This is a genomic window from Sphingobium fluviale, assembly GCF_004122115.1.
GTDB classification, from domain to species: Bacteria; Pseudomonadota; Alphaproteobacteria; order Sphingomonadales; family Sphingomonadaceae; genus Sphingobium; species Sphingobium fluviale.
The window spans coordinates 1-54368 of the sequence record NZ_SBKP01000002.1 but is presented as its reverse complement, the minus strand read 5'-3'; the positions used below and the strand labels follow the sequence as shown (position 1 = coordinate 54368).

The 54368-nt window shown below is 61.3% G+C and carries 60 protein-coding genes, 3 tRNA genes and 1 riboswitch (1 of these 64 running past the window's edge); of the genes, 35 read left to right on the top strand and 28 right to left on the bottom strand.

Annotation, left to right across the window (positions count from 1 at the left end):
- From EQG66_RS02675 to hemE, 10 genes are all read right to left on the bottom strand, one after another.
- Positions 1-404: the start of a ParB/RepB/Spo0J family partition protein gene (locus EQG66_RS02675; RefSeq protein WP_129403009.1), read on the bottom strand. The gene continues 571 nt to the left of window position 1, outside the view; only the first 404 of its 975 coding nucleotides appear in the window; it begins with the start codon at positions 402-404; its stop codon lies beyond the left edge, outside the window.
- Between the two features lie 26 nt (positions 405-430).
- The gene (locus EQG66_RS02670; protein WP_129403008.1) at positions 431-1222 is read right to left on the bottom strand and encodes a ParA family protein; all 792 of its coding nucleotides are present in this window, start codon (positions 1220-1222) and stop codon (positions 431-433) included.
- Positions 1219-1890, bottom strand: a complete 672-nt coding sequence (gene rsmG / locus EQG66_RS02665; RefSeq protein WP_129403007.1) for a 16S rRNA (guanine(527)-N(7))-methyltransferase RsmG — start codon at positions 1888-1890, stop codon at positions 1219-1221. Before rsmG ends, EQG66_RS02670 begins: the two co-directional genes overlap by 4 nt.
- A complete protein-coding gene (mnmG, locus tag EQG66_RS02660; protein ID WP_129403006.1) occupies positions 1887-3737 on the bottom strand; it encodes a tRNA uridine-5-carboxymethylaminomethyl(34) synthesis enzyme MnmG in 1851 nt (616 codons plus the stop codon). The genes rsmG and mnmG overlap by 4 nt, the downstream gene beginning before the upstream one ends.
- Before the next feature lie 72 nt (positions 3738-3809).
- Entirely contained in the window at positions 3810-5123 is a 1314-nt protein-coding gene (mnmE, locus tag EQG66_RS02655; protein ID WP_129403005.1) for a tRNA uridine-5-carboxymethylaminomethyl(34) synthesis GTPase MnmE, read from the bottom strand.
- A 29-nt stretch (positions 5124-5152) separates the two neighbouring features.
- Positions 5153-5404 (bottom strand): DUF6489 family protein, encoded by a 252-nt coding sequence (locus EQG66_RS02650; protein ID WP_129403004.1) that lies wholly within the window; start codon positions 5402-5404, stop codon positions 5153-5155.
- A gap of 44 nt (positions 5405-5448) precedes the next feature.
- Positions 5449-6168: a YjbE family putative metal transport protein gene (locus tag EQG66_RS02645; RefSeq protein ID WP_129403260.1), complete on the bottom strand. Its 720-nt coding sequence runs from the start codon at positions 6166-6168 to the stop codon at positions 5449-5451.
- A 23-nt stretch (positions 6169-6191) separates the two neighbouring features.
- Positions 6192-7448 (bottom strand): transcription termination factor Rho, encoded by a 1257-nt coding sequence (rho, locus tag EQG66_RS02640; protein ID WP_129403003.1) that lies wholly within the window; start codon positions 7446-7448, stop codon positions 6192-6194.
- 150 nt (positions 7449-7598) lie between these two features.
- Positions 7599-8042, bottom strand: a complete 444-nt coding sequence (locus tag EQG66_RS02635; protein ID WP_129403002.1) for a CopD family protein — start codon at positions 8040-8042, stop codon at positions 7599-7601.
- A complete protein-coding gene (hemE, locus tag EQG66_RS02630) occupies positions 8039-9088 on the bottom strand; it encodes a uroporphyrinogen decarboxylase (protein WP_129403001.1) in 1050 nt (349 codons plus the stop codon). Before hemE ends, EQG66_RS02635 begins: the two co-directional genes overlap by 4 nt.
- A gap of 291 nt (positions 9089-9379) precedes the next feature.
- Here hemE and EQG66_RS02625 point away from each other — a divergent pair, with 291 nt between their 5' ends.
- From EQG66_RS02625 to EQG66_RS02580, 10 genes are all read left to right on the top strand, one after another.
- Positions 9380-10237 (top strand): pyruvate, water dikinase regulatory protein, encoded by an 858-nt coding sequence (locus EQG66_RS02625; RefSeq protein ID WP_129403000.1) that lies wholly within the window; start codon positions 9380-9382, stop codon positions 10235-10237.
- Entirely contained in the window at positions 10234-10839 is a 606-nt protein-coding gene (locus EQG66_RS02620) for a Maf family protein (RefSeq protein WP_129402999.1), read from the top strand. Before EQG66_RS02625 ends, EQG66_RS02620 begins: the two co-directional genes overlap by 4 nt.
- Positions 10836-11663, top strand: coding sequence for a shikimate dehydrogenase (gene aroE / locus EQG66_RS02615; protein ID WP_129402998.1), 828 nt, complete (start codon positions 10836-10838; stop codon positions 11661-11663). The genes EQG66_RS02620 and aroE overlap by 4 nt, the downstream gene beginning before the upstream one ends.
- Before the next feature lie 6 nt (positions 11664-11669).
- The gene (coaE, locus tag EQG66_RS02610; protein ID WP_281273888.1) at positions 11670-12266 is read left to right on the top strand and encodes a dephospho-CoA kinase; all 597 of its coding nucleotides are present in this window, start codon (positions 11670-11672) and stop codon (positions 12264-12266) included.
- Positions 12267-12295: 29 nt separating this feature from the next.
- Positions 12296-13003: a DNA polymerase III subunit epsilon gene (gene dnaQ, locus EQG66_RS02605; RefSeq protein WP_129402997.1), complete on the top strand. Its 708-nt coding sequence runs from the start codon at positions 12296-12298 to the stop codon at positions 13001-13003.
- Positions 13004-13059: 56 nt separating this feature from the next.
- Positions 13060-13653, top strand: a complete 594-nt coding sequence (hpf, locus tag EQG66_RS02600; RefSeq protein WP_129402996.1) for a ribosome hibernation-promoting factor, HPF/YfiA family — start codon at positions 13060-13062, stop codon at positions 13651-13653.
- 160 nt (positions 13654-13813) lie between these two features.
- The gene (locus tag EQG66_RS02595) at positions 13814-14281 is read left to right on the top strand and encodes a PTS sugar transporter subunit IIA (RefSeq protein WP_129402995.1); all 468 of its coding nucleotides are present in this window, start codon (positions 13814-13816) and stop codon (positions 14279-14281) included.
- Complete coding sequence (locus tag EQG66_RS02590) at positions 14259-14759, top strand: PaaI family thioesterase (protein WP_245987808.1); 501 nt, start codon at positions 14259-14261, stop codon at positions 14757-14759. Before EQG66_RS02595 ends, EQG66_RS02590 begins: the two co-directional genes overlap by 23 nt.
- Positions 14760-14777: 18 nt before the next feature.
- A complete protein-coding gene (locus EQG66_RS02585) occupies positions 14778-15119 on the top strand; it encodes a DUF1491 family protein (RefSeq protein ID WP_129402993.1) in 342 nt (113 codons plus the stop codon).
- 172 nt (positions 15120-15291) lie between these two features.
- Positions 15292-15957 carry a cell wall hydrolase gene (locus EQG66_RS02580; protein WP_129402992.1) on the top strand — a complete coding sequence of 222 codons (666 nt, stop codon included), beginning with the start codon at positions 15292-15294 and terminating at the stop codon, positions 15955-15957.
- Here EQG66_RS02580 and EQG66_RS02575 read toward each other — a convergent pair.
- The 3 genes from EQG66_RS02575 to EQG66_RS02565 are packed head-to-tail and all read right to left on the bottom strand — an operon-like array spanning position 15948 to position 18337.
- On the bottom strand, positions 15948-16688 hold the full coding sequence (locus EQG66_RS02575) for a prephenate dehydrogenase/arogenate dehydrogenase family protein (RefSeq protein WP_129402991.1): 741 nt from the start codon (positions 16686-16688) through the stop codon (positions 15948-15950). The genes EQG66_RS02580 and EQG66_RS02575 overlap by 10 nt on opposite strands.
- Before the next feature lie 50 nt (positions 16689-16738).
- Positions 16739-17614, bottom strand: a complete 876-nt coding sequence (locus tag EQG66_RS02570; protein WP_129402990.1) for an LOG family protein — start codon at positions 17612-17614, stop codon at positions 16739-16741.
- A 48-nt stretch (positions 17615-17662) separates the two neighbouring features.
- On the bottom strand, positions 17663-18337 hold the full coding sequence (locus tag EQG66_RS02565) for an extensin-like domain-containing protein (protein ID WP_425470214.1): 675 nt from the start codon (positions 18335-18337) through the stop codon (positions 17663-17665).
- 187 nt (positions 18338-18524) lie between these two features.
- Here EQG66_RS02565 and EQG66_RS02560 point away from each other — a divergent pair, with 187 nt between their 5' ends.
- From EQG66_RS02560 to serA, 4 genes are all read left to right on the top strand, one after another.
- Positions 18525-19118 carry a ferric reductase-like transmembrane domain-containing protein gene (locus EQG66_RS02560; RefSeq protein ID WP_129402988.1) on the top strand — a complete coding sequence of 198 codons (594 nt, stop codon included), beginning with the start codon at positions 18525-18527 and terminating at the stop codon, positions 19116-19118.
- Positions 19115-19432 carry a PepSY domain-containing protein gene (locus EQG66_RS02555; protein WP_129402987.1) on the top strand — a complete coding sequence of 106 codons (318 nt, stop codon included), beginning with the start codon at positions 19115-19117 and terminating at the stop codon, positions 19430-19432. The genes EQG66_RS02560 and EQG66_RS02555 overlap by 4 nt, the downstream gene beginning before the upstream one ends.
- A 150-nt stretch (positions 19433-19582) precedes the next feature.
- Positions 19583-20716, top strand: a complete 1134-nt coding sequence (locus EQG66_RS02550) for a phosphoserine transaminase (RefSeq protein WP_129402986.1) — start codon at positions 19583-19585, stop codon at positions 20714-20716.
- A 110-nt stretch (positions 20717-20826) separates the two neighbouring features.
- Positions 20827-22404 carry a phosphoglycerate dehydrogenase gene (gene serA, locus EQG66_RS02545; protein WP_129402985.1) on the top strand — a complete coding sequence of 526 codons (1578 nt, stop codon included), beginning with the start codon at positions 20827-20829 and terminating at the stop codon, positions 22402-22404.
- A gap of 99 nt (positions 22405-22503) precedes the next feature.
- Here serA and EQG66_RS02540 read toward each other — a convergent pair.
- A tRNA-Gln gene (locus EQG66_RS02540) sits at positions 22504-22578 on the bottom strand.
- Positions 22579-22722: 144 nt separating this feature from the next.
- On the opposite strand from EQG66_RS02540, the gene EQG66_RS02535 reads away from it, so the two are divergent.
- Positions 22723-23211 carry a MarR family winged helix-turn-helix transcriptional regulator gene (locus EQG66_RS02535; RefSeq protein WP_129402984.1) on the top strand — a complete coding sequence of 163 codons (489 nt, stop codon included), beginning with the start codon at positions 22723-22725 and terminating at the stop codon, positions 23209-23211.
- Here EQG66_RS02535 and proC read toward each other — a convergent pair whose 3' ends face one another.
- From proC to EQG66_RS02495, 8 genes are all read right to left on the bottom strand, one after another.
- The gene (gene proC, locus EQG66_RS02530) at positions 23212-24039 is read right to left on the bottom strand and encodes a pyrroline-5-carboxylate reductase (protein ID WP_129402983.1); all 828 of its coding nucleotides are present in this window, start codon (positions 24037-24039) and stop codon (positions 23212-23214) included.
- A gap of 10 nt (positions 24040-24049) precedes the next feature.
- Complete coding sequence (locus tag EQG66_RS02525; RefSeq protein ID WP_129402982.1) at positions 24050-24556, bottom strand: type III secretion system chaperone family protein; 507 nt, start codon at positions 24554-24556, stop codon at positions 24050-24052.
- A 214-nt stretch (positions 24557-24770) separates the two neighbouring features.
- Complete coding sequence (locus EQG66_RS02520; protein WP_129402981.1) at positions 24771-25061, bottom strand: accessory factor UbiK family protein; 291 nt, start codon at positions 25059-25061, stop codon at positions 24771-24773.
- Between the two features lie 26 nt (positions 25062-25087).
- Positions 25088-25636 carry a TspO/MBR family protein gene (locus tag EQG66_RS02515; RefSeq protein ID WP_129402980.1) on the bottom strand — a complete coding sequence of 183 codons (549 nt, stop codon included), beginning with the start codon at positions 25634-25636 and terminating at the stop codon, positions 25088-25090.
- A gap of 168 nt (positions 25637-25804) precedes the next feature.
- Positions 25805-26545, bottom strand: coding sequence for a TlyA family RNA methyltransferase (locus EQG66_RS02510; RefSeq protein ID WP_129402979.1), 741 nt, complete (start codon positions 26543-26545; stop codon positions 25805-25807).
- Between the two features lie 2 nt (positions 26546-26547).
- Positions 26548-28596: a protein-disulfide reductase DsbD family protein gene (locus EQG66_RS02505; RefSeq protein ID WP_129402978.1), complete on the bottom strand. Its 2049-nt coding sequence runs from the start codon at positions 28594-28596 to the stop codon at positions 26548-26550.
- A gap of 34 nt (positions 28597-28630) precedes the next feature.
- On the bottom strand, positions 28631-30823 hold the full coding sequence (locus tag EQG66_RS02500) for a bifunctional diguanylate cyclase/phosphodiesterase (RefSeq protein ID WP_129402977.1): 2193 nt from the start codon (positions 30821-30823) through the stop codon (positions 28631-28633).
- 91 nt (positions 30824-30914) lie between these two features.
- The gene (locus EQG66_RS02495; RefSeq protein ID WP_129402976.1) at positions 30915-31043 is read right to left on the bottom strand and encodes an entericidin A/B family lipoprotein; all 129 of its coding nucleotides are present in this window, start codon (positions 31041-31043) and stop codon (positions 30915-30917) included.
- A gap of 244 nt (positions 31044-31287) precedes the next feature.
- Between EQG66_RS02495 and EQG66_RS02490 the strand changes: the two genes are divergently transcribed.
- From EQG66_RS02490 to queG, 4 genes are read left to right on the top strand one after another with little or no spacing between them, the layout of a single operon-like run.
- Positions 31288-32838: an NAD(P)/FAD-dependent oxidoreductase gene (locus EQG66_RS02490; protein ID WP_129402975.1), complete on the top strand. Its 1551-nt coding sequence runs from the start codon at positions 31288-31290 to the stop codon at positions 32836-32838.
- A gap of 16 nt (positions 32839-32854) precedes the next feature.
- Complete coding sequence (locus tag EQG66_RS02485; protein WP_129402974.1) at positions 32855-33256, top strand: GtrA family protein; 402 nt, start codon at positions 32855-32857, stop codon at positions 33254-33256.
- Positions 33253-35091 carry a hypothetical protein gene (locus tag EQG66_RS02480; protein ID WP_129402973.1) on the top strand — a complete coding sequence of 613 codons (1839 nt, stop codon included), beginning with the start codon at positions 33253-33255 and terminating at the stop codon, positions 35089-35091. Before EQG66_RS02485 ends, EQG66_RS02480 begins: the two co-directional genes overlap by 4 nt.
- A 41-nt stretch (positions 35092-35132) precedes the next feature.
- Positions 35133-36173, top strand: a complete 1041-nt coding sequence (gene queG / locus EQG66_RS02475; RefSeq protein WP_129402972.1) for a tRNA epoxyqueuosine(34) reductase QueG — start codon at positions 35133-35135, stop codon at positions 36171-36173.
- On the opposite strand, the gene EQG66_RS02470 is transcribed toward queG, so the two are convergent.
- From EQG66_RS02470 to EQG66_RS02460, 3 genes are all read right to left on the bottom strand, one after another.
- Positions 36166-36519 carry a hypothetical protein gene (locus tag EQG66_RS02470; protein WP_129402971.1) on the bottom strand — a complete coding sequence of 118 codons (354 nt, stop codon included), beginning with the start codon at positions 36517-36519 and terminating at the stop codon, positions 36166-36168. The genes queG and EQG66_RS02470 overlap by 8 nt on opposite strands.
- 253 nt (positions 36520-36772) lie before the next feature.
- A tRNA-Ser gene (locus EQG66_RS02465) sits at positions 36773-36864 on the bottom strand.
- Between the two features lie 123 nt (positions 36865-36987).
- Positions 36988-37881, bottom strand: coding sequence for a prephenate dehydratase (locus EQG66_RS02460; protein WP_129402970.1), 894 nt, complete (start codon positions 37879-37881; stop codon positions 36988-36990).
- Between the two features lie 220 nt (positions 37882-38101).
- Between EQG66_RS02460 and EQG66_RS02455 the strand changes: the two genes are divergently transcribed.
- Complete coding sequence (locus EQG66_RS02455) at positions 38102-38722, top strand: c-type cytochrome (RefSeq protein ID WP_129402969.1); 621 nt, start codon at positions 38102-38104, stop codon at positions 38720-38722.
- A 247-nt stretch (positions 38723-38969) separates the two neighbouring features.
- Here the strand turns inward: EQG66_RS02455 and thiC are convergent, their stop codons facing one another.
- Positions 38970-40823, bottom strand: a complete 1854-nt coding sequence (gene thiC, locus EQG66_RS02450) for a phosphomethylpyrimidine synthase ThiC (protein ID WP_129402968.1) — start codon at positions 40821-40823, stop codon at positions 38970-38972.
- A 46-nt stretch (positions 40824-40869) separates the two neighbouring features.
- A riboswitch (TPP riboswitch) is annotated at positions 40870-40975 on the bottom strand.
- A 190-nt stretch (positions 40976-41165) separates the two neighbouring features.
- Here thiC and EQG66_RS02445 point away from each other — a divergent pair.
- The 6 genes from EQG66_RS02445 (at position 41166) to EQG66_RS02420 (ending at position 48397) form a co-directional block, all read left to right on the top strand.
- Positions 41166-42914 (top strand): methyl-accepting chemotaxis protein, encoded by a 1749-nt coding sequence (locus tag EQG66_RS02445; protein ID WP_129402967.1) that lies wholly within the window; start codon positions 41166-41168, stop codon positions 42912-42914.
- Positions 42911-44017: a carbohydrate porin gene (locus tag EQG66_RS02440; RefSeq protein ID WP_129402966.1), complete on the top strand. Its 1107-nt coding sequence runs from the start codon at positions 42911-42913 to the stop codon at positions 44015-44017. Before EQG66_RS02445 ends, EQG66_RS02440 begins: the two co-directional genes overlap by 4 nt.
- An 88-nt stretch (positions 44018-44105) precedes the next feature.
- Positions 44106-45314 (top strand): saccharopine dehydrogenase family protein, encoded by a 1209-nt coding sequence (locus tag EQG66_RS02435; RefSeq protein WP_129402965.1) that lies wholly within the window; start codon positions 44106-44108, stop codon positions 45312-45314.
- A 15-nt stretch (positions 45315-45329) separates the two neighbouring features.
- Entirely contained in the window at positions 45330-46502 is a 1173-nt protein-coding gene (locus EQG66_RS02430) for a carboxynorspermidine decarboxylase (protein WP_129402964.1), read from the top strand.
- A gap of 135 nt (positions 46503-46637) precedes the next feature.
- Positions 46638-47840 carry a type III PLP-dependent enzyme gene (locus tag EQG66_RS02425; protein WP_129402963.1) on the top strand — a complete coding sequence of 401 codons (1203 nt, stop codon included), beginning with the start codon at positions 46638-46640 and terminating at the stop codon, positions 47838-47840.
- 113 nt (positions 47841-47953) lie between these two features.
- Positions 47954-48397 (top strand): MAPEG family protein, encoded by a 444-nt coding sequence (locus EQG66_RS02420; RefSeq protein WP_245987807.1) that lies wholly within the window; start codon positions 47954-47956, stop codon positions 48395-48397.
- 34 nt (positions 48398-48431) lie between these two features.
- Here EQG66_RS02420 and EQG66_RS02415 read toward each other — a convergent pair whose 3' ends face one another.
- Together EQG66_RS02415 and EQG66_RS02410 are read right to left on the bottom strand one after the other, a co-directional pair.
- Positions 48432-49049 carry an LON peptidase substrate-binding domain-containing protein gene (locus EQG66_RS02415; RefSeq protein WP_129402962.1) on the bottom strand — a complete coding sequence of 206 codons (618 nt, stop codon included), beginning with the start codon at positions 49047-49049 and terminating at the stop codon, positions 48432-48434.
- A 22-nt stretch (positions 49050-49071) separates the two neighbouring features.
- Complete coding sequence (locus EQG66_RS02410) at positions 49072-49983, bottom strand: tetratricopeptide repeat protein (protein ID WP_129402961.1); 912 nt, start codon at positions 49981-49983, stop codon at positions 49072-49074.
- A 207-nt stretch (positions 49984-50190) separates the two neighbouring features.
- Here EQG66_RS02410 and EQG66_RS02405 point away from each other — a divergent pair.
- From EQG66_RS02405 to EQG66_RS02370, 9 genes are all read left to right on the top strand, one after another.
- Positions 50191-50265 (top strand) — tRNA-Gly (locus EQG66_RS02405).
- A 482-nt stretch (positions 50266-50747) separates the two neighbouring features.
- Positions 50748-50912 (top strand): hypothetical protein, encoded by a 165-nt coding sequence (locus tag EQG66_RS15250; protein WP_164975565.1) that lies wholly within the window; start codon positions 50748-50750, stop codon positions 50910-50912.
- A gap of 105 nt (positions 50913-51017) precedes the next feature.
- Entirely contained in the window at positions 51018-51497 is a 480-nt protein-coding gene (locus EQG66_RS02400; protein WP_066670639.1) for a hypothetical protein, read from the top strand.
- Positions 51498-51874: 377 nt separating this feature from the next.
- Positions 51875-52192, top strand: a complete 318-nt coding sequence (locus tag EQG66_RS02395) for a DUF736 domain-containing protein (RefSeq protein ID WP_066670642.1) — start codon at positions 51875-51877, stop codon at positions 52190-52192.
- Positions 52193-52324: 132 nt separating this feature from the next.
- Positions 52325-52504 (top strand): helix-turn-helix domain-containing protein, encoded by a 180-nt coding sequence (locus tag EQG66_RS02390; protein ID WP_245987805.1) that lies wholly within the window; start codon positions 52325-52327, stop codon positions 52502-52504.
- Positions 52505-52730: 226 nt separating this feature from the next.
- On the top strand, positions 52731-52994 hold the full coding sequence (locus EQG66_RS02385) for a DNA -binding domain-containing protein (RefSeq protein WP_066670647.1): 264 nt from the start codon (positions 52731-52733) through the stop codon (positions 52992-52994).
- A 135-nt stretch (positions 52995-53129) separates the two neighbouring features.
- On the top strand, positions 53130-53327 hold the full coding sequence (locus tag EQG66_RS02380) for a transcriptional regulator domain-containing protein (RefSeq protein WP_066670650.1): 198 nt from the start codon (positions 53130-53132) through the stop codon (positions 53325-53327).
- 124 nt (positions 53328-53451) lie between these two features.
- Positions 53452-53901 (top strand): DUF2285 domain-containing protein, encoded by a 450-nt coding sequence (locus tag EQG66_RS02375; protein WP_129402960.1) that lies wholly within the window; start codon positions 53452-53454, stop codon positions 53899-53901.
- Between the two features lie 118 nt (positions 53902-54019).
- Complete coding sequence (locus EQG66_RS02370) at positions 54020-54265, top strand: helix-turn-helix transcriptional regulator (RefSeq protein ID WP_129402959.1); 246 nt, start codon at positions 54020-54022, stop codon at positions 54263-54265.
- The last annotated feature ends 103 nt before the right edge of the window (positions 54266-54368 follow it).

Sequence of the window (54368 nt, the reverse complement as noted above, 5' to 3'; positions counted from 1 at the left end):
GACAAGGCGCGAACAATAGCCGGAATCTGATGCAGTCGCGCCCGCTGTGCCGCACGCCAACGGCGTTCACCCGCTACGAGTTGATACCGCCCTGGCTCCATCTCGCGCACGAGAATGGGTTGTATCACCCCACGCTGAGCGATGCTGTCAGTCAGCTCCTGCAATGCCGCCTCATCGAATGTACGGCGGGGTTGATCTGGATGAGGGGAAATGGATGCGATATCAAGGTGATATACGGTTCTTCCGGCAGGAACCGCTACACCTCCCTCCACGCGTCCGCCGCCAGCAGACTCTTCTCCATGTGCCTCGCCCAGCAGGGCCGACAGGCCTCGACCAAGGCCGCGAGGGCGGCTTTGCGCCTTGGCCTTCTCGTTTCCAGCACCACCCGCATTACCATCCGTCATTAGGCCGGCCTCCCCTTCCACCCCACTCATGCCGCCATCTCCGGCCGGGGTTCGGGCTGAGGCAGGCGGCCGATCAGCTCCCGCGCCAATTGCATATAGGCCTCAGAGCCGGAGCAACGATGGTCATAGATCAGCGCGGGCAAGCCATGGCTAGGCGCTTCGGAAAGCCGCACATTGCGGGGAATCACAGTCTCGAACACCAGCTTGCCGAGGCAGGCGCGCACATCATCCGCTACCTGATCGGTCAGGCGATTGCGCCTGTCATACATCGTCAGCGCAACACCCATGATCGAGAGATCAGAATTGAACCGGCCCCTGATCCGTTCCACCGTAGTCAGCAGTTGCGACAGACCTTCAAGCGCAAAAAATTCACATTGCAGCGGCACCAGCAGGGATTGGGCGGCGACCATTGCATTGACCGTCAACAGCCCAAGCGACGGCGGGCAATCAACAAGGCAGATGTCCCATTGCTCCTGCGCAGCATCCAGTGCATTTTTAAGGCGATGCGTGCGCTCAGCCACATCTATCAGCTCGATCTCCGCGCCCGAAAGATCCTGCGTCGCGGCAATAATATCGAGCAGCGGCACGCGGGTATGAATGACCGCCTCGGCCACTGTCGCCTCGCCTAACAGCAGATCATAGCTCGAATATTCCCGCGCCGCATGGCCAATGCCAAGGCCCGTAGAAGCATTGCCTTGCGGATCAAGATCTATCAGCAGGGTGCGCATGCCGGTAGCGGCGAGCGCAGTCGCCAGATTAATCGCGGTCGTGGTTTTGCCCACTCCACCTTTTTGATTGGCGATTGCGATCCGAATCATGCCCTGCCGCCTGCCTTCCCGGTTTTGACGCCATGCCGCCGCTGTTGCCGCACATGGCTGAGCCTCAGTATCGCGCTGTCTGGCGCGGTCACACTAGGTTGCGCGCTTGCTTCACAATGCCATAGGCTCTGGGCGATAGCCAACTCATTCTGATGATTTTGTCCCTTGGGCAGCAACCAAATTGTGGAAAACTCCGCAAGATGTATCGCTGATGGGATCAAGCGCTCGATTGGTGCATAAGCGCGAGCGCTGATGATGGTGGCAGGAGGCACCACGTTCGCCCGCTCTGCCTTGCCGCAGAAAACCCGTGCATTACCGAGGCCCAGCGCCGCTATTACTGCTTCCAGAAACTCTGCGCGCCTGCGCCGCATCTCTATCATCAGCACGTCATAGCTTGAAAGGACGGCGACGATGATAGCCGGCAACCCCGCACCTGAACCAAGGTCCACCCATAAATCACCTGCCTTGCCAGGCGGTGCGTGGAGCAAGAGCTGTGCGCTGTCTACAACATGCCGCGCCCAAACCTCATCGCGCGTTGAGTCGGCAATTAGATTCTGCCGCTCGCTTTCATCCAGAAGCATAGTGACATAAGCCTCTAGCAGTGCCCATGTTTCACGTGAAACATCGAACCGGTCCTGAAGCCAGGCACGCGCCTCCTCCTCGGTCATGCCGCCTGCTTGCGTTTGAGATGAACCATGATAGCGGCCAATGCAGCAGGGGTGATGCCGCCAACCCGCGCCGCCGCTGCCAGCGTATCGGGCCGCGCCAAGCCCAGCCGCTCACGCATTTCCAGAGAAAGGCCACCTACGGCACCATAGTCAAAATTCTGCGGGATTCGTATCTTCTCATGACGGCGTAACTCCGCCACATCAGACTCCTGCCGCTCAAGATAGGGCGCATAGCGCGCGTCCTCCAATATCTCATCGCGCAGTGCCACAGCCGCACCAGCCAGCGCGGGCGAAAGCCCTGCCACCACCTCAGCCAGTTCCGGGAAACGCGCCCATTCATACAAGGTCCGACGCGACCCATCCTGTCGCACTTCTCCGCCAGCTTTCGCAATCTGAGCTGAGCTGTATGGAGCCGCCAATTCCGCCATAATCGCCACCCGCATATTCTGTCGTTGATCGAACCATGCGCGACGCTCATCACTTACCAGCCCCAGGCTCACACCCAGATCCGTCAACCGTGATGACGCATTATCGGCTCTTAGTCGTAACCGATACTCTGCGCGCGCAGTCAGCATCCGGTATGGTTCGGTAACTCCGTGCAGGATGAGATCGTCAATCATAACTCCGATATAGCTTTCGGCCCGATCAGGCAGAAGAGATTCCAGGCCCAGCGCATAGGCCGCCGCGTTCGCTCCTGCGACAAGACCCTGCGCCGCCGCCTCCTCATAACCCGTTGTGCCATTCAACTGCCCTGCGCAAAACAGGCCCGGCATCGCCATTAGGCCCAGCTCGCGAGTAAGCGCGCGGGGATCAATATAGTCATATTCCACCGCATATCCCGGCACGACCATTTCCACCCGCTCCAGCCCGGCCATAGAGCGCACCATAGCGCGCTGCACATCCGCAGGAAGCGAAGTGCTGATACCGTTGGGGTAGACGAGATGGGTCGACAAACCCTCCGGCTCCAGAAAAATCTGATGCCCATCGCGATCGCCGAAGCGGTGGATCTTGTCTTCAATGGATGGGCAATAGCGCGGCCCACGCCCCTCGATGGCCCCGCTAAATAACGGCGAGCGATCCAGACCGCCTCGAATGATGTCATGCGTCTGTTCATTCGTCCGGGTTATCGCACAGGAAAGCTGGGGGTTTATGCGCCCACGGCTCAGCGCCCCCATCGTCCAACCCTCTGCATCAGACGGCTGCTCCTGCAACGCGGCCCAGTCGATACTACGCCCGTCAAGACGCGGCGGGGTGCCAGTTTTGAGCCGGCCCAATGGCAATCCCAACGCACGCAGACGTTGTCCCAGATCCGTCGCCGCGCGCTCCTCGATCCGGCCACCAGTGAAGTTCTCTTCCCCACGGAACAGCTTGCCGCCCAGAAACGTGCCTGTCGCAAGCACCACTGCCCGCGCGCGAATAACACTGCCGTCGGCCAAAGTTGCGCCAGACAACTTTCCATCAGGCACCCATAGGTCAACCACTTCAGCCGCAATAGCTGTCAGGCCCTGTTGTGCTCGCATCTGCTGTTGGACCGAGGCGCGGAACAACGCCCGGTCCGCCTGCACACGCGGCCCTTGCACGGCCCGGCCCTTGCTGGCGTTGAGCATGCGATGGTGGATCGCGGCATCGTCCGCCGCGCGCGCGATGATGCCATCCAGCGCATCAACCTCTCGCACCAGATGACCCTTGCCCAAGCCGCCAATCGCAGGATTGCATGACATCGCCCCGATCTGGTCTTGGTCGAAGGTGACTAGCGCCGTACGCGCGCCACGACGCGCTGCAGCCGCAGCAGCCTCGCATCCGGCATGGCCGCCGCCGACTATGACAACATCAAAATCATCCTGCATTTCGCGGCTATAGTCGAGCTGAGGAGTGGGGTCAAAGCGGAGTGGATAAAGAAAAATGTTTCACGTGAAACACTATTTTCCTATGCAAAAGCGCGCGAACAGGCTGTCGAGCATATCCTCTACCCCGCTATGCCCAACCAACCGATCCATAGCAAGGCGCGCGCCTCGCAGATGTTCGGCTACAATCAACAGATCATTTTCATCGAGCGCTGCGGTAAGCGCCTCAGCCATCTGTGCAACGCCGGCATGCTGTCGCCGATGCAACGCGACCTCGCCCTCTGCGGGCAAAAGCATATGGGCGCGTTCGAGTATAAGGGCGATGAGCGTTGTCATATTCTCGCCCGTCTGAGCCGAGATCGCCACATCCGCTCCATGCGGCATCGTCCAGCCAGACCGGTCGCTCTGTGCCGCAACGCAGATAGCGTCCTCTCGCGGGCGATCAGCGGGGTTGCCTAACCACAAAAGGATATCGCATGATTCAATTGCCTGCTGTGCGCGATCTATCCCGATGCGCTCTATGGCGTCATCGGTCTGCTCCGCAAGACCAGCCGTATCCGTGAGGACAAAAGCGATGCCGCCAAGGTCCACCGGTGCCTCGATCCGGTCTCGCGTCGTCCCGGCGATGCTGGAAACGATTGCAGCCTCACGCCCCAGCAGCGCGTTCATCAGCGTGGACTTACCCGAATTCGGCGGCCCGCCGAGTACGATCCGTACCCCGTCGCGTACTCGCTCTGCGGTAGGTGCAGCCAGTTGGCGCCCCATGTCCTGGGCAAGGCTGGCTATGCCCTGCCTCAACGCTGCATCCGCTTCTGCATCGGGCACATCATCCTCATCCGAAAAATCGAGCAGTGATTCCGTGAGCGCCGAGCATCGCAATATCTCCGCCCGCCACTCCCCCAATCTGCGCGAGAAATGCCCTTCAGCCATCAGCAACGCGGCGCGGCGCTGGCTCTCTGTCTCGGCCGACAGCAGATCGGCGAGACCTTCGGCCTCATTAAGGTCAATCCGTCCGTTCTCGAATGCACGGCGGGTAAACTCGCCTGCCTCAGCTTCACGCAACCCAAGCTCCGGCCTTGCCACTGAGAGTCGCCCTAGCGCGCCGAGGACTGCCCGCACTACCGCCTGCCCGCCGTGACAGTGCCACTCCGCCATATCCTCGCCGGTCACGCTTTTGGGGCTGGGGAACAACAGCACCAGCGCCTGATCGAGGAGATCATCATTCGCAGGATCGTGCAAGCCGCGCAGATGCGCCGTGCGCGGTTGCAACTGCGCAGCTTTGCGAACAAAGCTGGTATTGACAGTAAATGCACCTGGCCCGGAAATGCGGATCACCGCGATACCCGCTGGCGGCCTGCCACTGGAAAGAGCATAGATGGTGTCGCCCATGCGCCTCCCCTGAATAACGGACCAGTAGTTCAGCTCTTGCCGGAAGCGCCCTTGGCCCCGCTCAGGCCGATGTCCATCATCTGGGAAAACAGCTTCATGCTAGCGTCGCCCATGGGAGCAAAGGCACCCAGCATCTTGCCCATTTGCTCCAGACTGCCCGCTCCATCCATGGTGGAGAGCATCGTCTGGACATATTTGTCATGTACCGGGGAGAGATCTGGCAAACCCAGGAAACTGCGCGCTTCTTCAGGAGTGCAATCACAATTGACGGTGAACTTCATCGGCTGAACTTCTCTGGCTTGTGGCAGTGCAGAGTGACCCTGCTTTAGAACAACGTCAAGAGGCCGACATTATGGTCGACAAAGCCGTCATATACCATCTTGACTGCGACATAGAGGATAACGATCAGGCCAAAATAGGCGATCCAGCGATAGCGCTCGATATACTTCGCGATAACATTCGCCGCCACGCCCATCAGCGCAACCGACAAGATCAGTCCAATAATGAGGATTCCTGGATGGTCCTTGGCCGCACCCGCCACCGCCAACACGTTGTCGAGGCTCATCGAAACGTCAGCCACCGCAACGGCCCATGCGGCCCCGGCAAAGCTCTTGGCCGGGCGCAGACCGCTATGCTCGTCGCCCGACATTTCTGGTGAACCGGCGCTCTCACCGCTATGATGCAGCTCGCGCCACATTTTCCAGCTAACCCAAAGCAGCAGCAGACCACCTGCCAGAATCAACCCGACAATCTGCAACAACTGGCTGACAATCAAAGCGAAACCGATACGCAGCACCAGCGCGGCAATAATACCGATCAGGATGACACGCTTGCGCTGCTCAGCCGGCAAACCCGCTGCCAGCGCGCCGACAACGATCGCGTTGTCACCCGCCAGCACCAGATCGATCATCAGCACCTGCGCAAAGGCAGCCAGTGCGGCTGGGGAGCCAATATTGGAAAAATCGCTGACGATATGCCCCCAGATTTCTGCGGGGGAACCCAGAGACGGAGCAGCAGCAGCGGCGGCAGAGAGGATTTCGATCATCACAGGCTAACGCTCTTTCCGGCTTATTGGTTCATGGAATCGAAGAAATCCTCGTTGGTCTTCGAATCCTTCATCTTGTCGAGCAGGAATTCCATCGCGTCGATGGTGCCCATCTGCATCAGGATGCGGCGCAGCACCCACATCTTGCTGAGGATGCCCTTCTCGACCAACAGCTCTTCCTTGCGGGTGCCGCTCTTGCCGACATCGAGCGCCGGGAAGATGCGCTTGTCCGCCACCTTACGGTCGAGTACGATTTCGCTGTTGCCGGTGCCCTTGAACTCTTCGAAGATCACCTCATCCATGCGGCTGCCGGTGTCGATCAGCGCGGTGGCGATGATCGAGAGCGAACCCCCCTCCTCGATATTGCGCGCGGCGCCGAAGAAGCGCTTGGGCCGCTGGAGCGCATTGGCATCGACACCGCCGGTCAGCACCTTGCCGGAGCTTGGCACGACCGTGTTATAGGCGCGGCCCAGGCGGGTGATCGAGTCAAGCAGGATAACGACGTCCTTCTTGTGCTCCACCAGACGCTTGGCCTTTTCAATAACCATTTCAGCAACTTGTACGTGGCGCGCGGCCGGTTCGTCGAAAGTGGAGGAAACAACCTCCCCCTTGACCGAGCGCTGCATGTCGGTGACTTCTTCGGGCCGCTCATCGATCAGCAGCACAATCAGGAACACTTCGGGGTGATTGTCGGTAATCGCCTTGGCGATATTTTGCAGCAAAACCGTCTTACCCGTGCGCGGCGGCGCAACGATCAGCGCGCGCTGGCCCTTGCCCTGTGGCGAGATGATATCAATGACGCGGGCCGACTTGTCCTTCACCGTGGGGTCGAGCGTATCGAGCCGCAGCTTCTCGGTCGGGTAAAGCGGCGTCAGGTTATCGAAGTTGACGCGATGGCGCACCACATCGGGATCGTCGAAGTTGACCGAAATGATCTTCGTCAGCGCGAAATAGCGCTCGCCATCCTTGGGCGCACGGATTTCGCCTTCTACCGTATCGCCAGTGCGCAGACCATGCTTGCGCACCTGATTGGGCGAGACATAGATGTCATCCGGGCCAGCAAGATAATTGGCTTCCGGGCTACGCAGAAAACCAAAGCCATCGGGCAGCACCTCGATCGTGCCGACGCCCATGATCTGCTCGCCATTTTCGGCTTCAGCCTTCAGGATTGCGAACAGCAGATCCTGCTTGCGCAGCGTGGACGCGCCCTCGACCCCCAGTTCCTCGGCCATGGTGACGAGGTCCGCGGGTGGGGTTTTCTTGAGTTCTTTGAGATGCATTGGGTCTGTCCGGAAAAGGAAGGTATCTTGGGGAAATGCCGGTCTTCCGGCTGTAGAAAGGACGGGGCAACGGCGAATGAAGCGGCTGCCTACGCCCGAATTAGGACTCCGCCTGCGCCAAGTCAAGCAATCTTGGCTGAAGGCCCGTTGTCAGAACGGCTTTACTACCGCAAGTATCACCACCAGAACCGCCACCAGGCCGGGCACCTCATTCAGCAATCGCAATTGCTTGCCAGTGAGCGGACGCTCGCCGCGTTTCAGCTTTTTCGCATAGCCGATCATCCAGCCATGATAGGCTGACAGACCGAATACCGCCAAAAACTTGAGCTGAAACCAGCCATAAGACCATGCACCGATATCGATCATCAGCGCGATGCCAAATATCCAGACAATGATAAGCGACGGATTGAGGATGATACGGCGGAGCTTGTCTTCACGGTCAATCCATTTGGATTCCTCGTCCGATTCCGGCGCACACTCCTGATGATAAACGAAAAAGCGTGGCATCATGAACAGCCCGGCCATCAGGAAGATGACGAAGATGATATGCCCCGCCTTAACCCAGAGATAGGCGCTGCCCAAAAATCCCGTCATGCTGCTTGCCCCAGCCGTTTCAGCATATGCTCCACATGCGCGATCGGAGTTTCAGGGGTGATCCCATGGCCCAGATTGAAGATATGGGGTCGTCCGCGGAACGCCGCAAGTATCGAATCCACGGCATCGTCCAGTGCCTTTCCTCCCGCAATCAGCACCAGCGGATCAAGATTACCCTGCACTGGCAATCCTTTGGGCAGCGCCGCATCAGCCCATGCAGGGTCAATCGTTTCATCCAGACCCAGCGCATCCACGCCCGTTCCCCGTGCATAATCAACCAGTTTAGCCCCGGCGCCTTTAGGGAACCCTATGATCGGCACACCGGGACGGGCGGCCCGGATTTGTTCCACAATAGCCTTGTTGGGCGCAATCACCCAACGCGTGAACTGCTGGGGTGAGAGGCTCCCCGCCCAGCTATCGAACAATTGCACAGCATCGACCCCGGCATCGATCTGGCCGATGAGATAGGGCACAGTCGCTGCGACAATCGCGTCTATGATCGCGCCAAAGCGTTCCGGCTCGGCATAGGCCATGCGCCTTGCCGCGGCCTGATCCTTGCTGCCCTGCCCCGCCACCATATAGGTCGCGATCGTCCAGGGGCTGCCTGCAAAGCCTAGAAAAGTGGTTTCCGGCGCAAGCTGTGCCTTAACCTGACGCACTGTCTCATAGATCGCATCATAGCGGCTGTAATCTGGCGTCAAGGCATCAAGGGTGCTGTCCAACAGCGTGGGAGCAAGGCGCGGCCCTTCTCCAGCCTCGAACCAGAGCTTTTGCCCCATCGCATAAGGCACAATAAGAATATCGGAAAAAAGGATTGCTGCGTGCAGGCCATCCCTGTCCGTACCAAAGCGCCGCAGCGGTTGCAGCGTGATCTCTGCCGCAGCCGCGCTGTCATAGACCAACTCAAGGAAACCGCCCTTGTCGGCCCTTAGTGCGCGATATTCCGGCAGATAGCGCCCTGCCTGCCGCATCATCCAGCGCGGAGCCATGGTTTGCCGTTCTCCGCGCAAGACGGAGAGCAATGCTTTATCAGGCAGGACAGACATGGATTCCTAATATCCTATTAATATAGATTAATAAATTGTTGATGATGATAGATGGTGGATGGTGGGGTTTATGCGTCATCCCCGGTTTTGCCAACAGCAGGCCGAAAAAATCAGCACTGACTTTATTGGCTGAATCCGGCTTATCCCCGCTATCTACCCCCTGTGGATCAAATTATCCCGTTGGGACAGCTTGTGGATAAGAAGCCTGACAGTACGGAAAAAAGCGGGTAAGGCGATTATCCGCATTTCTATCCCTTGATTTATCCACAGCTCCCCAACACTGTTGTACCCATGAGCCGTATTCACCTGCATCTGCTGTCGGATTCTACCGGCGAGACCCTGGAAAGCATCGCCAAAGCGGTGATCGGACAGTTCGAGGACGTGGAAGCAATCCGCCATTTCTGGCCGATGGTTCGGTCCGAGGAGCATCTCCAGCGTATATTGGGTGAGATTTCCAGCAACCCCGGCCTCGTGCTGTTCACCCTCGCCAACCCAGAGCTGCGCCGCAAGCTGGAGCACAAGTGTCGCGCGCTCGGTTTACCCTATGTTGCCCCGCTTGATAGCGCTACCGATGCGATGTCAAACATATTGGGGCAAGAGACACGTACCCGGCCGGGCCGCAAGCATGTGCTCGATGAGGCGTATTTCGCACGGATCGGCGCCATTCAATTTACTATTGCCCATGATGACGGCGTCGGCCCGGAAAACTGGGAGGATGCGGATATCGTGCTTGTCGGCGTTTCGCGCACCTCGAAGACGCCGACCTCTATCTACCTCGCCAATCGGGGATACAAGACCGCCAATGTGCCGCTGGTGCCTGAATCCCCGCCCCCAGCCGAGCTATATCAGCTCCAGCATCCCATGGTGGTGGGGCTCACTATTAACCCGGAGCGGCTGGTGCAAATCCGGCGCAACCGCCTGCTCTCACTCAATCAGTCGCCAGAAACGGCCTATGTCGATATTGACAAGGTGCAGGAGGAAATGGCGTTTGCCCGTCGCCTGATAGCGGATAATGACTGGCCACATATCGATGTGACCCGCCGTTCGATCGAGGAGGCCGCTGCGGCAATCATAACGCTGTTCAACGACAGGCTGATGGCGCGGGAGCAGGAACATGCGCAGGCAGCCGCCCAAGCTCAGCAATCATGAGTGCTCCCGAACTGGTACTTGCCTCACAAAGCGCCAGCCGCCGCGCGATGCTCAGCGCGGCACAAGTTCCTCATCACGCTGTGTCGCCCGCGATTGACGAGGAAACGCTGAAGGAAGCCTTGCGCGCGGAAGGGCATGGCGCGCGCCAGCTTGCGGATGCACTGGCGGAAGCAAAGGCGCTGAAACTTTCAATCCGTATGCCGGGTGCCTTGGTGTTGGGCTGTGACCAGACGCTGGAGCTGGATGATGGCGCGATGCTCGATAAAGCGGTGGACAGAGAAGATGCCGCCGCAATCCTTCGTCGCTTGTCTGGCACCACGCACAAGCTTCATAGCGCGGCGGTGGTCTGCGAGAATGGCGTACCGGTGTGGCGCGCAATAGAAAGCGCGAGCCTGACGGTCCGGCCTCTGTCCGACGCATTTATCGCGCGCTATCTGGAGGATGAGTGGGAGCAATGTCGCTGGTGCGTCGGCTGTTATCGCATCGAAGGGCCGGGAGCCCAGCTTTTCAGCGCGATCAAGGGCACCCATTTCGCGATACAGGGCCTGCCGTTGCTGGGCCTGCTTGACTTTCTGCGCGTTCGCGGCGTTGTGGCGGCATGAGCGCAACATTACCTTATGCCGAAGTCATCGGCGATCCCATCGCCCACAGCAAATCTCCCGCCATCCATAATTTCTGGCTGGGTAAGCTGGGGATCGAGGCGGAATACCGCAAAACCCATGTGAAGCCGGACGAGCTGGCTGCCTATTTTCTGAAACGCCGGGCGGACCCGGACTGGCTGGGGTGCAACGTCACCATCCCGCATAAAGTGGCCGTGATGGACTATGTGAGCGACCCCGGAAAGGTCGGTGAGGTCATCGGCGCGATGAACACCATCGCTTGCGAGACCGGCGGGCCGCTCATTGGCACCAATACAGACGCGGGCGGGTTCCTCGCGCCGTTGCAGGCTGTCGGCTGGAAAGGCAAGAGCGCCTGCATCATCGGCGCGGGCGGCGCAGCGCGGGCGATCCTTTATGCGCTTGATGCCATCGGGGTGACGGACATCGTCATCATGGCGCGCGACGCATCGAAAGGGCATGCATTGCTGGATCGAGCCGGAGTAAAGGGGCGGGTGATCGGCATGGATGCGCCTTTGCCGCCGGTTGATCTGCTGGTGAACAGCAGTCCGCTGGGCATGGCAGGAAAACCGCCTTTGCAGGTGGATTTGGCGCCGCTTCCCGCACATTCTGTAGTCTATGATATAGTGTATGCGCCGCTGGATACACCGCTGTTGTTGGCCGCGCGCGCGCGCGGATTGGCGGCAATCGACGGGCTGGAGATGCTCATCGGTCAGGCTGCGCTCGCCTTTGATATCTTCTTTGATGCCCAACCCCCGCGCGAACATGATGCGGAACTGCGCGCGCTGTTAATGGCGGCAGAGGGTTAGGGCGCAGTGGCGAAGATCTATGCTCTCACTGGCTCGATTGGTATGGGCAAGAGCGCAGTTACGGGCATGATCCGCAAGCTGGGCGTGCCCTTGTTCGATGCCGACGCCGAGGTGCATCGGTTGCAAGCGCCGGGCGGCAAGGCCTTGGCCCATATCGAGGCGCGCTTTCCCGGCACTACCGGGCCGCAGGGGCTGGACCGTGCAAAACTGGCAGCGATCATCCTTGCGCATCCGCATGAGCGCAAAGCGCTGGAAGCGATCATGCACCCCTTGGTGTTCGCCGCGCGGCAAAAGTTTCTGCAACGGCATATCGCGCACCCGCTCGTCATCCTCGATATTCCGCTTCTGTTTGAAACTCACGGCGAAAAGCGCGTGGATGGCGTGATCGTCGTTACCGCACCCGCTTGGAAACAGCGCAAGCGGGTGCTTGCCCGCCCTGGCATGACAGAGGCGAAGTTCCGCCGTATCCTTGCATTGCAAATGCCCGATGCGCAAAAGCGCCTCCGCGCCGATCATATCGTCCACACCGGCACCACCTATCATCGCACCCGCGCGCAAGTTCGTGCGCTCATCGCTTGCCTTCTCGGCAAAGCAGGCAGATAGTAAGCATCAAGGCAGAGTTACTGAGTCTGATGCGCGAGATTATCTTCGACACCGAAACGACCGGGTTCGATCCCCTGACCGGGGACAGGATGGTGGAAATTGGTTGCATCGAGCTGATCAATCGGGTGCCGACGGGGGCAACGTTTCACCGATATTTCAACCCCAAGCGCCCTATGCCCGCCTCCGCTCAGGCAGTGCATGGCCTGTCAGACGCATTTCTGGCGGACAAACCGATTTTCGGCACAGAGGTAGAGGCACTGCTGGAATTCCTCGGTGATTCGATGCTGGTAGCGCACAATGCGCGGTTCGATTTCGGCTTTCTCAATCATGAACTGAAACTGTGCGCCCGGCCCGATATATCGCTCGATCGCATGATCGATACGGTCGCTATGGCCCGCGCCGCTCATCCCGGCGCCAAGCACAGCCTTGATGCGCTCTGCACCCGTTACGGCATTGACCGCAGCCATCGTGTGAAACACGGCGCGCTGCTCGATGCCGAGCTACTGGCGCAGGTCTATATCGAGCTGACCGGCGGCAGGCAGATTGGTCTGGGGCTGGGCGAAGACGCGGCAAGCCCCGAAATCGTCACGATTGCTCCCTCATTTGACGCGCCGCAAAGAGCGAGCCGCGCTCCGCGTCTATTCAGTCCTACAGATGAGGAAAAGGACCGTCATACCGCCTTTGTGGCGGGGCTGACCAATCCGCTCTGGCATCTGCATGGAAAGGAAACAGCCTGAAAAGGTTGTCCACAGGGCCGGGCGACCGGCTCTGCAAAAGCAAAGGAGATTATGGTATGGATATTCGGATTTCGGGGCATCAGGTCGATACTGGTGAGGCGTTGCAGGAGCATGTAAACACGCGCCTTTCCGCGATTGCCGACAAATATTTCTCCCGCGCCATATCCTCGCACGTCACCTTTCGTCGCGCGCCGCATGGGGCGTTTCACTGCGACATTATCTCTCATGTTATGGCGGGCTTGATCCTGAAAGGCGCGGGTGAAGCGCAGGATGCGCACATCTGCTTCGACCAAGCCGCAGACCGGATCGAAAAGCAGCTCCGCCGCTATATGCGCCGCCTTAAGGATCGGCATGTTCAGGCCGCCGCCGCCGAGGCCGCGCGCGACCCGGAGAATGGTTTGGATGGGCTGGACAACGCCGCCTACACCGTGTTCGCCGCCCCGCCAGAGGAGGAGGAGCCTGCCGAAGCGCCGCTCATCATCGCCGAAACGCGGGTCGATATCCCCGAAGCCAGCGTGTCCGATGCGGTAATGATGCTCGATCTGCGCAATACCAACGCATTGTTGTTCATCAACGCCGGCACGGCAGCGTATAACATGGTCTATCGTCGGCACGATGGCTCGATAGGCTGGGTTGAGCCGCGTGCTTGACGCGATATTAACCCGGATCATGCTATCGGGGCAGCCGCGCGGTTGACGTGGCGCACCCGTGCGCCTATGGCCGCGGGCTTTGGGAATAAGCGTGGCATTCGCGGGTGAGAGCGAGATGCCGCCGGCAGCAAAAAAGCTGCCGCGGGATTAGAGCATTGTGATGACGGATTTCCATGATCTCGTGGTTCCTGAAACAGTTGTATCAGGAGTGACGGCAGGCAATAAAAAGCAGCTTTTTCAACAGCTTGCTGATATGGCTGCCCGCGCCTATGGGCTCAGTGCCGATGAGGTGTATGATCGTCTGAACGAGCGTGAGCGCCTCGGCTCGACCGGATTCGGCAATGGCATTGCGATTCCTCACGCGAAGATTCCCGGACTTGCCCATGTCTGCGGCCTCGTCGTTCGGCTGGAAACACCGATCGCATTCGATTCCGTCGATGAGGTGCCCGTTGACATCATTTTTTCGCTGCTTTCCCCTACCGATAGCGGGGCAGAGCACCTGAAGATGCTGGCGCGCGTCTCGCGCTATCTGCGTAGCGGCCAGAACGCAGCCCGGATCAGGGGCGCGGGATCGAGCGAAGCGTTGCATGCATTGCTGGTCGGGGATGAGGCGCGTGACGCCGCCTGAGGGCGATCCGGCGCTTTCCCCTCTCGCCGGTCTGAGTGGCGAGACCGCCCATTTTCGCGCGCTGGAGCGGCTCTATGCCTCTGCGCCGATCAACCGGATGTTCCCCTCGCGGCTCAGCATACCGGATGCGGGGCGCTCAGTGATCGAGTTCAATGTGGACGAGACAGTCTATCATGCCGCAGGTGCTGTGCATGGCACCGTATATTTCAAGATGCTCGATGACGCGGCCTTTTATGCCGCGAACAGCCTGGTGAGCGATCGTTTTTTGCTAACGACTGGCTTCAACCTGCTCTTTACGCGGCCGCTGCGCGCTGGCATGGCGCGGGCGGAAGGGCGCTGGCTCAGCGGTCGGCGGCGGGTTTATGTAGCAGAAGCTACATTGTTTGATTCCGACGGCGAGGAGGTGGGGCGCGGCACCGGCACCTTCATGCGCTCGCAATATGCGCTGTCATCGCTGCCCGGCTATGCCGCGGCCTGATCTGACTCGCTTCACCCGATGACCGCGCGGGCGACCAGCCGCCTTCTCATTCAGGCGCTGATCCGCGCGACGCAGGCGGATGGCGGCTTTGCGGCGGTTTTGCACAAGGGCGACGACAATGCCGGGGCCATTCTTGTGCAGAGCCGAAATCCTGGCGCGGAGCTCAAGTTGTTCGAGCGCCAGCCGGATTTTTCAAAGGGTTACACATTAACCCCTATAGCCACACAATCTTGGGGCAATGAGATCGAGCTGGCACAATATATTGAACGCCGCCGCCGCTCTGACCCTGATCTATGGATAATTGAACTCGATAGCGCAAACGCGGAACGCCTTGCCGCTGCTATTATGACCCAAGGTTGACTTCTGCGACGAACCGAAGCATAGGCCCGCCCACAACTCCATGCGCAGGTTGCCGATTACCGTTCAACAGGGGACGGAACGCGGTAAACACGCAGACGGGGGGCGGTCCGGCGTCTGATAACATAAGAGGATGTGACGCGCGCGACCGACCAACCGCATATTTTGAAGTTATATGACGATTTATTCCAAGACCGCATCCGGTGCGGCAATTGCCATGTTTTCGCTTACTGCCGCCTTTATCGGTGGCATCTCACGGGCGGATGACACCATCCCCCAAGGCTCGACCCAGACGGCCGCAAAGAGTGCGCCGATTTCAGAGCCTGTCCCGGTAGCTTATGCCGTATTGCAGGACAGCCTGCCCATCCTTTCCCAGCCTGCTGCTCCTGAAGATCAGGCTGCATCGCCATCCCAGTCAGAAAAATCCTACACCTCGCTCACTGCATTGGTTGCCGACACAGATGTCGATGCACCGCTTAACGAGGAGGAGCGCTGCCTCGCCAGCGCTGTCTTCTATGAAGCGCGCAGTGAAACGCCACTGGGCCAGCTGGCTGTCGCTCGTGTCGTGATCAACCGCGGGAAATCCAGCCGTTTTGGCAACAGTCTATGCGGCGTGGTGCGTCAGCCCGGCCAGTTCAGCTTTGTGCGGGGTGGAGTCATCCCCCAGCCCGATACAAACCATCCGCACTGGAAGAGAGCAGTGGCCATATCGCGCATCGCGCTCGATAATAAATGGGTCAGCCCCGCTGAGGGCGCTCTCTATTTCCATGCGCGCCGGGTAAACCCCGGCTGGGCGCGCCCGCGCGTTGCCGTGATCGACAATCACATCTTCTATCGTTGAGAAGATTGGTGCGCCTGCGTCAGCAGATCGCTGGCGCGGGCCACAAACTCCTGCGTGATCTCGTCGGCATAGGGGTTTAGCGTCTGGATGGCGCTGAACAGTGCGAAGCTGTCACGCTTCAGCAGGTCGCATAGATCGAGCAAATGCTGGTAGCTCTGGGTTTTCAGCATCTCGTCCGGGATATTCATTGCCGAGAGGGTCCGCCCGACCAGATGCGTCAGCGCCTGCACATAGGCCATCTCGCGGTCATGCTCTTCTGCGGTGGTGATCTGGATGCGCAGGCCCATTTCCTCGCCCAAAGCCGCAACCTTGAGGTGCTGTTCGCCGCGCAAGGGGCAGATGACGAGCTGCCGCCCGGCCAGCCCGTCGCGCGCCACGCTCTGCGGACCGAACAGCGGGTGCGTGGGTACGATGTGGACGGTTTCGGGCAGATGTTTGGCCAGCCACTGGCTCGGCAGCACCTTGACAGAAGCGATATCAAGCACGGTCGCACCCGGTTTCACCAGCGGGGCAAGGGCCTCGATCACCCGCTCCATATCCTGCACAGGCACGGCGATCATCACCACCTCACACGCGGCAGCCTGAGCAAAGGTGAGAGGGCGCGCGCCGTTGGCGGCTATCTCATCGGCGGGGACATGCGCGTCAAACGCGCCAGTATCGAACCGCGCGCCGAGATGCGCTGCGGCCAGCCTGCCGAAATCGCCAAAACCGATGATGCCGAGGCTCTTCATGTGCACAAGCGCGTAACGATATTGGCGCGAAAGTCCAGCACGCCCGGCTGTCAGTTTGCCGGGGCGTCGCGCTCCTCATAAAAGGCGTTGACCGCAGCCCAGGCCTCTTCAGCCGTCTCGACCCAGGTGATAAGGTTGAGGTCAGACGGCGCGATCACGCCTTCTTCCACCAGCGCCTCGAAATCGACGACACGGTTCCAGAAATCGCGCCCGAACAACAATATGGGGATCGGCTTAATCTTGCCGGTCTGCACCAGGGTCAACAGCTCGAACATCTCATCGAAGGTGCCAAAGCCGCCGGGAAACACCGCCAGCGCGCGGGCGCGGATCAGGAAATGCATCTTGCGCAGCGCGAAATAGTGAAACTGAAAGCTCAGCTCCGGCGTCACATATTCGTTGGGCGCCTGCTCGTGAGGCAGCACGATGTTGAGACCGATACTGCGCGCGCCGACATCGTGCGCGCCGCGATTGGCGGCTTCCATGATCGAGGGGCCACCGCCGGAGCAGACGACGAAATGGCGGCAGCCGGCCGAATCGGTCGGGCAGGCGGCAGCAAGGCGGGCCAGTTTGCGCGCCTCGTCATAATATTTCGCCTTGGCGGCGAGATTATTGGCGATGCGCCTGTCTCGGTCCGATCGCGCTGCATCAATGAGCGCCTGTGCCTTTTCCGGCGAGGGGATGCGGGCCGAGCCATAGAACACGAAGGTGGAGACGATATTTGCCTCATCCAGCAGCACCTCTGGCTTCATCAGCTCCAGCTGAAAGCGCACCGGGCGCAGATCCTCGCGCAGCAGAAATTCGGTATCCTGAAAGGCGAGGCGGTAGGATGCGCTCTGCGTCTGAGGCGTATCGACGGTGACCTTGGCGTCTCGCGCCTCCTGCCGGGCTGGGCGGAAGATGCGCTCTCCGATATTTTTCTGTGTCATGGAATGAGCCTAGCGGGTTTTGGTTAAGATCGGAAGAAAGGGTGTGGTTCAGCGACAATATCCGCCGCGCCCGCCCATATCGAAATGCAGATGGTCGTGATGGGCGGCATTGTAATCCGGGCTGAGCACGGTGCGGAACCGCCTGCACGCGCTGGTGCGCACGGCGCGCAGAAAGGCTTGGGAAGCCGCGTCGCCGTTCCAGCCGTTCTGCACCGAAATGCGTCGCCCGTCGGCCAGCAGGAAGCCAGAAATGTCGATCGCATTGGCGCGGCCATGCTCCGAAAGGCGGCTGCTGCCCGCTATGACGCGGCAGTTGTAAGTGCCGAAGGTGTCTATCCGCACAAGCTCGACGCCGAAATAGATGCGCGCAGCGGGTGCGACGCCGTAGAGCGCCCAAGCCGCGAAATTCTGCGCCACAGGGCAGGTCATCACGCCCAGCCCCTGCACCGGCACGTTGATCTGATCGAGTTGCACGGCGCCATAGGCGGTGCAGCCGCCGCCGAAGCTGCGGTCTGGCAAAGGCGTGAAGCGCGCGCCGAGGCTGGAGAGCTTGGCAGCGCATTGGCGGAACTCGGCGCTGTTCACGCCATAGCGGGGGGGTGTCGATGGCTTTCGGGCCTGCGCGCGTTTGCCAGCGGGGATCATGTCACCCGCGCAGGCCGAAAGCATGAGCGCCGCTATCAACGCCAGCCCCAGCTCACGGCCCCATTTCAGACACACCATCACGCCCATTGCGGAAATTGCCGCCTTCCCCCATTCCTCTGCACTATGACAATAACCATAGTTCGCACCAAGCGCATTGAACATGCGATGAACAGGGCAGGGCGGGAGTCTGGTCGCACGAGGGGGTATTAATGATATTGTATATCAATAGCATTGAGAAAGACAGGGCAAGCTATATGGTGGCCGCATGATGACCCGCACCAGGTTTGCTGACGCTACCCTATATCTATTCCTGATGCTGCCTCTGCTGAGGCTTTATGCCGATATGCGGTCGGCAGAATGGGTTTTGGCCGATGCGATACCACCCAGCGGCGAGGCGGCGGCGCTACTGATGTTCGCGGCGATGGCGATTGGCCCGTTCGTGCGTCTGTTCGGGCTGCGCCGCCCGTTTCTGCAATGGCTGATGCGCAGGCGGCGCAATATCGGCGTTGCGGCCTTTTGTTATGCGGTGCTGCACCTCGGTTTCTATCTGGCGGACATGGGATCGTTGGATTTCATTCTGGCAGAGATTGGCGCGCCTGGTATCTGGACCGGCTGGTTCGCCTTTTTCCTCATGGCCTTGCCTGCCGCGGCCAGCAACGACTGGTCTATGCGTCTGCTGCGCCGCCGATGGAAGCTGGTGCAGCGGTTGCTCTACGGCGTTGTCGCGCTGACGATCATTCACTGGGCTTTGCTGATGTATGGCTGGACCGAGCCGCTTGTTCATGCAGCGCCCATGTTGCTGCTTTATGGTGCGGCGGCGATTCGATACATGTTACTCAGGAAAAGGACCACTCCATGACACGTTCCAATTCACTCAAACTGGCTGTTGCACTGGCGGTAGCAGGGCTCGCCGGTGCATCCGGCACAGCCTTTGCGCATGGCAACGTCACCTGCAACAGCGGGCCGAAGGACCAGTGGAAATCGCTGGATGCGCTCAAGGCCAAGATGACCGCCGAGGGATGGAAGATCACCAAGGCGCATCCCAGCAAGGATTGCTACGAGGTCTATGGCATCACGCCTGAGGGGGACAAGGTGGAGTCCTTCTGGCACCCGGTGACGCTGGAAAAGCGGCTCGTCCTGCGGCGTGGGCAGGTGCTTTACAAGGCGCCATAAGCCAGTTTATCATTATATTACAATATATTGAAACAGAGGCGTCCTTACGGGCGCCTCTTTTCATTTGACATTAACCTTCCAGACGCTAGAGCCGCCGACGGGCCACGCGGTCCCAACGCCGCGCGTGCTCTCTGCAAGGAGACGCATACCATGACTGACGTTACCAAGCCGGCTGGAAAGCCGAACCGCCCCTATTTTTCCTCTGGCCCCTGCGCAAAGCCGCCGGGCTGGGAAGCCTCCAAACTCGCTACCGAATCGCTGGGCCGCTCGCATCGCGCGAAGATCGGCAAGGCGCGCCTCGGCCTTTCGATCGATCTGATGCGCGAGGTTTTGCAGGTGCCCGATACGCACCGCATCGGCATCGTGCCCGGTTCCGATACCGGCGCGTTCGAGATGGCGATGTGGACGATGCTGGGCGCGAAACTTGTCACGACGCTGGCTTGGGAGAGCTTTGGTGAGGGTTGGGTCACGGATGCGGCGAAGCAGCTGAAGCTCGATCCCACGATCCTGCGCGCCGATTATGGCAGCATCCCCGATCTCGGCGCCGTCGATTGGTCGAACGACGTGCTGTTCACCTGGAACGGCACCACATCCGGCGCGCGCGTGCCGAACGGCGACTGGATCGCTGACAATCGCGAAGGCCTCAGCTTCTGTGACGCGACTTCGGCGGTGTTCGCTTACGACATGCCGTGGGACAAGCTCGATGTAACGACATTTTCGTGGCAGAAGGTGCTGGGCGGCGAAGGCGGCCATGGCGTCATCATCCTCGGCCCCCGCGCGGTGGAGCGGCTGGAGAATTACACTCCCGCATGGCCGCTGCCCAAGGTGTTCCGCCTCGTGTCCAAGGGCAAGCTCGCCGAGGGCGTGTTCAAGGGCGAGACGATCAACACCCCATCCATGCTGGCTGTGGAAGACGTGATCTTTGCGCTCGAATGGGCGAAGTCTGTCGGCGGACTCGAAGGCCTGAAAGCCCGCAGCAACGCCAATGCGGCGGCACTGGGCAAGATCGTCGAGGAGCGCAGCTGGCTCGGTCATCTCGCACCCGATCCCGCCACCCGCTCCACCACGTCCGTCTGCCTCACGGTCGAGGGCGCGGATGAAGCCTTCATCAAGGCGATGGCGGGCGCGCTGGAAAAGGAAGGCGCGGCCTATGACATCGCGGGGTATCGCGATGCCCCGGCAGGCCTGCGCATCTGGTGCGGCGCGACGGTGGACACCGCCGATATCGAGGCGCTCGGCCCCTGGCTCGACTGGGCCTATGCGTCCACCAAGGTCGCTGCCTGAACCGGCGTCACCCCGGCCGATGAGCCGGGGTCCAGCTGCAATCATTGCCCGCAGAGAAAAGCGGGACCCCGGATCAAGTCCGGGGTGACGAATAGCAAAGGATCATTCCCATGCCCAAGGTACTTATTTCCGATCAGATGGACCCGCAAGCCGCGCAGATCTTCAAGGATCGCGGCGTTGAAGTGGATGTTATCACCGGCAAGACCCCGGAAGAACTGAAAGCGATGATCGGCCAGTATGACGGCCTCGCCATCCGCAGCTCTACCAAGGTGACGAAGGAAATTCTCGATGCCGCCACCAACCTCAAGGTGATTGGCCGCGCCGGCATTGGCGTGGATAATGTCGACATCCCTTATGCCTCATCCAAGGGCGTGGTGGTGATGAACACGCCGTTCGGCAACTCGATCACTACGGCAGAGCACGCCATCGCGCTGATGTTCGCGCTCGCGCGCCAGCTTCCTGAGGCTAATGCGCAGACGCAGGCGGGCAAATGGCCCAAGAACGATTTCATGGGCGTCGAAGTCACCGGCAAGACGCTGGGCCTCATCGGCGCGGGCAATATCGGCTCCATCGTCGCCTCCCGTGCGCTAGGCCTCAAGATGAAGGTCGTCGCGTTCGATCCGTTCCTCACGCCTGAACGCGCTGTCGAAATGGGCGTGGAGAAAGCGGATCTCGACACGCTGCTCGCCCGCGCGGACTTCATCACGCTGCACACGCCGCTGACCGATCAGACGCGCAACATCCTCTCTCGCGAAAACCTCGCCAAGACCAAGAAGGGCGTGCGCATCATCAACTGCGCGCGCGGTGGGCTGATTGACGAGGTGGCTCTCAAGGACGCGCTCGATAGCGGCCATGTCGCGGGCGCGGCATTGGATGTGTTCGCGGTGGAACCGGCCAAGGACAGCCCGCTGTTCGGCACGCCCAACTTCATCTCGACGCCCCATCTCGGCGCATCGACCAGCGAGGCGCAGGTCAATGTCGCGCTTCAGGTGGCGGAGCAGCTGTCAGACTATCTGATGACCGGTGGCGTCACCAATGCGCTCAACATGCCTTCGCTCTCTGCCGAGGAAGCCCCGAAACTCAAGCCCTATATGGCGCTGGCGGAAAAGCTGGGCAGCCTCGTGGGCCAGCTCGCGGCGGATGATCTCGACAATATTGCCATCGAGGTTGAGGGCGCGGCGGCGGAGCTGAACATCAAGCCGATCACCGGCGCGGTGCTGTCGGGCTTCATGCGCCGCTATTCCGACACGGTGAACATGGTCAACGCGCCCTATCTGGCGCGCGAGCGTGGTCTTGATGTGCGCGAAGTGCGGCACGACCGCGAGGGCGATTATCACACGCTCGTGCGCGTTACCGTCAACACCAGCCAGGGCGCGCGCTCCGTTGCGGGTACATTGTTCGGCAACAGCGCGGCCCGCCTGGTCGAGATGTTCGGCATCGGCGTGGAGGCGGAGCTGGAGGGCCATATGCTCTATATCGTCAATGAGGATACGCCGGGCTTCATCGGCCGGGTCGGCACCGCGCTGGGCGAGGCAGGAATCAACATCGGCACCTTCAACCTTGGCCGCCGCTCTGCGGGGGGCGAGGCGGTGCTGCTGCTCTCTGTGGACGACGCCATTCCGCAGAATGTGCTCGACACCATATGCAAGCTGCCCGGTGTGAAGCGCGCCAAAGCATTGAAATTCTGATTTGAACAGGCTCCGGGCGGGCCGATCAGGCCGCCGCCCGGAGCCGTATGCTGGCCACATCCAGTGCGGGCACTGGGCGACGGGCATGTGTGGAGAGATTGGCTGGGGCGGCAGGATTCGAACCTGCGCATGGCGGCATCAAAAGCCGCTGCCTTACCGCTTGGCGACGCCCCAAGAACCGGGCATCACCCGGCTAGAGACAGCGGCATATAGCGGCTGAGACAGGAAAGGGAATAGTCTTTTCCCACCTCGTGTCACCCATGTGCTTTGCGGTGCATCCCTCTTGCCAATGCCAAGCAAAGCCGCCAACACAAGGCCATGGCTTCCACTGGATCAACCGCGTCGCCCCTGTTCCTGCGTGAGGATGAAATCCGCCGGGGAATTGAGCTGCTCTATTTCGGATACAGCCACATGACCCGCGCGATCGATGCCGATCTTGGCAAGCAGGGGCTGGGCCGTGCGCATCATCGCGCACTCTATTTCATTGCGCGCCAGCCGGATCTGATTGTGAGCGAGCTGCTGTCGCTACTGGCGATCACCAAGCAGTCGCTGGGGCGTGTGCTCAACGATCTGATCGAGCGCGGGCTGGTGGAAACCCGCCCCGGCAACCGTGACCGTCGGCAAAAACAGCTTCGCCTCACAGCGGAGGGCAGCCGGATGGAAGCCGCATTGTTCGAGGCTCTGCGCACCAAAATGGCGGCAGCCTATGTACAGGCGGGGCAAGGCTCCGTCAGCGGCTTCTGGCAGGTGCTGGAAGGGTTGATCCCGCCCGAAGACCGCACGATGGTATTCGGGTTGCGGGGTTGATCATCCCGCCGAGGCCAGTCGCTCCAGTTCCTCGCCGCGGTCTCGCGCCGCGCGCATCATCTCGGTAAGGAGGGCGAAAAAGCGTCCGCCTTCATCCAGCACATCCAGCCCCTCGCGGGTCATGCCACCTTTGCTCGCCACCTTGTCGGCAAGGATAGCGGGGGGCTCGCCCGCTTGCACGGCAAGAGCGCTTGCACCTTCTACCGTCGCCATTGCGAGCCGCGCAGCCTGATCTGCATCGAGCCCCAGCGTCGTGGCAGCGTGTGCCAGCGCGTCGATAAAGCGGAACACAAAGGCCGGGCCGCACCCGGTGAGGGCCGTGATGAGGTTGAACTGCGCCTCGGCTCCAATGCGCTCCACCAGCCCCAGCGGCGCGAGGAGGCGCTGGGCCTCGTCCACCAGTCCGGCATCCGTATGCGCATCGGCATAAAGCGCGCACACCCCTTTGCCCAGCGCCACCGGCGTATTGGGCATGATGCGCACGATATCGGTCTTCTCGCCCAGCGCGGCGCGCAGCCCCGCCACGGTGACGCCGGCGAGGATAGAGATAATAATTTGCCCGTTGGCAAGCAGGGGCGAGAGCAAGGGCGCTACATCAGGTAGCGATTGCGGCTTGATACCCAGCATGATCACCGCGCGTGGAGGCAGCGCGGCGGGTAGAGCGGAGAGCAGGCTTACACCCTGTGCAGGCGGTGCGCTCCGGCCCGGATCGACAACGGTGACGCGCGCGGGGTCCAGCCCTGTCTCCAGCCAGCGCGCAAGTATCGCACCGGCCATAGTGCCACAGCCGATCATCAGCACAGGGCGGTCGAGCCCGTTCAGCGGCATCGCGATACCCTCACGCTTCGCCGCGCGTTTCGATCATGCTCGCGGCGAGGGCCTCGGCAGGGGTCTTGCCGCCCCATAGCACAAACTGGAACACGGGATAGAAGCGCTCGCACTCGTCCAGCGCGGCTTCAACCAGCAACTGGGTCTGATCCAGTGTCAGCACATCCCCTCCGCTCAGCAGCGCGCCATGGCGGAACAACACTACGCCGCTGTTGGACCACAACTCGAAATGGCCGAGCCAGAGCTGCTCGTTGATAAGGCCGATGGTCTCATAGATCGCGCTACGCTTCTCGTCCGTTACCCTGATGTCTGGCAGGGCAAGCAGTTGCAGCACCTGGTCTTCCTCGCGCCAGATTGCGCGCAGCTCATACTGCGTCCAGCTTCCCTGCATGGTCGCGGAGATCTCGTCCTCGCCATTATGCTCATAGGCCCAGCCGTTCGCCTCGAAATAGCTGGCCAGCATATCCAGCGGCTCGGCCTCGTGACCATGCTGCTCGAAGTCGTCATTTTCCATCATATTGCGCTTGGTCCTAGAGCATCGTGCCAAAAAGTGGGAACCGGTTTTTGGCAAAAAACGATGCGACAACACAAAGATAGAGCGCGCATCATGCGTCAGATTTAACGCAGCGCGCTCCAGGCTCTCACGCCAAGCATAGCATCACCGGCACGGCAAGAATACCAGCTTTTGGTGAACAAAGCTGTGGACAAGCTGTTGGTAAGTAGGTGTGCGCTCAGTCAGCTATGGGTGTTTTACGTGTTACTCTGGCCTTCTTTGGAGCGGCGGCTTTGCCCTCCAGCGCATCGAGCCGGACTTTAAGCGCTTCGGCCTCCGCGCGCGCAGTGGCGGCCATCGCCTTCACCGCCTCGAACTCCTCGCGGCTCACGAAATCCATGCCGCTCATCCAGGCCTTGGCTTTTTCGCGCGCATTGGCCTCCACCTCGCGGCCCACTCCGGCCAGCGTCCCCGCCGCGCCGTTGATGATACGGCTCAGATCGTCGAAAAAGCGGTTCTCGCTCTGCATGATGTCCTCGTTAAAGCGCGTTGGCTTCAGATATGGGTGCTCAGCCCCGGCGCGACAAGGTTCTTGGCGTTGGGGTTGAGTTTGTCGATGCTCAGCGTCAGCACACCGGCGAACACCAGCCAGCCGAGATAGGGCAACATCAGCACCGCCGCGATGATGCGGATACGCGCGAACAATATAGTCGTCAGTGCCGCCAAAACGAAGATCGCCACGATCATCCACAGCGCTTCGGGCACCAGATGGAGCCGGAAAAAGACGAATGACCAGGCATAGTTGACGATCAATTGTACCAGAAAGAACAGGATGGCGAGGCCGCGCATCCGCGCCCCCCGCGCATGGAGGATCACCGCGACCGCCAGGCCCATCAGCGTGTAGAGTATGGTCCACGCTGCCCCAAAAACCCAGCCCTCCGGCATGAAATCCGGCTTCACCAGGCCGGCGAACCAGTTGTTCTGATAGCCGCTGTTGGCGATCTGGCCAGAGAGATAGCCGAGAAACACTATGGTGGGGACCGTGAACAAGGCCCAGCGCACATAGGACATGCGAAGCTGGCCTTGCGAAGCTATCTCATTCATTCCACTCAGTCTTTCCGCCTGCGTGACCCTGTTGCGCGCGCGCGAAATCCCGCATTGCCGAATCCCTGTCGCCCACAGCGAGACTTTGGTGATAGTCTCGCTGCATCGCAAGATGCTTGCGTGGACGCGCTGCGTCAAGCGCTCCGATAGGCTGTGGGCTGTTTTGGGTCAGGTTTCGCTCCGATGTGCGGCGATCAGGAACTCAATATTCCCCTCAGGCCCGGTGATCGGGCTGGGGTCTATGCCTTCCACGCGCCAGCCCTTGCCTTCCAGCCAGCCGCGCACTTCGTGGCATACGCGCGTATGCACGGCGGGGTCGCGCACCACGCCGCCCTTGCCCACTTCCTCGCGCCCCGCCTCGAACTGTGGCTTGATCAGCGCCATCAGCCGGGCGTGTGGAGCCGCGAACTCCAGCGGGCGTTCCAGCACCTTGGCGAGTGAAATGAAGCTCGCGTCGCACACGATGATGTCAATGGGTTCAGGAATGTGCTGGGGCGTCAATATGCGCGCGCTGGTTTGCTCGTGCACAATGACCCGCGGGTCCGAACGCAGCTTCCATGCGAGCTGGTTGGTGCCGCTGTCGACCGCATAAACCCGCGCCGCGCCATTGGTGAGCAATACATCGGTGAAGCCCCCGGTCGAGCTGCCGACATCCATCGCCACCGCTTGCCCCACATCCCAGCCGAACTGCGCCAATCCATGCGCAAGCTTGATGCCGCCGCGTGACACCCAGGGATGATCGCGCCCGCGCACCTCCAGCGGCGCGTCTTCTGCCAGCGCCTGCCCTGCCTTCTCGATCTTGCGCTCATTGCTATAGACCAGCCCCGCGAGGATCAGCGCCTGCGCCCGTGCGCGGCTCTCCACCAGACCACGCTCGACAAGCAACTGATCGACCCGCGCCTTGGCCATGCTCAGCCCTCGCCCTGTGCCAATGCTACCAGCATCGCGGGCGTCAGGATCTGCGGCAGTTCTTTCGGCTCGCCCCCATTTGGCGGATACCAGAGATAGAGCGGCACGCCGGAGCGTTGGCGGCTTTCGAGGAAGCGAGTGATGGCGGGATCGCCATTGGTCCAGTCTCCCACGATCACCTGCACGCCTGCCTTTTCAAAGGCCGCCTGCACCTCCGCCCGGTTGATCGCGCCTGCTTCATTGACCTTGCAGCTCAAGCACCAGTCGGCCGTGAAATAGAGGAACACCGGCTTGCCCGATGCGCGTGCCCGCTCCAGCGCCGCAGGGTTAAAGCTGTTTGCGGCAAGCGCCTGCGCCGATGGCTGCGCGCTGTTGAGTGCCACCCCGCCGCCCGCCAGAACAGCTGCGGCGACCAGCAGCGCAGTCAGTCCCGCAAAGCGCCGCTCGCGCGCCTGCGCCCGGCCCAGCCACCAGAGCAGCGCCGTTAGTACGGTCGCCACGGCAACTCCAATGCCAAGCCCCGCACCGCCCGCCTGTCGCCATAGCAGCCAGAGCAGGCCCAGCACGGTCAGCGCCATTGGGATACTCAGCCAGCGCTGCACCCGCTCCATCCACGGGCCGGGGCGCGGCAGGGCGCGGCGCAGCGCGGGGATATGGCCGAGCAGCAGAAACGGCAGCGCAATGCCCAGCCCCAGCCCGGCAAAGATTGCCAGCGCCGCCCCGGTCGGCAGCACTAGCGCCGCGCCCAAAGCGCCCGCCATGAATGGCCCGGTGCAGGGCGTGGCCACAAACGCCACCAGTACCCCGCTCCAGAAATCGCCGATCAGCCCGCGCCGGGTGGCTAGGCCTTCGCCGATCGAGAGCGCCGCCATCCGCCACACGCCCGCCAGCTCCAGCGCGATGGCGAGGCTCAAGGCCAGCAGCATCAGCACCACTGCGGGGCTTTGCAGCTGAAACGCCCAGCCGATGCTCGCGCCGCCCGCGCGCAATGCCATCACTGCGCCGCCCAGAGCCATGCACGCGCTCATGACCCCCGCCGCATAGGCCCATGCCTCCTTGCGGGCAGCTGCGGGCGAAGACGCGCCGCGCAGCAGGCTCATGGCTTTGAGGCTCAGCACCGGAAACACACAGGGCATGATGTTGAGGATCAGCCCGCCCGCAATTGCGCCAATGAGCGCGAGGAGCACCCCACGCCAGCCCTTCCCTGAGTCGCTGGGCTGCGGCACCGCACCCTTGCGCGCCACGATATCCAGCCCCGTATCCGGCCCGATCTTGAGTACTCCGCGCACTGCGTCGCTATCCGACAGGGCAAGCCCCTCGATCGCCACGATCAGGCGGTCGCCATCGCGCGTAAATGTCTGTGCGCCGGCATAGCTCTTCGCGCCAGCATCGGCGCTGAAGAAATGTGGCGCTTCGAGCGGCGCGGCGGCGGGATAGGGGATCGAGAGGCGCAAGCTGCCGTTTTCCTGCGCCGCAAACAGAGCTGCTCCGCCAAGCGGCCTTGGCAGCTTCCGGCGATAGTCATCAAACCGCGCCTGATGTTCTGGGGAGGGCTGTGCCGCCCCTATCGTCAGGCTGAGCGCGAGATTCGCCTGTTCTGGCACACAGATGGCGTCTGTGCAGGCCAGCCAGTCCAGATGCACCTTTATCGGCATGACTGTGCCCGGTGTGAGGCCGGGCGGCACACGCAGGTCCGCCAACACTGCGTAGCGCCCTTCGTACACATGGTTCATCAGCCCCGCCACCAGCAGCGTCTGCGGCACGGGGTAGCGCAGGGGGCCGATGGTCGCGCCTTCGGGCAGGCTCCAGCGTGGTTCTATCGGTTTGCCCGCGTCGCCAGGGTTGAGCCAATAGCCGTGCCAGCCCGGCTCCGGCGTCATCACGAAAGCCAGCGTCACCACGCTGCCCGGCGCGGGGCGCAGCGTCTCGGCCTCCAGCTTTGCAGTAATATGAGGTGTGCCGCTGTTGGAAAAAGCGCCCTGTGCCCACACAGCGGCGGGCGCAGATATAAGCGCGATCAGTAACAACAAAAGGCTAGAAAATCGGCGCATCCCAGCTTTCGGCTAGGCGCGGCGGCGCTTTACGTCAAGCGCGTCTGCCGATGAACTCTTCCTGCTTGCTACACATTTCGCCAATACGAGCGGCTTCTACCGGCCGGCTATAAAAATAGCCCTGAATTTCCTCGCAGCCGATCTCGACAAGCTGGTCGCGCTGCTCGATGGTTTCCACGCCTTCCGCGATGACATCCAGCTTCAGGGCACGCGCGAGCTTCACGATCGCCTGGATCACGGCGGCCGATTCCTTTTCTATGCCGAGGTTGGCAACGAAAGACCGGTCGATCTTTATCTTGTCGATAGGATAGCGTTGCAGGTAGCTGAGGCTGGAATAGCCCGTGCCGAAATCGTCGAGCGCGATCGAGAAACCCATCTGGCGCAGTTCGCGCAGCACGCCATGCGTGACAGGGTCATCGCCCAATAGCAGACCTTCGGTGATTTCCAGCTCGAACGTGCGCGGGTCAACCGCACATTCCTTGATCAGATCCGCAACCTTCTCAGGGAAATCGCGCATACGCAATTGCGCTGCGGAAATATTGACCGCTACCTTGAGGCCCGGCCACTGGCGGCTGGCGATGAACGACTCCCTCAGGGTATAGATGCCCAGTTCACTGATAAGGCCGCATTCTTCCGCAATGGGAACGAACATGGCGGGCGAGATGTCACCCCGCTCCGGGTGCTTCCAGCGCAACAGCGCCTCTACGCCGGCGATGCGGCCCGTTCTATCGGACTGCGGCTGATAGACCATGTTGAGGCCGCCATTGTGCAGCGCCTCGCGCAGCTCTCCCTCGATCTCGCGGCGCATGCGCATCGCTGCGTCCATTTCCGGCTCGAAGAAGCTATATTGCGCGCGGCCATTGTTCTTGGAGCGGTAGAGCGCAAGGTCGGCATGGCGCAGTGCGTCGGCGGCGGCGACTTCGCCCTCGGAGAGCAGGTTGACGCCGATCGAGCAGGAAATATGCACGCGCCCGCTCGAAAGCTCCATCGGCTTGGATATCGCTTCAACGATGCGCTCGGCCAGCCGGGCTGCGGCATTGGGGGTTGCATCGAGCTGGACGATGGCGAACTCATCTCCCGACAAGCGGGCAAATGTGTCAGACCGGCGGCAGACCTCGGCTATGCGGCGCGAGGCCGCAACGATCAGCTCGTCGCCAATCTGGTGGCCGAAGGTGTCGTTCACCTCCTTGAAACGGTCCAGATCGAGGCAGTGTACCGCAATCTGCGTGCCGTTGCGCCGTAGCTGATCCAGCGCGACGCCGAGCCGGTCGAAGAACATCACGCGGTTGGGCAGGCCGGTCAGCGGATCATGATAGGCCAGATGCGAAGCGCGCGCCTCGCTGGCGATCAGCTGCTGCGCCGCGCGCCAGCTGCGCCGGTGGAACAGCGCCATCACACCGAAGAACAGCAGGATGATGATGAGAGTAGGGGCTAGCAATTTGAGGCCAAGATCGGTTCCAGGTTTACCCGGCGTCCATTCCAGCGTGGCGACATAGCGGCCCTTATCGTCGTTGAGGTCGACCTGGGCGACGCCGCTCGTGTCATGCAATTGAACCTGACGCAGCTTGAGGTCGGGGAGCAGATATCGCTGCGCAAAGGATTCGAGGAACTGATCGTTCATCTGCGTGGCGGCAATCACGATTGGCGCGCGCGCATAACGCTGCTTCACGGTGCCGAAATCCGGCTCCACCAACGACACAACGACCAAGAAAACCCGGCCATTGACCTTGACGAGGTTGTGGTACTGGACTGGATCCTTGAGCGAACCGAGCTGGATGCCCTTGCTGCGCCGTAAGGCCTCCTTTGTGCGTGCGGCCTTGATTGCCTTGTGCATGGCATGTGCGAACGGCTCATATATCGAGAGAGGAGCCTGCTCGCCGGTATCCGCCGCGAAAAACAGCTTGTCCTCATGATCCAGCACGAAACTGTACTGGAAAAATGCGGTGTCGTAGAGGAACTGGCCAATATTGTTGGTCGCCCACTCAACGTTGCGTGCTTCAAGATTGGCGAGGGCATCGTCCCAAACCGTTTGCGGCACAGCACCTTTGTCAACCTCGATAATCTTGTTGGCGATGCCATTGGCCACAAGCTGCTGCTCGCGCTCCTTCGCCGATTCGTTCATGCGCAGGGCAAGATTATAACCACCGATAAGAAGCAGAATCGTGGCTACGACCGAAAGCATTATTAGCGGTCGGAAAAGTTCGTTGGCGCGCTTCTCTGTTTTCATCTGTACGGTGCCTAAAACGAAGTCTGACCAGACTTAATATGCGGCAACCGTAAATTTTCCGTGTAATGCCTCAGTAGGGGGCCAAGAACCCCTATTGCTGGATGATCTTTTCACCTTCCCGGCCTACGGACTCGATGTCCCTGCCTGCTCCTTTTACGGTATTGCACGCGCTGACAACTAATGATGCGGCAGCAAGTACCAGAATAGTCAGTTTGCTCATGATTATGCTCCTGTAAGATGTGTCGTGATGGTATAAACACAGTGAAGGCGCTCGCGTTCCCATGACCACAGCCATAACTGGATTTGATTTCATGTTGCAGCGCAAGAAATATTCTGCGATGTCTCGCCGCCGGTAATAGCACTAACAAAGGGGTGCGCGCCGCGCGCGTCAAACAGGATTAAGCTTTCCTTAGCCAATTTGCGGCATTCGGTTATGCGGGAAACCGCACCATTGGGGGATGAAGATGTCGCTGGGCGACCATAGCACGGACGTAGCAATTATCGGCGCAGGGCCGGCGGGCCTCACCGCTGCCTATCTGCTTTCAAAGGGCGGCTACAAGGTCTCGGTCATTGAAAAGGATGACCGGTATGTCGGCGGCATCAGCCGCACGGTCGAGCATGAAGGCTTTCGCTTTGATATTGGCGGGCACCGATTCTTCTCGAAATCGAAGGAAGTGGTGGACCTCTGGAACGAGATTCTGCCGAACGACTTCATCCAGCGCCCGCGCATGAGCCGCATCTATTACGAAGGCAAGTTCTACAGCTATCCCTTGCGCGCCTTCGAGGCGCTGTGGAACCTCGGCATTTTCCGTTCCACATTGTGCATGCTGAGCTTTGCCAAGGCCAAGGCATTTCCCAAAAAGGACGTGCGCAGCTTTCAGGATTGGGTGGTAAACCAGTTCGGCTTCCGCTTGTTCTCGATCTTCTTTAAGACCTATACCGAAAAGGTGTGGGGCATGCCGTGCGACGAGATGTCGGCGGACTGGGCGGCCCAGCGCATCAAGGGCTTGAGCCTCGGCGCGGCGGTGATGGATGGCCTGAAGCGCAGCCTCGGCCTCAACAAGAAGCCCAATGACGGCATGGAAACCAAGACCCTGCTGGAGACGTTCCGCTATCCGCGCCTCGGCCCCGGCATGATGTGGGATGCGGCGCGCGATCATGTGCGCGCCAAGGGCAACCATGTGTTGATGAGCCACGCGCTCGAAAGCCTGAGCCAGGACGGCGGAAACCGCTGGAACGTCAAGGCGCGGCAGGCGGATGGTTCAGTCATCACTATCAATGCGGCCCACGTCATCAGCTCTGTTCCCATGCGTGAGCTGGCGGACCGGATCGACCCCAAGCCGCAGACGATCGTAGAGGCGAACAAGCTCAACTATCGCGACTTCCTCACCGTGGCGCTGATGATCCGCTCAGAGGATCTGTTCCCGGACAACTGGATTTATATCCACGACAGCAAGGTGCTGGTCGGTCGGGTGCAGAATTTCCGCAGCTGGTCGCCCGAAATGGTACCAGACCCGAATATCGCCTGCGTCGGTCTTGAATATTTCTGCTTTGAGGGTGACTCGCTCTGGGCCTCGTCCGACGCTGATCTGGTCGAACGGGCGAAAAAGGAAATGGCGATCCTCGGCCTGTGCAAGCCTGAGGATGTGATCGGCGGCGCGGTCGTGCGGCAGGAAAAGGCCTACCCGGTCTATGACGACGGTTATGCCGACAATGTCGCCGCGATGCGCGCGGAGCTGGAGACGAAATATCCGACGCTCCACCTCGTCGGTCGCAACGGTATGCACCGCTATAATAATCAGGACCACGCGATGATGACGGCGATGCTTACTGTCCGCAACATCGAGGCGGGCAGCCGCGTCTATGACACCTGGCAGGTCAACGAAGACGCCGAGTATCATGAGTCGGGCGATGAGGGCGAAGTGAGCAACAGCGCCCTTACGCCGGGCGAACGCGCGGCGCTTGCCAGCGTGCGCGATGTGCCCGGTCGAATTAACGAAGCGGTAACGTCTTAGGAAGTAGCTTGGCGGTATGATCGCTCGTGCAGCAACCCTCGTCTGGCGCATAACCTACGCTCGCTATATCATGGCGAGCGCTCTGGCGCTGGCGGCTGATCTCAGCCTGTTCATGATGCTGCTGGAATTTGGGCTGAAGCCTATTCCTGCCTCGATGGCGGGATATTGCGCGGGCCTTGTCGTGCACTGGATCATCTCATCGCGCCTCGTGTTTGCCGAACAGGCGATGCGTGGGCCTCAGCGCAACCGGCAGAAGGCTCTGTTCGTTGTTTCCACTCTCATCGGCCTTGCGCTCACCACCCTGATCGTCGGCACAGGCAGCCATTTCGGGCTGGACCCGCGCCTTGCCAAGCTGATTGCCGTCGCCATCAGTTTCCAGACCACCTATCTGCTTCGCCGGTCCGTGGTCTTTGCGTGAACCGGCCCCTCTTTCCTGACGATTTCGCGGTCGCGACAGCAATAGACGCGCGCCGCCCGTGGATAGAGCGCGGGCACAATGCGCTGTGGCTCGTCGGCGCGCTGTGGCTGGAATGTACGATCGTCTGGCTGGTCTGGCACTGGGGCAGCTTTGCCCATCTCGAATTCCGCGATCCAGACGACGCGCTGCGCCTCGTGCAGGTGCGCAATTTTCTTGCCGGGCAGAGCTGGTTCGATGTCAGCCTGCATGATGTGAACCCGCCGCTGGGCGGCCCGATGCACTGGTCACGCCTGCTCGATCTGCCCATTGCCGGGATTATCGTCGCTATGCGCCCGCTGGTGGGCGAGCGGCTGGCAGAGATCATTGCCTGCGTCTCGGTGCCGCCGCTGACTTTGCTTGCGATGTGCGTCTCGGTCTATACGGCGCTGAAGCAGTTTCTGGGGGCGCACCGTGCCGTGCTGGTGGTGGCGCTGTTGGTCACGTCCTTCCCCATTCTCACACAGATGGCGCCGTTGCGGATAGATCATCATGCCTGGCAGGTGGTTGCCTCTGTCGGTGTGTTGGGCGGTGTTCTGGCGCGTGATCCGCGCACGGGCGGCTGGATTGCCGGCGCCTCGATGGCGCTATGGCTGCATATTTCCGGCGAGGCGCTGCCCTATGTCGCGATCAATGGCGCGGTGCTGGGCCTGCGCTATGCGGCGCGCCCGCAACAGGAGTGGCCGCGGTTCATTCGCTTCGTTGCCGTGCTTGCGGCGGGATCGGCGCTTCTGCTTATCGGCACCCATGGCTGGGCCGCCAGCCTTGAGACGCATTGTGATTCGATGTCGCCGCCCTATCTGCTGCCGCTGTTCGCCGTGGCGGCGCTGTTGTGGTCTGGGCACAGGATATTGGGCGATGCGACGCTGACCCGCCGCCTTGCACCGCTCGGCCTTGCGGCAGCAGCGGGTGCGGCTGTGCTCGCAGCCATGGCCCCACAGTGCCTTTCCGGCCCGTTTCAGGCGCTCGATCCCTTGGTCTATGACTATTGGTATCTCGCCATCGCGGAGGGGCAACCCGTCTGGCGGCAAGATTTGTCGACGGCCGCAATCATCATATTGCCCGCACTGCTGGGGCTGGGCGGGATTATCGGTGCGGTGCTGTCCGAGACTGATGCGGACAAACGCTTCGGCTGGCTTTCTGTCCTCGGCATGGCGCTCGGCGCATTTGCGGTATGCCTGATGGTGCTGCGCGCGATGGGCGTGGCGCATCTGCTGATGCTGATCGGCAATATGTGGATCATCGGGCGGCTTTACCCCCGAATCGCCGCGATGGGGCACATGATGGCGCGCGTGGGGCTTACCGCCTCGCTCTGTATATTGACGCCCTTCGGCAGCGCGGCGCTCTCCAGCGTGATCATTTCTTCGGTCACGAATACACCCAACGACATGGAAAAGGGCACGAAAGCCACGCCGCTTTATGCTCAGGTCGAGGCTTTACGCGCGCTGCCGCCCGCGGTGCTCTTCGCCTCGCTCGATGTCGGCCCGGAAATATTGCTGCGCACCGGGCATCAGGTGATTTCCACCGGCCATCACCGCAATATCGTCGGCATGACCGAGGTTATCCACGCCTTCACAGCATCACCGGACAAGGCGAAGGCAATCGTCCTCGATACGCCCGCCCAATATCTTGTCATCTTCCCCGATCTTAACGAGATCAGCCGCTATAAGGGCAAGGCGCCCGATGGCCTCGCCGCCCGTTTGCTGCGCGGCCAGACGCCAGACTGGCTGGTGCGCATCCATGTGCCGGGCGAAGGCAAGACGCTGATCTATCGCATCGTGCGGCCGCGCCCCGCATAATCGCTTTTACGCACGCGCCGCCTCCGATAAGGCTGGGCAGCATGACCTCCCCCGGTTTTGAACAACGTCTGAAGGCCAAAGCCGCCGAGCTGGGCTTTGCCGCCTGTGGCATATGCGATGCCGATGCCGCGCCTGAGGCGGGCGAACGGCTGCGCGCGTGGCTGGAGCAAGGGCATCATGGCGACATGCTGTGGATGGAGGCCCGCGCCGATCAGCGCGCCTCGCCCAAGGGGCTATGGCCCGAAGTGCGCTCTGTCATCGTGCTGGGGATGAGCTATGCCCCTGCGACCGATCCTATGGCGCTTGCCGCGCAGCCGGAACGCGGGCGCATCTCCGCCTATGCGCAGGGGCGGGATTATCACGATGTCGTCAAATCCGCGCTCAAGGCCCTCGCCCGCTGGATGGTGGAGCAAGAGGGGGCGGGTGCGCTCAAGGTCTTCGTCGATACCGCGCCGGTGATGGAAAAGCCGCTCAGCGCAGCGGCAGGCATCGGCTGGCAGGGCAAGCACACCAATATCATCAGCCGCAGCCACGGCAACTGGCTGTTTCTGGGCGCGATCTATGTCGATGCGGCGCTGATGCCCGATGCGCCGACGCAGGACCGTTGCGGCTCCTGCTCCGCATGCCAGAGCGCCTGCCCGACCGATGCCTTCCCCGCGCCCTATCGGCTCGATGCGCGGCGCTGCATCTCCTACCTCACTATCGAGCATAAAGGCCCGATACCGGAGGAGCTGCGCCCTGGCATCGGTAATCATGTCTATGGCTGCGATGATTGCCTGGCCGTCTGCCCGTGGAACAAGTTTGCGCAGGCGGCACAGGCGCATCGCGCCTTCCTGCCCCGCGCAGAGCTGGCCGCGCCGAGGCTCGATGATCTGCTACGGCTCGATGATGCCAGCTTCCGCGAGATTTTTTCAGGCTCACCCATCAAGCGGATCGGGCGCGGGCGGATGGTGCGCAATGCGGCGATTGCGGCGGGCAACAGTGGGGACGGATCGCTGGTGCCCGCGCTAACTGCGCTGATCGAGGATGAAGACCCGGTGATACAGGACGCTGCGCACTGGGCGCTTTCGCGGCTCAGCTGATCCCGCAAGCGGCCAGATTGGCATCCTTGCCATCCGGCCAGCGCGCATCGACATGCGTAACCGTCGGCTCCTTGCCGCGCGCCGTGGTGTAGAGATAGGCATCCACCACGCAGCCTCCAGTCAGAAATTGCAGCTTGCGCACTGTGCGATCGATAATGTCCAGCCTCGGCTCGCCAAAGCGCGCGATCAGGCGCTTCGCATCCAGCCCGATGAGCGGTTTGGGCGGGCCATAAGCGCCGGCCATTGGCGGCGGCGCGGGCAGAGGCGCGACATCGGCTTGGTCAGGCGCGACGCAGGCAGACAGGGCCAGCGTGCTGAGGAGGGTGACGAGAGCAGAACGGATCATAGGCCTATCCTAGAGCATCGTGCGCAAAAGTGTGAACCGGTTTTGCGCCAGAACGATGCGATACCAAAACTGAGTGCGCGCAACCTGCGCCAGATTTCAGGCAGCGTGCTCTGGCCCGGTTAAGCGCCCGTGGAAACTCCCGGCGGGATCTGTCTCTGGCGTTCGTGCAGGAAGTTGGCGGAGGGTGAAGGACGCAGTCCGAACCCGGAGCCACGGGCGATGGATTGGCGGGCGGCATCGCGCAGACAAATGGTGGCGGAGACGGAGGGATTCGAACCCTCGGTAGCCCCTTAAGGCTACGACGGTTTAGCAAACCGCTGGTTTCAGCCACTCACCCACGTCTCCGCACTGAATTCGCCTTAGGCTTAAATTATGTGGCGGGCTGAACGAGAGCGGCTATAGCGAGCGTCCCGGCGCTTGGCAATGCGGCTGCGCACCTGGGCAACGAAATAAGATACGCGATGGTGATCAGCGCGCAGTGCGCGGGCGGGCCTGCGCATAGCTGCCGAGGATGCGCACCCATTTCGCCTGAAAGCCCAGCTCTTCCAGCGCGCGATCAACCGCTTCGTCGCCGGGCATACCCTCGATATCGGCATAAAATTCGGTCGCGGCGAAGCTTGCGCCGCGCTGATAGCTTTCCAGCTTGGTCATGTTGACGCCGTTGGTGGCAAAGCAACCCAGCGCCTTGTAGAGCGCGGCGGGAATGTTGCGCACCTCGAACAGGAAGCTCGTCATCGTCGGCACGCCTGGCGGTGGCACGGTGGCCTCGCGCGCCAGCACCACGAAGCGGGTCATGTTGTCGGGACTGTCCTCGATATCGCGCGTGATGATCCGGAGGCCATACAGCTCCGCCGCCAGCGCGGGCGCGATTGCGGCCACGCCCGGCTCGCGGCTTTCCGCCACCAGCGCCGCCGCGCCCGCCGTATCGGCATAAGACAGCGCGCGGATGCCGCGCTTGCGCAGATAATGGCGGCATTGCCCCAGCGCCTGCACATGGCTCAGCGCATCGCGCACCGGCGAATCGTCTGGCGCCATCAGCTGGTGGTGGATGGGCAGAAACAGTTCATCGACGATGGCGAGGCCGGATTCGGGCAGCAGATGATGCATATCCGCCACGCGGCCATGCAGCGAGTTCTCGATCGGGATCATCGCCCGGTCCGCCTTAGCTTCAATCACCGCGTCGAGCGCATCCTCGAATGAAAAGCACGGCAAGGGCGCGCAATCGGCGCGATATTCCAGCGCAGCGCGGTGGGAATTCGCGCCCGGCGCGCCCTGAAAAGCGATGGCGCGTGCAGGCGCGGCCAGCGCGGCGGCGCTCATCTGCTCGACCAGTTTTCGGGCGGGTAGGGGGTAGCTTTCCATAATCCTGTGCTCCTGCCTCTGGCGCTTAGGGACAGTCGAGAATCCATGCAAGCATAGCTTGCGCCGGAGCGATCCTCCCATTATGGCAACCCGCATATGAGGGGGGTGCGCCATGCCCGGCGCGCGTCCCTCTGGCACGACTGACACCGAATACGGCTCCGCCACGCCACATAACAGGGGGCACGGGGGCGGCCAGGGCTTGAAGAAGGATTGCGGGCGCATGGACGATCGTTTCAATACATTTGCGGGATGGGCATTGTTCGCGGGCATCATCGCGCTGGGCGGCGGCATCGTTGCCAGCAAGATGTTCCATACCGAGCGCCCGGAAGAAATGGGCTATGCCATTGCGGGCGTTGAGGCCGAGGGTGAAGGCGCCGCCGCCGGCCCGTCGCTCAACACATTGCTCGCCAAGGCGGATGTCGCGAAGGGCGAGAAGGTCTTCGCCAAGTGCGCCGCGTGCCACACCGTCAACCAGGGCGGAGCGAACGGCATCGGCCCCAACCTCTATGCCACAATGGGCAAGGCGCATGGCCATGTTCCCGGCTTCGCCTATTCCGATGCGCTGAAGAAGGTGCCGGGCAACTGGACCTTTGAGGCAATGGACAAGTGGCTCACCAGCCCGCGTGATTATGCGCCCGGCACCAAGATGACCTTTGCCGGCCTCGGCAACCCCGAAGACCGCGCCAACCTGATCGCGTGGCTCAACACCCAAGGCTCCAACCTGCCGCTGCCCGCTGCCGATGCGCCCGCTGCGGCCGAGGGTGCTGGCAATGCCGCCAACGCAGCAGAAGGCGCGGACAACGCCGCCGCCTCCGCCAACGCGGCTGCTCCGGCCAAGTAAGCCAGCGGGGCGTCGGTCCAGCATAAAGACGCCGGCGGTCGCAAGACTGGCCGGCGTTTTTTGTATCTGCGGCAGGCGGCGCCGAATTCAGGTGGCTGGCGCCTCCTCAAGCTCTGGGCATTGTGCATTAGCTACCACTGGCTTGCCTCACCGCAAGCCAGCGGGTTCTGACGGGGCTTCCTGACTGCTCGATGTAACAGAAGGGCTGAATGTGGATCCGACCTGAGGGCTGTGCGCCTCCGTTTCTTCACGCCTCCGCTTTTACATACAAATCGCCACCTTCGCGATACTTCTCCGCCATCTCTGCCATCCCCTTCTCGGCCTCTTCCGCCGCGATAAACGCATCGGCGCTCTGGTTTTGCTTGGCCGCAAACTCCCGCACCTCTTGGGAAATCTTCATGCTGCAGAATTTCGGCCCGCACATGGAGCAGAAGTGCGCGGTCTTCGCGCCTTCCGCCGGGAGCGTCTGGTCGTGATATTGCTCGGCGGTGTCGGGATCGAGTGACAGGTTGAACTGGTCGCGCCAGCGGAACTCGAAGCGGGCCTTGGAGAGCGCGTCGTCCCGCACCTTCGCCGCCGGGTGGCCCTTCGCCAGATCCGCCGCGTGGGCGGCGAGCTTGTAGGTCACGACGCCGACCTTCACGTCGTCCCGGTCCGGCAGGCCCAAGTGCTCCTTGGGCGTGACATAGCAGAGCATCGCCGTGCCGTACCAGCCGATCATCGCCGCGCCGATGCCTGAGGTGATATGGTCATATCCCGGCGCGATGTCTGTCGTGAGCGGGCCGAGGGTATAAAACGGCGCCTCGCCGCACACCTCAAGCTGCTTGTCCATATTCTCCTTGATCTTGTGCATCGGCACATGGCCGGGCCCTTCGATCATCACCTGCACGTCCTGCTTCCACGCGCGGTGGGTGAGTTCGCCGAGCGTGTACAGCTCCGCGAACTGCGCTTCGTCGTTCGCGTCGGCGATGCTGCCGGGGCGCAGGCCATCGCCCAGCGAATAGGCAATGTCATAGGCCTTCATGATCTCGGTGATCTCGTCGAAATGCTCGTAGAGGAAGCTCTCCTTATGGTGCGCGAGGCACCATTTCGCCATGATGCTGCCGCCGCGCGACACGATGCCGGTGACGCGCTTGGCGGCGAGCGGCACATAGGGCAGGCGCACGCCCGCGTGGATGGTGAAATAGTCGACGCCCTGTTCGGCCTGCTCGATCAAAGTGTCGCGGAAGATCTCCCACGTCAGCTCCTCGGCGATACCGCCGACTTTTTCGAGCGCCTGATAGATCGGCACCGTGCCGATGGGGACGGGCGAATTGCGGATGATCCACTCGCGCGTGTCATGGATGTTGCGCCCGGTGGACAAGTCCATCACCGTGTCCGCGCCCCAGCGGATCGACCAGACCATCTTGTCGACCTCGCTCGCGACATCGGAGGCGACGGCGGAGTTGCCGATGTTGGCGTTGATCTTCACCAGGAAATTGCGGCCGATCGCCATCGGCTCGGTTTCCGGGTGGTTGATGTTGCTGGGGATGATGGCGCGGCCACGGGCGACCTCATCGCGCACGAATTCCGGCGTGACATAATCGGGGATCGCCGCGCCGAAGCTTTCGCCGTCGCGGATATATTGCGCGAGGCGCTCGCGGCCCAGGTTCTCGCGCTCGGCGACATATTCCATCTCCGGCGTGATGATGCCGCGCCGCGCATAATGCATCTGCGAGACGTTCATGCCCGGCTTGGCGCGTAAGGGACGCTGGACGACATTGGGGAACGGGCGGACGCCGCCGGAGCGATCCGGCCCCAGCTGGCCATTGTCCTCCGGCTTTACCGCGCGGCCATCATAGGCCTCGACATCATTGCGCGCCATGATCCACTCGCGCCGCAGCTGGGGCAGGCCGGCCATGATGTCGATACGGGCATCGGGATCGGTATAGGGGCCGGAGGTGTCATAGACGCGGATCGACGGCTCACCGCCTGCGAGTTCAATCTCGCGCATCGCGACACGGATGCCTGATCCGCTATGCGCGGCGACATGCACCTTGCGGCTGCCGCGAATGGGGCCGGTGGTGACGCCAATCTCTGCCTTTGCGGGAAGGTCGGCCATGCGCTTGTCTCCTCTGGCGGGGTGAAAGAGGGAAAGCGGGCTGGTATCGCTATGGCCGCTCCCTCCCTACGCCCGTATTAACGGTTTCAGGTTCAGCGGGTCGCAGGGCGTTACACCTGCCTCTCAGCCACATGGCTCCCCGGGGATGGCGATTTTCTATGCCCCGGTGGGGGGAATGTCCAGCCATAACCTTAACCGAAGCCTGGGGATGGTCCTGAGCGCAGGCATGGCGAATATATACCAAGTCCCGATAATAGAAGGCAAAGTTTTCTATGGATAATGTAATATTAACCAAGACACCGCATATTTTTCGAAAATCATAAAAACCGCCTGGAGAGAATAATGAAACGCTCGTCCATCAGGTTCAAGGTTCAGATTGCCTTTGCGATACTGTTGGCGGTTGCCACCAGTTGGGCGCTGGCCAGCTATGTCGTCAATTATCAGATCACGCAGGCCATGCGCCAGATGGTTCAGGCCTCTGCCCTGCTGCGCAACCAGACCGACACCGATATGGAGCATGATGCGATTCGCGGTGATATGCTCGGCATCCTTGCGGCGCAGACCGAACCGAGCCTTAACGCGCAGGAACTGGCGACATCGCTGAAAGACCGCACCGCCAATTTTCGTGAGCTTTACGATGCCACGCTGGCCTATGAACATTCCAAGGCCGTGAAAGAGAGCGCGGCGGTGGTGAAGCCCGATGTCGAGATGTATCTCGCCAGTGCCGATCAGGTTGCAGATGCGACATTGAGCGGCCAGCCGGTTTCGCCAGAGGCTCTGGCCCAGTTCAACGCCAAGTTCGAGGCGCTGGAGGGCAGCCTTGCCGGGGTATCCGACACGATTGAGAAGCATGTGGCCGAAACGCGCATTATTGCGGGAGACGCCGCGCGGCATGGCACCTATGTCACGCTTGGCTGCCTGTTGCTGATCGTCGGGACCATATTGATGGTCTGGCGCAGCTTCATAAAGCATTTTCTGCGCCCGATCTTCGAGATCAAGGGCGCGGTGGAGCAGCTGACCCGGCGCGACCTCAATATAGAGATCGAGGCGGCAGGGCGCGCGGACGAACTTGGCGAACTGAGCCACGCCGTCTATGGTATGCGCGATCAGATCGCCGAAGCTGTTGCCGCGCGCAAGCATCAGGAGGAAGAGATCGTCCACACTATCGGCAGCGCGCTGGCCCGCCTCGCAAGCGGCGATTTGTCCAGCCGCATCGAGACAGAGCTGAAGGGCGCGTTCGCCAGCCTCAAGGATAATTTCAACCAGGCGGTGCATCAGCTTTCTTCGGTGCTAGGCACTGTGCACGAGTCGACCGACAAGATGCTGATCGGTGCGGAGGAGATCAATCGTTCGGCTGACGATCTTGCCCAGCGCAACGAGCAACAGGCAGGCAGCCTCAAGACCATTGCCGATGCTATCTCGGACGTTTCGGAGAAAGTGGCGGCCTCCGCAGATGCGGTGCGCGCGGCACAATCGGCGGTGAACGACGTGAACGGGGCGGTGGCGCAGGGCGGCACCGTGATCCAGAGCGCGGTCGAGGCGATGGACAAGATCGAGACCTCATCCCGCGCGATAGACAGTATCATCTCCGTGATCGACGGCATCGCCTTCCAGACCAATCTGCTGGCGCTCAATGCTGGGGTGGAGGCGGTGCGCGCGGGCGAGGCGGGCAAGGGCTTCAATGTCGTTGCCAGCGAGGTGCGCGCGCTGGCCCAGCGGTCCGCCGATGCGGCGAACGAGATCAAGAAGCTCATTTCCACCAGTTCATCTCAGGTGGAGGCGGGGGTGCAGCTCGTGCGCGCGGCGGGGGATTCGCTCCATGCGATTCTGGATAAGGTGACGGAGATTTCCTCCGTGATGGAAGGCGTGACCCGCAGCGCGACCGAGCAGGCCGGGACGCTCAGCTCCATTGACAGCAGCGCGCACAATATTCAGGGTATCACCCAGCAAAACGCCGCCGCGACAGAGCAGGTCACTGCCGTCACCCGCATGGTGGTGGATGTGACGCGCGACGTTGTGAATCAGCTGTCGACCTTTACTTTGGAAGCAAAATCAAATACTTATGAACAGAGCAGGAGCCTTGCTGCATGAAAGCCGCCCGGAGCGTTTCCCTGTTGGCTTTTACCCTGGCCCTCGCCGCACCCTCCCCCGCATCCGCGAAAGCACGCTACCTCGGCAATGTAGACCTGACCGCCGATGTTGATCTGGACCGGCTGTTTGGCTGGCGTGGCGGGCGGGCGTTCATCTATGGTCTCGGCAATTTCGGCAAGCGCCCCAACGACAGCGCGGGCACGCTGGAGGGTGTCAACAATATCGAGGTCGGCAAATCCGCCGGGCGCCTGTTCGAGGCATGGGTCGAGCAGGACTTTGGCGGGGTAAGCCTGCGCGCCGGTCTCTATGACCTCAACAGCGAGTTCTACGCGACCGACAGCGCTGGTCTGCTGATCGCGCCGCCGTTCGGCATCGGCTCCGAGCTGGCGGCGACCGGGGCGAATGGCCCGTCGATCTTCCCCTCCTCCGCACTTGCCGTTCGTCTGCGCGCGGATGTCAACAGCGGCAATGGCTATGTGCAGACGGCCGCCTTCAACGCCCGCGCGCAGACATGGGGCGACCGTGGCGGGATCGACACCAGCTTTGATGACGGCGTACTGCTGATCGGCGAGGCAGGGCATGCGATCGGCCCGGCGCGTGTCAGCCTCGGCGCATGGACCTATACCAAGCGCCAGGAGGATGGCTTCGCCACCGACGCGGCGGGCGATCCGCTGATGCGCAGGGCATGGGGCGTCTACGGCATGATGGAGGCTCGCGTATCCGGCAGCGAAGACGGCCCGCTCCTTGATGCCTTCCTGCGTGGCGGCGCGTCTGACGGGCGGACGAGCAATTTTTCCTGGGCGGCGCATACCGGCCTGCTCTATGGCCCGGTGTGGTCGGGGCGGGACGACAGCACGCTTTCCCTCGGCTTGCGCTATGCCCGCACCAGCGCGCCTTTCCGGGATGCGATGCGCGCTGCCGGAGAGACGCCCAGCCGCCACGAATACGGCCTTGAGCTGACCTATGCGGACCGAATCGCGCCGTTCCTGATGCTCCAGCCCGACATCCAGATCGTCGGCAATCCCGGCGGGGTGGCGGGCGCGCAGGCCGCCCTGATCTCAAGCCTGCGCGTCACGATAGAGATGCCGCCGCTGCGGCGCTGAGCCTTTAGCGGCCCAGAGCGCCATTGCACTGTCATCTGGCGGGCCTATATGGGCGGACTACAGAAGAGTCCCCCATAGGAGCGCGCGAGTGAGCAAGGTTCTGGTGATAGGCGCAGGCGGCGTCGGTTCGGTCGCTGTCCACAAGATGGCGATGAACGCCGATATCTTTTCCGATATCACGCTGGCCAGCCGCACGCTCTCGAAATGTGATGCCATAGCGGAATCCGTGAAGGCGCGCACAGGCGTTGCTATCAAGACCGTGCAGATCGACGCGGATGATGTCGCCGCCACCACGGCCCTCATCAAGAGCGTCGGCCCCAAGCTCGTCGTCAACCTTGCGCTGCCCTATCAGGATCTCGCGATCATGGACGCCTGCCTCGTGGCGGGCGTGCATTATATGGATACAGCGAACTACGAGCCGCGCGACGAGGCGCATTTCGAATATTCATGGCAATGGGCCTATCAGGACAGGTTCAAGGACGCGGGACTGATGGCTCTGCTCGGCTCGGGCTTTGACCCCGGCGTTACCTCCGTATTCGCGACCTATTTGAAGAAGCATTATCTCGACCGGATCGACACACTCGACATCCTCGATTGTAACGGTGGCGATCACGGACAGCATTTTGCCACCAACTTCAACCCCGAAATCAACATCCGGGAAGTCACCGCGCCTGCCCGTCACTGGGAAAATGGCGCATGGGTGACGACCCCTGCCCTCTCCCATAAGCAAAGCTTCGATTTCGAGGCGGTTGGCCCCAAGAACATGTACCTCATGTATCATGAGGAGCTGGAGAGCCTCGCCAGGCACCTGCCGGAGATCAAGCGCATCCGCTTCTGGATGACCTTTGGCGACGCGTATCTCAAGCACCTTGAAGTCTTGCAGAATGTCGGCATGACGCGGATCGACCCGGTTATCTACAACGGCCAGGAGATCATCCCGCTGCAATTCCTCAAAGCCGTGCTGCCCGAACCCTCGACGCTGGGCGCTACCACAAAGGGCAAGACCAATATCGGCGACATCGCGACCGGCATCGCCAAGGACGGATCGGCCAGGACCTATTATATTTACAATATCTGCGACCATGAGGAGGCCTTCGCCGAGACCGGCAATCAGGCGGTGAGCTATACCACCGGCGTGCCCGCGATGATCGGCGCGGCGATGATCCTCACCGGCGCGTGGGGCGGCGCGGGCGTATTCAACATGGAGCAGATGGACCCCGACCCCTATATGGACATGCTGAACAAGCATGGTCTGCCGTGGAGCGTGAAGGAACTGCAAGGGCCGCTGGCGTTCTGATGGAAAGCGCTTTCGATGGAGACTAGGGCGGGCGATCCCGGCGCCTTTGCGCGCTTCGATCTGACATCCGTCCCCTCGCCCGCCTTCGTGGTCGATGAAGCGGCGGTGCGGCGTAATCTGGCGATCCTTGCCGATGTGCGAGATCGGGCGGGTATCAAGCTGCTCTCCGCGCTGAAGGCCTTCTCGATGTGGTCGCTCGCGCCGGTCATCGCGGAATATCTCGACGGCGTGTGCGCTTCCGGGCTTTATGAGGCGCGGCTGGGCAAGGAAGAGTATCGCGGCGAGATTGCCACCTATTGCGCGGGATACAAGGCCGAAGATCTGCCGGAAATCTGTGCGCTGTCTGATCACATCATCTTCAACTCGCCGGGCCAGCATGCACGCTTTCGCCCGATCCTCGATGCCGCGCGTACCGCAGGCCACAGCTTTGACGTCGGCCTACGCATCAACCCGCTCCATGCCGAGGGCGAGGTTGCGAAATATGATCCGTGCCAGCCGCACAGCCGCCTCGGCTTTCCGGTGGACCAGCTCACATCAGACCATCTGGAAGGCGTTGACGGCCTGCATTTCCACTCCTTGTGCGAGCAGGATTTCGTGCCGCTCAGGCGCACATGGGAGGCTCTGGAGCCGCGCATCACACCCTATTTTCCGCGCCTCAAATGGCTGAACTTCGGCGGCGGGCATCACATTACCCGCGCGGATTATCAGCGCGAGGACCTGATCGCGTTTTTGCGCGATGTGAAGGCAAACACGGGTTGCGAACTGTATCTGGAACCGGGTGAGGCAGTTGCGCTCGATGCGGGTATTCTTGTTGGCGAGATTCTCGATGTGATCGACAACGGCATGCCCGTCGCGATCACCGACATATCCGCCACCTGCCACATGCCGGACGTAATCGAGGCGCCCTATCGCCCCGCCATGCTCCACGAGGCAACAGATGGCCCCGCGACTCGACTCGGCGGCCCCTCCTGCCTTGCGGGCGATATCATCGGCGACTATCGATTCGGCGGCCTGCCAACGGTCGGCCAACGCTTCGCCTTCCTCGACCAGGCGCATTATTCGATGGTCAAGACCAACACCTTCAACGGCGTCCCCCTGCCTGCGATCTGGCTGTGGAACAGCGAAACCAATGATTTGCGGGCTATACGGACGTTTAATTACGACGAATTCAAGCGCCGCCTTTCATGACAATTCTGTGACACGAAATCTTAAGTCTGCCACTTTACACGGACCCCCCTTCGCCATATATCGAGCGTCCGCTGCCCCATGGGACTTCCACCGCAAGGCAGCTTGTTTTGGCTAATACCCTGGAGGTCCCTTGAATTGCACAAGCATCCTAGCGCGCTGGGGGTAGCAACCGCCCTCAAACCGGCAGCACCGGTAACGCTTATTCGCCCGCAGGCAGCAGCCCGCGCCGCACGGTTCTTCGCTGAGAAGTTTCCGGGGCGCTCGCTTTATGCCGTTAAGGCGAACCCCTCCCCCGCCCTGCTGCTCACGCTGTGGGACAACGGCATCACCCATTATGATGTCGCGTCCATTGCCGAGGTGCGGTTGGTCGCAGAGACACTGCCTGAGGCAAAGCTGTGCTTCATGCATCCTGTGAAGGCTGAGGAAGCGATTGCAGAGGCCTATTATGTGCATGGCGTACGCACATTCTCGCTCGATACGATGGAAGAGCTGGACAAGATCGTGCGCGCGACAGACGCAGCGCAGGATCTGGAGCTGTGCGTGCGTCTGCGCGTATCGTCCGACCACGCGCAATTGAGCCTCGCGTCCAAGTTCGGCATTGACCTCAGCGATGCGCGTGAATTGCTGATGGCCACCCGCCAGGCGGCGGACGCGCTGGGCATATGTTTTCATGTCGGCAGCCAGGCAATGAGCCCCCATGCCTATACGCAGGCGATCGAGCGTGTGCGCGCCGCCATTGTCGATGCGGCGGTGACGGTCGACATCATTGACGTGGGCGGCGGGTTTCCCTCCGTCTATCCCGGCATGGAGCCGCCCGCGCTGGAGCATTATTTCGACGCGATCCACCGCGCGTTCGAGAGCCTGCCGGTGTCCTACTCGTCCGAGCTGTGGTGCGAGCCAGGCCGTGCGCTCTCCGCCGAATATAGTTCGCTGATCGTTCGGGTGGAGCGACGCCGGGGCGATGAACTCTATATCAATGACGGTGCCTATGGCGCGCTGTTCGATGCGGCGCATATCGGCTGGCGCTTCCCGGTGAAGCTGCTCCGCGACGGTCATGACAATGATGGCGAGGATCTGATCCCGTTCAGCTTCTATGGTCCGACCTGCGACGATATGGATCATATGGCGGGGCCGTTCCTGCTGCCTGCCGATGTTCAGACCGGTGACTATATCGAGGTCGGCATGCTAGGCGCCTATGGCTGCGCGATGCGCACCGGCTTTAACGGTTTCACCGCAGAGACGCTGGTGGTGGTCGATGACGCGCCGATGGCGAGCCTCTATGACGATGCACGCGAAGCCGCGCCGCTCCGCGCCAATGTGGTGAAAATCGGCAAATAAAACGGACAGGGGGTGTCGGGCTCGCGCTCGCCCCCCCCTTCCTCTGCTGTGGTTGACTTTGCCCGTGTGCAGGATCAGTCTCCTTCCCACCGGAAACGGCAGGAGGGACAATAATGATATCACCTATTTCGCACGAGATGTTGGCGCCCGCAGCGGCGCTGGCGCTGTGGACGCTCATCGTCATGCTTTACATGGTCGTGGTGCGCTTCGGAGCATTCAAGACCGCCAACATCGACCTCGCAAAGGCTCCACCCGGAGGGCGCGGGCAGGATCTGGAGAGCATCCTGCCGAAGCCAGCGAGCTGGCCGTCACACAACTACTCACATCTTCTTGAGCAGCCGACACTATTCTATCCTATCGTGATCCTGCTCGCGCTGCTCGGCGCGTCAAGCCAGACGAACATCATGCTCGCATGGGCTTATGTGGGGCTGCGCATCGTGCACAGCATCTGGCAGATCAAGGTCAACACCATTCCTGTGCGCGCGAGCATCTTCTTCATTTCCAGTATCGTGCTGATCGTGCTGGCGGTGAACGCACTGCGCGCGGCCCTGGCCTGACCATTCACGGTTCCGCCAGACACGGGCGGCCCGCTTACTGCAAGGTGGCGGGCTTGTCCGTGTCTGTGTGTCCAAAGAACTGCATGAGCTGCATCGCACGCTCGGCCCGCTCGGCAAGGGTATTGGCCTCAAGCAGAGCCTGCTTTGCCGCAACATCGAAGGGGGCTACCTGCGCGACACTGTTTACAAAGGTGGTATCGTCCAGCCGCCCCACCGCCGACCAATCGACCATATAACCCAGATGCTCGGCAAAGCGCCGCGCCTCCTGCTCCAGCGCTGCCCGCGCCACTGCGCTTAGCGCCTCGCCTTCCTCGCGCCCCTCCGGCTCAACTTCGGCTTCGACCTGGCGAAAGGGCGTGGCAACGTCCAGCTCCCTGACAATGCGAAAACGCGCCAGCCCGGCAAGAATGATATTGAAGCGCCCGTCATCCAGCGCCTCGCACTCGGCAATGCGGCCCAGACACCCGACATCGTAGAGGCGCGGCTTCACGCCCTCCTCGACCGGTTGAACCATGCCGATCAACCGGTCTCTCGCCAGCGCATCGCTCACCAACGCCCGATAGCGCGGCTCGAAGATATGCAGCGGCAGATGCGCACCCGGAAACAGCAATGCGCCGGCGAGGGGAAAGATCGAGATACGCTGTCCGGTCATCCGCGCGCCTCTCCTCGTCCGCTCAGGTGAACAATATTGCCGACAGGCGGCGGCGCTGAGCCGACACCCACGGGTCTTCCAGCCCGACCGCCTCGAACAGCTTCAACAGCTGGGAGCGCGCCGCGCCGCCATCCCAATCGCGGTCGCGCGCGATAATTTCCAGCAGCGCATCAGCAGCCGCGTCGCGCGCACCGTTTGCCATCAACCCGCCAGCCAGCTCGAACCGGGCGGCATGATCATCCGGGTTCGCGGCCACGCGCGCTTCGACCGCAGAGAGATCGGCCACCGGCTTCGCGTCGCGTGCGAGAGACAGCGCTGCGCGCGCCCGCTCAATCCGCGCATCCTTGGCGGCCTCGGCAGGTGCGGCATCGAGCACGGCCTGCGCCTCGTCCAGCTGACCCAGCGCCACCAGCGCGCGCGCCTGGCCCGCGATGACCGCCGGATGGTCCGGCGCCATGTCCGCGATCTGGGCAAAGATGGACAGCGCGCGCTCTGCGTCGCCCTCGTCCAGCACCTGTTCACCCATAGCGATCAGCGGTTCTATCTGAGCCTCCAGCGCCTTTTCATCGGACTGGATGGGAAGCTGCGCCAGAATCTGGTCCAGCATCTGCTTCAGCTGGCCTTCTGTGCGCGCCTGCGTCAGATCGGCCACCGGCTGACCCTGAAAAACGGCATAAACAGTCGGGATGCTCTGCACGCGGAACTGGGCAGCAATGAACTTGTTCTCGTCGACATCGATCTTCACGAGCTTCACGCCCTTTGGCGCATAATCGGCGCACACCTTCTCGATCACCGGCGCAAGCTGTTTGCACGGGCCGCACCACTCAGCCCAGAAATCGACCACCACCAGCGCCGTGCGCGAGGGATCGACCACGTCACGTTTGAAATCCTCAACCGCCTTGCGGTCCGCCTCGCTCAGTCCCAGCGTCGCCACGCCCTCACCTCCGAAATATTCTGTGCGCGCGAGCGCACGCTGCCGTCTCGCCCGTCTATTTGGGGTGCGAACGCGCCCGACGCAAGCACCCGATACAATGTTTGGCCGTCCATGCGAAAGGGGCTTGCCGGGCGGGCGGACCGATGCTAGGTGCGCCGCTCACCCGCCGGGATCGCGAGGCTTCACCTTCCGCATCCGGCCGCCAGAGCGGGCGTAGCTCAGGGGTAGAGCACAACCTTGCCAAGGTTGGGGTCGAGGGTTCGAATCCCTTCGCCCGCTCCAGTTTTCTCCCAGAAAACCAACGGTTTGAACCTCGCGAAGCTCGCGAGGACCTGGTGACAAAGCTCTCGCTGTTGATCATTGTCACCACATTGTCACCAGTGCGAAGACTGCTCCGGGCATCTCGGGGAAACTCCCGGCGAGAGGTTGAAAATTTCCGCATCATTTCGGGCTTCGATGAAGCGGCAGCGCAATGGCGCTTCATTCCCACTGGCTCGGTGACTTTGGCGTGGATCGCCGTTCGGTTCATTCCAGACCAACAAACTCATGTCAGCAACGGCTAGCGGGCTTGCCGCCGCAGAACCACTCGCTCGCATAAGCCGCTGATCCCTAGGCGCGAAGCCTGTCCTCTTTCAATCAACCCGTGAAGGGTCCGCTACGCATCCGCGTGCGGCCGCAGCGGTGCTGCGGTGATTGCGGCCAGCCCCCGGCCTGTGGGGCGACTGTCGAGCGGGGTGGTCCCGCTCCAAGGCAGGAGCCGCAACATGCCACTGGCAACCGCACAATCGCTTGGCTGGAACCTCTCCCGAACGCTGATGACGGTTATCGTCCTCATCGAAACCAACCAAGGCTACTTCGTGATCCCCGCTGACGAATTTGATGGCGACCCCGAACAGGTGGTTCGCGAATATGATCCCTTCGCCCGCTAGTCTCCGGCGAATTCCGCCTTTTCGGTCTGCACTCCGCCGTGCTATTCTTGCACCGCAGAATGCGCTGAGGTGGTGGTGGCGAGCGCGTCCAGACAAGGGACGCTTATGACCTTTCTCCTCATCCTCGGGGCCGTCGCCGGTCTCTACATGCTTGCGCTGCTTTTCCGCCTCGCGAGCTATGCACTGCCAGTCTATACCGGCATCGGTTGTGCATTCTTGCTGCTTCGCCATGACTATGGGCATCTCGCCGCCATTGCTGGCGGTCTGTCGGCCGGCATTTCCACCCTACTGCTCGGCCAATACCTCATTGCCCTTGTTCGTTCTCCCTTGCTGCGTTCCGGGATCGCGCTTCTCTTTGCCATTCCGGCAGCCATTGCAGGTTTTCAAGCGGCACATGCCCTTGGATCGCTGGCAACGGACGACGGCGCGCTGCTGGCAGTTTTCGGATCCATTGCTGCCTTGGCCACATCCTTCTCGGCATGGCGCAGCGTAACGATGCCTAGGCATGATACGCCCGTTCCAGCGAATACCGACGATTCGGTGAGTGGGCATGCTTATGCAGGCCGATCGATGTCGACCGAATGATCGCGTGAGGGGGCAATCCCGCTGGTCCTGGAAATCGTTCTTCGTTGCCCAGCTTGGTTTGCAGATTCCGGTCAGCGGACACCCAAACATTTGCATGCGATCAGCATCTGGCATCCATTCCGGCAGAACCGACCAGTGCGGCCTCTTTCGATCCGCGCCCATGTCAGCAAGACGCTTCGCTTGGAAGGCTTGCCGCAACGGTGCCTGCCGAACTTTCTTCCCCCGGCGTACCGCCGTTCCTCGCGAGACAAGAAAGTCCGGCCACACCGTCCTCCGCTAAAGCTGCGGGCTAAAGCTGCGGCGCCTGCCACTGGCTGACCTTCATCCGCGCATCGAGGCCGCACTGGAGCGGTCCGACCAACGGAAAGGAAACACCAATGGCAAAGATCGGCAACTTCAAGAAGGTTTCGGGAGAATTCCGTGGCCAGATCGCCACTCTTGCACTGCAAGCCAAATCAGTCCGTATCGCAGCAGAAGAAAGCGCCAGCTCGAATGCCCCCAGCCACCGCGTATTCGTCGGCGATGTCGAAATCGGCGCGGCATGGGAAAAACGCACCCAGGATGACCGGCCTTATCTCTCGATCAAGCTCGACGATCCGAGCTTTGTAGCTCCCATCTTCGCCCAGCTCTTCGAAGCCGAAGACGGCAGCTACGATCTGATCTGGAGCCGCCCCGCACGACGCAGCGAAAGCTGACCAAGCAAAGTCATCGCCTGGGTAAAACCGGGCGATGACGAATCCCTAGTATATTGGGTGGCAGTATATTAGGGTTCCGCCGACCCACGAAGCATGAAGCTTCGGGAGATTTTTGCGACGAATTTAAGGCGAATGCGTCACGCCAGTGGGCTTTCGCAGGAGGAACTAGCGCACCGTGCTGGGCTTAACCGCAACTATGTCGGTCTGCTTGAACGCGCAGCGAATTCGCCCACGCTCGACACGGTTGAGCGACTCGCAGAGGAACTCGTCGTCGACCCTGCCCGATTTTTCGACAAGGCTGGCGAACAGTGACCGCAATCTAGCGCCCGTTCGCAGATTCGACACTCCAACTTTACAATTTTTCAACGACAGCAATCAGATGCTTGTTACTTCGAGGTGGTTTCCCGACCACAGTCCGTCTCAGCTTATGCGGCTAAGCGCATAATGCTCTGCGGATTTAGGGGGAAGTGTGGACTACTTCACCGCTCGTGTTGCGGAGTTACTGCGAGTATTATCGCTCAACGCTTAGGAGGGACCCATGACGGCTCCTGACTTCGAAGATCAACCACCGCAGACGGACCGGCTTAGCGCTTATGACGAGCGACACCTCGTCACCTATTTGCGTTTGCTGGACGCAGAGAAAGACGGTGCGCATTGGGAAGAGGCGGTGGCGATCATCTTCTCTATCGATCCCACAAGGGAGCCCGAGCGCGCAAAGCTGGTCTACGATGGCCACCTCGCCCGTGCCAAATGGATGACAGAGAGCGGATACCGTCACCTGCTAGACAGCCGCACGAATTAAGCTCCGGACAATCCATCAGTCCGGGGCAATCGATTGTGCTGGTATCCCTGATAACGCGCCACTGACTCCGGCACTTCTCGGACCTTGCCAGTAACATGATCGTCCGACTCCAAAAAACCTCACAGGAGAGCTGTGATGGAGGAGAAGCCCGACTGGCGTTCGGAGAGTTACGCCAAAGCCTTTGAAGCACACGACCGTGCGGACTTCGCGCAGGAATTCCTGCGCCGCAATCCTGACTATCGCGACCAATATGCTCGTGCCATCGACGCAGCGCCCATAGCGCGCAAACGTCTGGCCAAGCACTGGGGGTTGGTCTTTCGCGGCCGACCCTGAACATACCGCCACGCACAGCCCCGCCATCTGGGACCCTTCCACCTCCGCTACCATCATCCGGCTGCAACCGGAACCAGCCACGACTGGCAGCTTCAACAAGCTTACCGTTGGCAAAAGTGCGACAGTGATCGCCTGCCATATCACCGATCAAGCGTCACATCAGGTGCTGACGTTGGGCGGACGACGCTATCGACTAACCATCCCAACAGAAGCATCGGATACTGACCCGCTCACCTATATGTTGCCTGCGGATACCTTCTGGGAACTGCGCCGGGCCGCAATGTCGGCCTTCCATGAACATATTCATCTTGGTCGGCTGCGTCAGCGACCAGTTTCTCTCGACCCCGGGCCATCCGAACGCTGGCGCTTGGTACAATGGTTGAGGCTGCTCGATGCATTGCCTGAAGGTGTCAGCGCACGTGAACTCGCAGTTGACCTGATTGCCCGCGATGCGCGCCACTACTCGGCAGCTGAATGGGATGGCTCAAGCGAACGCAAGCGGATTGCCCGCTGGCACCGTCAAGCGCTCGCAGCACGCGACGGCGGCTACCGTCGCCTGTTGAACGGCATCTGATCGGGACATTCCAGACAGTCTCGGTATGTCCGTTCACCCGATCCTCTGAAAATCCGATCTCTCGCCTCCTGCTCGCCGGTCCACCCCCGTGTGTCCGGCACTTCACAGGAGGATCATCATGGATGGTGAATTTATACCCGTCGTTCCGCGCTACGTACGAACGCCTGACGCAGCCGTTCACCTTGGGCTTTCCGCGCGCACCCTGGAAAAGCATCGGTGCTACGGCACAGGGCCAGCCTTTCACAAGCTGGGGCGCCGGATCGTCTATGCCATTACCGATCTGGACGCCTGGGCACAGAATGGACGCCGAAATTCGACGTCGGACCCTGGAAAAGGCATCTTGTTGATTTTCATTGAGAGTTGACCCGGTGTTTTCACTGAGAAGTGACCCGTCTTGTGATTATGTTTCGATTAATTCCTGTGGGTCAAGATAGTGCTTTCTCCTTTTTGGGTTTTGCCTGCTGGGC

What these genes read in the sequence shown, in the direction of transcription:
- EQG66_RS02455 (WP_129402969.1), top strand. Translation starts at nt 38,102, where the DNA reads ATGGACGATCGTTTCAATACATTTGCGGGATGGGCATTGTTCGCGGGC.
- EQG66_RS02580 (WP_129402992.1), top strand. Translation starts at nt 15,292, where the DNA reads ATGACGATTTATTCCAAGACCGCATCCGGTGCGGCAATTGCCATGTTT.
- mnmE (WP_129403005.1), bottom strand. Translation starts at nt 5,123, where the DNA reads ATGGGCGACACCATCTATGCTCTTTCCAGTGGCAGGCCGCCAGCGGGT.
- EQG66_RS02620 (WP_129402999.1), top strand. Translation starts at nt 10,234, where the DNA reads ATGAGTGCTCCCGAACTGGTACTTGCCTCACAAAGCGCCAGCCGCCGC.
- EQG66_RS02500 (WP_129402977.1), bottom strand. Translation starts at nt 30,823, where the DNA reads ATGAAAACAGAGAAGCGCGCCAACGAACTTTTCCGACCGCTAATAATG.
- EQG66_RS02400 (WP_066670639.1), top strand. Translation starts at nt 51,018, where the DNA reads ATGACCTTTCTCCTCATCCTCGGGGCCGTCGCCGGTCTCTACATGCTT.
- EQG66_RS02395 (WP_066670642.1), top strand. Translation starts at nt 51,875, where the DNA reads ATGGCAAAGATCGGCAACTTCAAGAAGGTTTCGGGAGAATTCCGTGGC.
- EQG66_RS02560 (WP_129402988.1), top strand. Translation starts at nt 18,525, where the DNA reads ATGATGACCCGCACCAGGTTTGCTGACGCTACCCTATATCTATTCCTG.
- dnaQ (WP_129402997.1), top strand. Translation starts at nt 12,296, where the DNA reads ATGCGCGAGATTATCTTCGACACCGAAACGACCGGGTTCGATCCCCTG.
- EQG66_RS02595 (WP_129402995.1), top strand. Translation starts at nt 13,814, where the DNA reads ATGACGGATTTCCATGATCTCGTGGTTCCTGAAACAGTTGTATCAGGA.
- EQG66_RS02430 (WP_129402964.1), top strand. Translation starts at nt 45,330, where the DNA reads ATGGAGACTAGGGCGGGCGATCCCGGCGCCTTTGCGCGCTTCGATCTG.
- EQG66_RS02625 (WP_129403000.1), top strand. Translation starts at nt 9,380, where the DNA reads ATGAGCCGTATTCACCTGCATCTGCTGTCGGATTCTACCGGCGAGACC.
- EQG66_RS02470 (WP_129402971.1), bottom strand. Translation starts at nt 36,519, where the DNA reads ATGATCCGTTCTGCTCTCGTCACCCTCCTCAGCACGCTGGCCCTGTCT.
- EQG66_RS02550 (WP_129402986.1), top strand. Translation starts at nt 19,583, where the DNA reads ATGACTGACGTTACCAAGCCGGCTGGAAAGCCGAACCGCCCCTATTTT.
- EQG66_RS02585 (WP_129402993.1), top strand. Translation starts at nt 14,778, where the DNA reads ATGACCGCGCGGGCGACCAGCCGCCTTCTCATTCAGGCGCTGATCCGC.
- EQG66_RS02515 (WP_129402980.1), bottom strand. Translation starts at nt 25,636, where the DNA reads ATGAATGAGATAGCTTCGCAAGGCCAGCTTCGCATGTCCTATGTGCGC.
- EQG66_RS02520 (WP_129402981.1), bottom strand. Translation starts at nt 25,061, where the DNA reads ATGCAGAGCGAGAACCGCTTTTTCGACGATCTGAGCCGTATCATCAAC.
- EQG66_RS02555 (WP_129402987.1), top strand. Translation starts at nt 19,115, where the DNA reads ATGACACGTTCCAATTCACTCAAACTGGCTGTTGCACTGGCGGTAGCA.
- EQG66_RS02505 (WP_129402978.1), bottom strand. Translation starts at nt 28,596, where the DNA reads ATGCGCCGATTTTCTAGCCTTTTGTTGTTACTGATCGCGCTTATATCT.
- EQG66_RS02565 (WP_425470214.1), bottom strand. Translation starts at nt 18,337, where the DNA reads ATGGTGTGTCTGAAATGGGGCCGTGAGCTGGGGCTGGCGTTGATAGCG.
- EQG66_RS02525 (WP_129402982.1), bottom strand. Translation starts at nt 24,556, where the DNA reads ATGATGGAAAATGACGACTTCGAGCAGCATGGTCACGAGGCCGAGCCG.
- EQG66_RS02415 (WP_129402962.1), bottom strand. Translation starts at nt 49,049, where the DNA reads ATGACCGGACAGCGTATCTCGATCTTTCCCCTCGCCGGCGCATTGCTG.
- hemE (WP_129403001.1), bottom strand. Translation starts at nt 9,088, where the DNA reads ATGTCTGTCCTGCCTGATAAAGCATTGCTCTCCGTCTTGCGCGGAGAA.
- EQG66_RS02570 (WP_129402990.1), bottom strand. Translation starts at nt 17,614, where the DNA reads ATGACACAGAAAAATATCGGAGAGCGCATCTTCCGCCCAGCCCGGCAG.
- thiC (WP_129402968.1), bottom strand. Translation starts at nt 40,823, where the DNA reads ATGGCCGACCTTCCCGCAAAGGCAGAGATTGGCGTCACCACCGGCCCC.
- EQG66_RS02390 (WP_245987805.1), top strand. Translation starts at nt 52,325, where the DNA reads ATGCGTCACGCCAGTGGGCTTTCGCAGGAGGAACTAGCGCACCGTGCT.
- EQG66_RS02575 (WP_129402991.1), bottom strand. Translation starts at nt 16,688, where the DNA reads ATGAAGAGCCTCGGCATCATCGGTTTTGGCGATTTCGGCAGGCTGGCC.
- EQG66_RS15250 (WP_164975565.1), top strand. Translation starts at nt 50,748, where the DNA reads ATGCCACTGGCAACCGCACAATCGCTTGGCTGGAACCTCTCCCGAACG.
- EQG66_RS02485 (WP_129402974.1), top strand. Translation starts at nt 32,855, where the DNA reads ATGATCGCTCGTGCAGCAACCCTCGTCTGGCGCATAACCTACGCTCGC.
- mnmG (WP_129403006.1), bottom strand. Translation starts at nt 3,737, where the DNA reads ATGCAGGATGATTTTGATGTTGTCATAGTCGGCGGCGGCCATGCCGGA.
- EQG66_RS02590 (WP_245987808.1), top strand. Translation starts at nt 14,259, where the DNA reads ATGAGGCGCGTGACGCCGCCTGAGGGCGATCCGGCGCTTTCCCCTCTC.
- EQG66_RS02440 (WP_129402966.1), top strand. Translation starts at nt 42,911, where the DNA reads ATGAAAGCCGCCCGGAGCGTTTCCCTGTTGGCTTTTACCCTGGCCCTC.
- serA (WP_129402985.1), top strand. Translation starts at nt 20,827, where the DNA reads ATGCCCAAGGTACTTATTTCCGATCAGATGGACCCGCAAGCCGCGCAG.
- EQG66_RS02420 (WP_245987807.1), top strand. Translation starts at nt 47,954, where the DNA reads ATGATATCACCTATTTCGCACGAGATGTTGGCGCCCGCAGCGGCGCTG.
- EQG66_RS02650 (WP_129403004.1), bottom strand. Translation starts at nt 5,404, where the DNA reads ATGAAGTTCACCGTCAATTGTGATTGCACTCCTGAAGAAGCGCGCAGT.
- EQG66_RS02535 (WP_129402984.1), top strand. Translation starts at nt 22,723, where the DNA reads ATGGCTTCCACTGGATCAACCGCGTCGCCCCTGTTCCTGCGTGAGGAT.
- hpf (WP_129402996.1), top strand. Translation starts at nt 13,060, where the DNA reads ATGGATATTCGGATTTCGGGGCATCAGGTCGATACTGGTGAGGCGTTG.
- EQG66_RS02490 (WP_129402975.1), top strand. Translation starts at nt 31,288, where the DNA reads ATGTCGCTGGGCGACCATAGCACGGACGTAGCAATTATCGGCGCAGGG.
- EQG66_RS02460 (WP_129402970.1), bottom strand. Translation starts at nt 37,881, where the DNA reads ATGGAAAGCTACCCCCTACCCGCCCGAAAACTGGTCGAGCAGATGAGC.
- EQG66_RS02510 (WP_129402979.1), bottom strand. Translation starts at nt 26,545, where the DNA reads ATGGCCAAGGCGCGGGTCGATCAGTTGCTTGTCGAGCGTGGTCTGGTG.
- aroE (WP_129402998.1), top strand. Translation starts at nt 10,836, where the DNA reads ATGAGCGCAACATTACCTTATGCCGAAGTCATCGGCGATCCCATCGCC.
- EQG66_RS02495 (WP_129402976.1), bottom strand. Translation starts at nt 31,043, where the DNA reads ATGAGCAAACTGACTATTCTGGTACTTGCTGCCGCATCATTAGTTGTC.
- EQG66_RS02370 (WP_129402959.1), top strand. Translation starts at nt 54,020, where the DNA reads ATGGATGGTGAATTTATACCCGTCGTTCCGCGCTACGTACGAACGCCT.
- EQG66_RS02445 (WP_129402967.1), top strand. Translation starts at nt 41,166, where the DNA reads ATGAAACGCTCGTCCATCAGGTTCAAGGTTCAGATTGCCTTTGCGATA.
- queG (WP_129402972.1), top strand. Translation starts at nt 35,133, where the DNA reads ATGACCTCCCCCGGTTTTGAACAACGTCTGAAGGCCAAAGCCGCCGAG.
- EQG66_RS02380 (WP_066670650.1), top strand. Translation starts at nt 53,130, where the DNA reads ATGGAGGAGAAGCCCGACTGGCGTTCGGAGAGTTACGCCAAAGCCTTT.
- rsmG (WP_129403007.1), bottom strand. Translation starts at nt 1,890, where the DNA reads ATGACCGAGGAGGAGGCGCGTGCCTGGCTTCAGGACCGGTTCGATGTT.
- EQG66_RS02385 (WP_066670647.1), top strand. Translation starts at nt 52,731, where the DNA reads ATGACGGCTCCTGACTTCGAAGATCAACCACCGCAGACGGACCGGCTT.
- rho (WP_129403003.1), bottom strand. Translation starts at nt 7,448, where the DNA reads ATGCATCTCAAAGAACTCAAGAAAACCCCACCCGCGGACCTCGTCACC.
- proC (WP_129402983.1), bottom strand. Translation starts at nt 24,039, where the DNA reads ATGCCGCTGAACGGGCTCGACCGCCCTGTGCTGATGATCGGCTGTGGC.
- EQG66_RS02645 (WP_129403260.1), bottom strand. Translation starts at nt 6,168, where the DNA reads ATGATCGAAATCCTCTCTGCCGCCGCTGCTGCTGCTCCGTCTCTGGGT.
- EQG66_RS02635 (WP_129403002.1), bottom strand. Translation starts at nt 8,042, where the DNA reads ATGACGGGATTTTTGGGCAGCGCCTATCTCTGGGTTAAGGCGGGGCAT.
- EQG66_RS02670 (WP_129403008.1), bottom strand. Translation starts at nt 1,222, where the DNA reads ATGATTCGGATCGCAATCGCCAATCAAAAAGGTGGAGTGGGCAAAACC.